This window comes from Pseudoalteromonas sp. 31A1, assembly GCF_011378815.1.
Taxonomy (GTDB): domain Bacteria; phylum Pseudomonadota; class Gammaproteobacteria; order Enterobacterales; family Alteromonadaceae; genus Pseudoalteromonas; species Pseudoalteromonas arctica.
The window spans coordinates 1-57,671 of record NZ_WTKY01000017.1 but is presented as its reverse complement, the minus strand read 5'-3'; the positions used below and the strand labels follow the sequence as shown (position 1 = coordinate 57,671).

The following is a 57,671-nucleotide window of genomic DNA, read 5'->3' as shown; positions in this document are numbered from 1 at the left end:
ACCTACTACAAATTCAACTACATCACCTTGGGTTTCATCTGCAACAATAGCGGGAGTAGATCCTCCACAACAATCCCATGCAGGCCAATTTGGATTAAATGACTCACCAAAAATAGTCAGTGGTGTTGCAATGCCTGTCGAAGGTGGGCTAGGAATTGGTGCATCGCCTTCAAGCAAAGCATCGTCTAGGCTATTGTAACCTGGGCGAATAGTTTCACAGCCTTTACCTGTTTCAGGGTTTGATGCACATTGATAAACACGTACGTAATCAATAGCAAAGGTTTGGCCGTTTTCAAATGCGCTAGCATCTATACCTAGATCATTAACGTTTTCAGGCCAGTCGCCGCCTACTGCTAGGTTTAGCAATAAATGAAAGTCTTTATCAAATGGTGCGCTATCCCAGTGAGTTTCAAGCTCGCCAGAACCTTGCTCAAAATATTCAGCAAACCAGCCACGGTGTTTTAGACCTACAGCCTCGTCACTTGCATTAGTACGAACTTCTGATTGACGCTGAGTTGCATAAAGGTAACCGTCTACGTACCAACGAATTTCACCTTCTTGCCATTCAACAGCATACGTGTGGAAATCATCTGCCGGGTTAGTATTTTCAGGGAATTTAAATTCTTTGCCCGTAGAGCTGTTATCTGGCCACGCGCGTCCGTAATGAAGTGTGCCGTGGATGCTTGACTCTATTCCACCGTCTTCATCCGGTGTTTTAAGATTTACTGATTCTAAAACATCTATTTCGCCAGAACGAGGCCAAGTGCCGTAAACTTCATCTGTTGGCAGCATCCAAAATGCTGGCCAGCTACCTTGTCCTGATGGAAGTTTGGCGCGCACTTCAAAGCGACCATACGTAAAGTCAGCGTTGTAACGCGTATTTAAGCGCGCTGAAGTGTAAGGTTTTTCTGCACCTTCTTCAGCGGGTAGGGCAACAATGTTTAACACACCGTCTGCAATAAATGCATTTTGCTCGCTGTCGGTGTAACACTGTTTCTCGTTGTTACCACCGCCATTGCAGTTTAATTCATAGTTCCATTTGTTTGTATCAATGGCTGAGCCTTCAAACTCGTCGCTCCAAACCATTTGCCAATCTGATACTGGTTCAGAAGCATCTACATTTTCAAAATTTGATTTAGTGGCAGAGTCGCCACCACAGCCAGCTAACGTAACTAAAGAGATAGCGGCAAGTAAACGTGTAATGTGCGTTGTTTCAATGTTCATAACTGAACCCCGGTTTCAACAGATTATTGTCAGATTAATTGTTTTACGATCTATGTATTTTTGTGTTGTAAGCGCTTACATTTGTAAATGTGTTTTGTAAGCGCTTACAAATGATATTGTGGAGTACGCAAATGGTCAACATATTTGTTTATTTTATTTACAATTAGTTTACGGTAAGACCAGTTGCAGGACTGAAAAATACATAAATACGAGGAGCGTAAGCAGTTTACTTATTTACATATGTATTGCTAAACAGTTTATAGTAAAGCATTTTTATTATTTTATATTTGAAAAACACACACCTATATTTAAAAACGATAATTAAAAGGTATATTGATAAATATCACCTTGAATGGTTTTTAGGCGTACCCAGAATATATGTTGCTGATCAGGTGCCACTGTATATTGGTGAACAAAACCATCAGGTTTTGGCATGATCAAATTCTCTTTTTGAGTATTGATATTAAAAGTCCAAATTCCCGTTGCTTCTCGATAAAAGTATAATTGGTGGTCAATAAGTTGCCAGTTTAGCCAGTTGATTCGATTGAAGTTTTTAATAACAAGTTCTTCACTTGTTGTTGTTAAATTTTTACGCCATAAACCATCTACATTAAATTTAGAGTAATAGAGGTATTGATCTACGATTCTGCCGCTATAACCCCCATTTAAAGTTAATTGACTGTGTGTATCGGTACTTCGTTGATACAACCACAGTTGCCATTGTCCAGAAGCGTTTGTGCTATAAATAATGTTATTTTGTGCGTCGTAATTAGCAACATAGCTATTGTGATTTTTAGTAAACACTTTTTGATAGGCATTTTTATTTAAATCTAGTTCAAAAACATCGCCGTGCTTAGTAAATAAAATACGGCTGCCATCATCAGATAGTTCGTAGCGTACAAACTGTAGATCAAAGGGTAAATCGATATCAATTAATTGGGCCTCGTCGTTTTTAACTCTCCAAAAGTGATGGCTTTTGTAACGCGTAGACAAAAAAGTTTGAATGTTTGCCCGCATACGAGGAAGCAGCTCTGTGCGCGCACTTTGCTGCCACACATGTTGACTGCTGTTAATAGTGTTATATTTTACAATTTCGCTTACGACATTAAGGCTACTTACTAATAGCGAGGCATTCAATTTAGCTGGGATAATAGCTAAAGAGTTAATTGTAAAATCTAATTTTTTTATCGAATAATATTCACCACTAGCGGCTTCTAAAGAGAAAATAGTGTTGTTGTTTGCGATAACTAAAGTATTGTTTTTAGAATGCCATACAAGACTTTTTACACGCAGATTAACTACGTATTCGTTTAATTTTTCTTCTTCATTTTTAATAATTATTTTTGAGTCGTTTTCGCTTATATAACGAACAATAGCAAGTTGATTACTATGGTTATTGTAGGAGAAATCAAAATCGCCCTTAGTATTATTGTTACTACTTGGATTTGTAATTTGTCTTAATCTACTCGTGTTTATATTATAGCTATATACTTGATATGGATGAGATTTACTAAAACGTTTATTGAAGTAAAATGTATTGTTTTCTCCCCAAGCTAGTGAGGTTGGGAACTCATCACATGAAAATAAAAACTGCTTTTTCTTAGTGTGTACATGATAAGTCGAAATTAAACATTGTTCATCAATGTGTGTTGCATAAACGATATATTCTCCATCAGCACTTATCGTCGCCAACGAATTTGTTAGTACACTGTTTTGAGTATGTGTTTTTGTATCATATAAATAAACCGATTGACGGTCATCCTCATCAAGGTGATGGAACAAAATGAGTCCCCCAGATTGGGTGGCCGAGAGCTTATATTCTCTACCTTGCAAACCAATCAATGGCGCACTAACAAGTGATAATTTATTTGGCGTGATTAAGTTTTCAACTTTGAAGAGTGTGCTAAAAAGGGTAATTAATAGCAGAGTTATAATAATTGCAATAATTGATGCTTTTTTGATATTGCGCATAGGTTTCTTGAATGATGGGCTTTTAAAAGCAACCTTTTGCTCAACAGGCATTTCATCGTGAGAAATATCTGTGTTCGTTACAGTAGCAACTAACCGATACCCTTGAGTTGGGACAGTTTCAATAATATTTTCATTAGTTAACGCTGAAAAATGGTTTCTCAATAAAGACACTGTTCGATTGATCGCCCCCTCACCTACAACCCGATTATTCCAGACTTCAACTATGAGTTGGTCTCGAGTGACAATTTTCCCATTAGCTGCTAGTAAAGTAATTAATAAACTGAATACTTTTGGTTCAAGTTTTCTAGTTTGACTGTCATTTTTTAATGTTCGCTGCTCTTCGTCAAAAATAACACCAGAAATATGGACAGCCATAGGTTTCTCTATCGTATTGAAATTACATTGCTTTTTAAAATATAACATAAATATAACATAAATATAACAAAAACATAAGCGTCAACTATGGCAACAACAAATAAGTATATGATTTGCTACCAACTCATATTTAATGAGAGTAGAGAAGATGCGTACTTATTTATATTTATTATTGAAAATAATGACAGTCACATTATTAATGGCCGGCTGTAATGGTACTAATAAGGATTCGAGTTTAACAAGTACCCAGCCCAAGGGTTTAACTAAAGTTAAATTAAAAAATCGAAGTTATTATGTGGCAACACCACGTAATAACTTTGATACAAAAAAATCTTATAAGCTTTTATTAGCTTTTCATGGTTCTGGGCAGAGCGCTAAAAATATGCAGAGTATGGCTGCGTTTGAATCTGCATCAGAAAATTATATAGTTGTTTACCCACAATCAAAAGTTGAAGAGTGGAATGAAGGATGTGATTGCAATAAACCCCATCGATTAGGCATTAATGATTTGGTGTTTGTCGAAAATGTTGTTGATGATGTTAAAGCTAAATACAACATTATTGATGGAGAGCTTTTTGCGGTCGGGTTTTCTCAAGGAGGTTTATTTACACAAAATTTAATGTGTAATAGTAGTTTAAAGTTTGCGGCCATAGCATCAGTTGCCTCGCCTATGTCAGAGCAGCTGTCTCAACGATGCGAGATAGTAAATCACACCAACTACATGATGGTACATGGCACAAATGATCAGACTTTACCCTTTGAAGGTAAAACTCATTCAAATTTTGGATTAATCCCAAGTAGGCTTGCTATTGAAATAATAGCCAAAGAAAACAGTATTGATTCGGGTGTACAATTAGAAAAAAGTCAGGCAATCGCTAAATATACATTTAAAAATGATAGCTATATCAACCAATTGGTAGCAATTGAAGGCGGTGGGCATAGTTGGGCATTTAGTAGTTTTAACACCACTGAAGAATTAATAAGCTTTTTTGATACAGTAAGTAAAACTAAACTCGATACCTACTCAAAATTATATCGCGTTGATCAACAACAAAAAATCGATGTACATGTACGTAGCATGGGCCTTGAACATTCGGGGCCCGCGATTATTCTTTTATCGGGCTTTAATAAAAACTTTCATAGTGACAGTGCTTGGTTTGCTTTACTGCAGCCATTGATAGCAAAAACTCATCGTGTACACGTCATAGAACGCTTTGGAAGCGGTTTTAGTAGCCCTGCTGAGCAACCATCGTATGCTTCTTTTGTGCCTGCATTAGATAAAACGTTAGGACTGCTTAATGAAAAGGAGCTAATTATTGTTAGCTTTGCCAGTGCAAATATTTTGGCTCACTTATGGCAAAATTCACCTGATTCACAATTTGTAACTAGCCTTAACGGTATGGTGTGGATTGACCCCGATGTTTTGCTGCCACACTCTATTAGCTTGTATCAAGATTGGCCCGTATATTGGTATAGAGATGCAGGTGATACCTTAATCACACATATAGAAGAAGGTAATTGGACGCAAAGGACTCGAGATAAATTAATTGATGAACGTACAACGACCGAAACACTCATCCCTTCACAGTATAAAGCAGAGATGAATTGGCCGTACTTTGATTTAATAAGCCAAAGCCGTACTCAAATTGATAAACAAGTAACACGAGCAAGAGAGATTATGAATTATCATGATGATTTAAATCGTGTTATTAGTGCCGATATAGCCACATCCACTCCAATCTCCGTTATAGATACTGATTTTGAATCGTATGATATTAAAAATGCAGAACCTGACTTCGTCGATAATTTAGTATTATGGCAACAAGAGGGCTCTTTATGGAGCCAGCAAATTAGTGAGCAATCGGGTGGGCAATATATACCTCTAAGTAATAGCGATCATATGGCAGTTTTTCAGCGCCCAGACGACATTTTAAAAGCAATAAAAAATATAAAAAGTAAATAACCTGATGTAATATATTAACTAAGTGAGCTTATGCTCACTTATTTTTAAAAGGCATGATCAATAAGCCCCACAATGAGGCATTTTGCTTTTTGCTTGGGTATTCTTTTAAGCCAATATTTATATCTGCGTCGGTTTTTTTAGCTTTATCTTTGTAGCTACCAAATAATTTATCCCACCAAATTACACTAAAACCATAGTTTGAGTTAGTTTCACTAACCACTTGGCTATGGTGAATTCTATGTAATATTTGCGTCATTAATATTAAACGCAGTGGTTTTTCAATGGCATTAGGTAGGCGTATATTTGCATGATTAAATAGTGCTAAACCATTAAGTGCTATTTCAAATATAAGTACCGCAATGGCAGGTACGCCAAGAGCAGTTACTGCAATGAGTTTTATAAGTATGCTCAGCACAATTTCGATAGGGTGAAAGCGCAGCCCAGTACTGGTATCAACATGCGCATCGGCGTGGTGTACGCGGTGCAAACGCCATAAAATAGGCACTTGATGAAATAATCTATGCTGCCAATAAATTAATATATCGAGTAAAAGTATGCTCAATATAATAATTAAACTGCTTGGTAGAGCTATTTGATTAAATAAGCCAATGCCGTGCTCTTGATTGTAAAGTGCTACAGCGGTTAACCCAATAGGGACCACTAAGCGCGCAATAACTGATGAAGCAAACACTAACCCAAAATTAGCAAACCAACGTGTACTGCTTTTAATAGGTGCTTGGCGAGCAGGCTTTTGCCATTCAAGCAGCATCATTATAATTAAAATGCTAAAAAAGCAGCCGAGTCGCCACCATACTTCATTAGTCATTGATTACCTCTGAATTTGCACTGCTAGGCACGTTTTCAGCTGCTTCTTGTTGCTTAAGCGTGTGATAACCGCCATGTATACGGGTAAAAATAGTTATGCCACACGCAATAGCAAAAATGCTCGCCATAATCGCAAAGTGCTGCGGCCAAATACAAAATGCAATAAATAGCGCTATTGTTTCAGTGCCTTCGGTTAAGCCGTTTAAGTAGTAAAAACTTTTGTATTTAAATTGCGGTTTTTCGAGTTTAAATTTTTCGGCGGCAATTGCAAAAGCTAAAAAGCTTGAGCCCGTACCAATAAAAGTGGCAAGTAATAACGATCCCGCTATCGCGTTTTGCTCAGGGTTTGCCAAAATAAAGCCAAGCGGAATAGCCGCGTAAAATAAAAAGTCGAGTGTGATATCTAGAAAGCCACCTGCGCTTGAACTCTGGTTTGCATAGCGTGCTAATGCGCCATCAAGTCCATCTAAAATTCGATTTAAAGCAATGGCAACTAATGCGCCGTACCACATTTCAAACGCCAGTAATGGCACGGCTAATAAGCCAACTAAAAAGCCTACCACAGTGAGCTGATCGGCGGTTATGCCGCGTTTATGCATAAGCATAACCACAGGTGTTAAAAGTGGCTTAATTATAGGGGTGATAAATTTGTCTAGCATGTTTTTTGCCTTATGCGTTTAAAGCTATGTATTAAAATCATGTATTAAAGTGCGCTACTTAAAGTAATGAGTGTGCCATTTGCAGCGTCGGCGTCGCTATGGTCATGAGTTACCATAATTGCAGGTAGTTTGTGATCCCGTATTTGGCTAAACACGAGTTCGCGTGTATCAACACGCAGTTGGGTGTCGAGTTTGCTAAAGGGTTCGTCGAGTAAAATGGCTTTAGGTTCGCTCAGTAGCATACGTAATAATGCAACACGGGCTTGTTGTCCACCCGATAAGTTATCGGGGTGGCGATTACCCATGTCTTTAAGACCTACTTGCTCAAGTGCGTGTTCTATTTTTTCAAGGCGTTGTTTTTTATTACCTTTAGGCATTGCAAAAGCAATGTTACCAGCAACCGTTAAATGCGAAAACAATAAAGCGTCTTGATAAAGCACACCAATATGGCGTAAGTGTGGAGGTGTGTTATCGATATTTTGACCATTAAGCCACACCTCACCATTGGCCTTAAAACTACTTGGTAAAGTACCCGTAAGCCAATTTAATAAGCTTGATTTACCACTGCCTGATGGGCCCATAATAGTCAGAATTTCACCGCCATTAACTTGCTCGTTTAAGCTAAGTAACAACTCATTTTGGCGATAAAGCTGACAATTTTTAATCTGTAATGATGACTGCATTAAAAAACCTTAACCCTGATAATGTTAAACATGGGGGCTTTAAATTTGCGCACTTTTAAATACGTGCGCTTTTGAAAAAGTATTTAGGTAAACCCCATGCCAATATAAATCCAATAAGCGGCAACGCCATTTGCATAATAGCGTACACGGCACTGGTACGTCTGCTTGCGCCATTGGCAAGCGTAACGGCTTCGGTTGTTATAGTCGCAATGCGCCCGCCGCCTGCTAAAAGCGTGGGTAGGTATTGCCCAAAACTAATGGCTAAGCCCAGTGCGGCTGCAATTAAAATAGGAGCAAACAACTGAGGTAGTTTTACTTTAAAAAACACCTTGCATGGCGCTGCACCTAGGCTTGCTGCAACATGAGCAAAACGAGGATCTAAACGCCTATAGCTGCTCGCAAGTGACAAAAACACATAAGGCAACACAAACAGTAAATGAGTAAGTACTACATTAAAAAATGCGGCTTGGTTATTCACTAGTTGTTGTATCCATACTAGCCCAAACAAAAAGGCAATACTGGGTACTAATAACGGTAAGTAAATAATTAAACTGGTAAAACGAGAAATAGGTTTGTCACTCAACTGCTCTGATTCTAAACACAATAAAGTAAGGATAATGGCAAATAGTGTGGTTACTAAACCAATTGCTAGCGTATTAAAAAGTGGGCTGCCCATTTGCATTAACGCACTTTTAAAATGCAGTAGCGTAAATTGTTCAGGCATTGCATCTGGAAAGCGCCAAAAGCCTGCAACCGACCACATAACTAAACCAATAAGTGACAACAGTATAAAGCTAATTACTAATGCGGTGAGTACTACCGTTATTTTTTGCCAATAAAATCCGCCGTATTCACGCACTCCGTTAGTAAGAGAGTCACTAAATAACACTTTTACAGCCTTTTCGCCTCCAAGCCAAAGGGCTAATAACCCGCCTGTAACAGCCAGTTGTAATAAAGCACCTGCTGAGGCTTTAATACGCAGGTTTAAATCAACATCGTTAAACCAATGCATTATTGCAACGGCCAACGTGGGTGGTGTATTTGGGCCTAAAATAAGAGGCATTTCTACGCTTGCGCTGGCATAAGCCAATACGGCTAAAAGGGGCAAACGCAGTAGCGGATAAAGGCTGGGCAGTATTACTTTAAAAAAGGCGGTCATTGGGCAATAGCCCAAGTTAAGCGCAACCTTATGTTGTTGGCGTAATTTTTTGCCAAGCTCAGGTTGAGCAAGCACGCCTAGTGCCATTAATAATAAAAAGGGAAGTTCTTTAAGTGTTAAGCCCAAAATTATACTAATACCGAACGAATCATGCGGAAACATGCCGTTTGGCGCAAGTTCCCAGCCGCTTAACCAAGGCGACGCTAAGCGTGAAATCATACCTGAAGGGGCAATTAAAAACCCTACTGCAATAGCCGCTGCGGCATGAGGTATCACTAATATAGGGCTCAATAAACGTTGTATTCGGTCAAGCCACGGGCTGTTAAAAAACGCAGCTAAAATCATTAAGGTAATGATAAATGCAAGCAAAGTACTTATTAAGCCTGTTGCAACGCTTAGGGTAACCATTTGGGTAAGGCCAGGTGTTTGCCAAAGGGCATTAAAACCTTGCAAGCTAAACGTTGTTTGCTCAAGTACGGGTGCATAACCAAAGGCAGGCAGCAATACGCTAATTAAGCCACCAAGTACGGGTAGTATAAGTAAAGCGAGTAAAAAGCGCGGGCTAAATTTTACAATGCGCGTAAATATATCGGTGCTGCACTGCGTTGTTGCTTTGGTATTTACTTGTACACTTTTTGAAATAACGCTCATTGGCTTACTCCATAACGGGTTTGCCAACCTTGCATAATGGCGTTTACCCAGCTTGGATGAGGTTCACTCAATGTGCGTTTAATACTGTTTAAAGGCAGTGCACTTGGATGCGGTTTAGCTGTTTTAAATAAGGCTTGTTGCTCAGGCGTTAGCGTTGATTGAATAAGTACGCTTTTATCGCCCCATATATGCGCTTTTTGTTTTTCAGCTTGCGCCTCTGGGCTCATTAAAAAATTAGCGACTAATTGCGCGCTTTGCTGGTGGCTTGCATTATAAGGAATTGCCACAAAATGGGTGTTACTTAAACTGCCATCACTCATTGCATAGCTGCGAATGCTGTTTGGTAAATCATAGCGTTTTACAGCCGCTGGTACTTCGGGGGCAGAAAAAGTAAAGGCTAAGCTCAGCTCTGTATCGTCTACTAGGCGGCGCATTTGCGCGCCACTTTGCATAAAATGAGTGCCGCCGCGCCAAAGCGTTGGGTGCAGTTTATTTAAAAACTCCCACAAAGGGTTTAACACTTGCGCCGTGTTTTTGGTAGTAGCTGGTTGGTTTAACTGCGCTTTAATGTTTTCGCTGCTTTGCTGATGCAGTACAACTAAGGCGTACTTTAAAAAGCTCATACCTAAGAAGTCAGGCGGCTTTGGGTAACTAAAGCGACCAGGATTTTGTGCGCTCCAGTTTAATAATTCGTTTAATGTAGTCGGTAGTTTATTGTTTGCTTTTCCATTTATTGCAAGGCTGTCGTAATAAAAGGTAAGTGACGCTTGCCCCCATGGTGCTTCCATTCCATTGGTAGGTAGTCCAAAATCAAAGGTTACAGCAGGATTGTTAATAGGATCGGTAAATACAAAGTTAGGTAATTTATTCGCCCATTCTTTTAAAAGGAGAGAGTGCTCGCTCATGGTGGCAAAGTTAGCCCCGTTGATCCACATTAAATCTACGCTGCCTTGGTTGCTATTGTTTGCTGATTTTTCGGCAAGCACACGGCTTACTGCTTCGCTGGTATCGCTTAATTTCACATGGACTAAGTTAATGTTGTACTTAGTTTTAACTTGCTGCGCTACCCATTGAATATAAGCATTTATTTGCGCGTCGCCGCCCCATGCATAAAAGTATACATCTTGATTGCTACCAAGTGTTTTAACTTGTTGCCAGCGAGATCCCTGTTGTGTATTTATTACTAAATTACTTTTACTATTTGAGTTAATAACGGTATTAGCAAACGCGGTGCTCGAAAAAACAGCTAAATTTGCGATTGTACAAACGCAAAACGCGACACAGCAAAAGCTGTATCGCGCCTGTGTTTGCCAAAACTTAATGGCGAACATTTAAATCCCAGTTGTAGTCTAAAAATTTAACTTTCATGTCATCATTTTTAAGTGCTTTTTGCTGAGCGGGTATCAATTTAAGAGCGTCAGGATACTGCAAGAAAAACTGCTGTAGCGTGTTTGCACCTCTAAAGCCTTTTTCAAAGTCATCGCCGTACCACTTAAATATTGAAGACACGCTTAGCGTATTTTCTTGAGCCATATTACGTGTCATATCTGATAAAAAGCGCACCGTTTGCTCTTGCAATTGGCTTTCTAAATCAGTGGCTGTATACGCTTCTTCTCGAAGCGCTGGGCAACCAATACTCGCGCAATTTACCGCAAAGTGAATGCGTGGGTCGTTGTATTTACCACTACCACGTATTAAACCATGCTCTATATCATCAAGGCTGCGAGTTTTGCCAAGTAATGGCACAAACTCTTTACTCCACGGTGAGCTAAAAAAGCTCCCTAAGTCTTTAATAGACTCAATACTTGGGTACTTAGTTAATATAAGCTCAACAGTCCAGGCGTTATAAGCATTGATTAAAAACGCAAGTTGCTTAGGCTTTTCCCACGCATCAAATTCGCTTTGCGTTACAGCCGTTAACGAATCTAAATACGCTTTTAGCTGTGCATGCTCACGTTTTATTGCAGTGTAATCAACCTCAGTACTGTGACCTTGGTTAATTTCGATAACGTGCTTATTTAATAATGTATTCCAGCTATCGTGCATGCTCTGTGCTTGGGCTGCGAATGACGTTGCAAACGATGTTGCAACTAAAGCCGAGCCAAGGAGTAATGCCTTTAGAGGTGTTTTAAACATAATTAATCTCGACGCCAAGTATGGTATTTTTCAAGCAAGTTAAGCACTTTTTCAGGTGCATGAGCGCGTTTCCACTCGCCTGCTGCGTATTTGTTACCTTCAGCCCAAGTAGGGTAGCTGTGTATAGTACCGAGTATTTTATTAAGGCCTAAACCGTGTTTCATTGCTAAAACAAATTCAGCTATTAAGTCGCCAGCGTGCTCAGAGACCACAGTAACACCGAGTATTTTGTCTTTGCCTTTGGGTGTAATTACTTTAATAAAGCCTTTTGTAGCGCTGTCGGTAATTGCACGGTCTAGTTCTTCAAATTCAAAGCGAGTAATTTCGTAGTCTATGCCTTTGTCTTTTGCATCTTGCTCGTTTAAGCCAACACGTGCAACTTCTGGGTCAATAAACGTAGTCCATGGAATAACACGGTAATCTACTTTAAACTTTTTAAGGTGACCAAATAAGCCATTTACTGCCGCGTACCAACCCTGATGAGCGGCAACATGAGTAAACTGGTACGGGCCCACTATATCGCCTGCTGCAAAAATATTTGGGTATAGCGTTTCAAGGTATTCGTTAGTTACAACAGTACGGTTTGTTTCTATGCCAAGCTCTTCAAGGCCGTAACCTTTAAGGCGTGCACTTCGTCCAACAGCACATAATAGCTCGTCGTATTCAATCTCGATTTCTTGGTCGTTATGTTTAACAATAATGAATTTTTTACCATCGCGGGCTTCACAGCGTAGTGCCTGATGCGATGTTAAAATATTAACGCCACTTTCGGTTAACGCTTCGTGAGCAAAGGTAGACACTTCTAGGTCTTCTTTGATCATGATGCGCTCCGCCATTTCTATTTGCGTAACGCTTGAACCTAAACGTGCAAAGCTTTGTGCTAATTCGCTACCAATTGGACCGCCGCCTAGTACTACAAGCTTTTTAGGGGCTTCGTCTAGCTCTGCAAATTTATTCCATAATGTATCGCTTGTTACATAGCCTGTTTCTTCAATACCAGGTAATGGCGGTACAAATGGGCGTGCGCCAGTGGCAATCACAATAGTACGAGCGGTGAGTGTTTGCGTGCCGCCATCGTTAAGCTTAATTTCTACAGTCCACGGGTCGATTAATTTACCGTAACCTTTTACAACATCTACGCCTAGGTTGGTGTAACGCTCAACACTGTCGTGCGGTGCTACATCGGCAATAACTTTGTGTACACGTGCCATTACTTTTTTGAACGAAAACTGCGGTGTTGCGTTTTCTAGACCGTAGTTTTCGCCGTGGCGAATTTGCTCTGCAATTTTAGCGCTTTTAATAACTGCTTTACTTGGAACACAACCGTAGTTTAAACAGTCGCCGCCCATTTCGCCCGCTTCAATAAGGGTTACTTTTGCTTTAACAGCAGCAGCAATATAACTTGTTACCAAACCACCAGCCCCAGCACCAATAACAATCATGTTGCGGTCGAATTTTTTAGGTTTAGTATAATTTTTGTATACTCGACGTTTTTTAAACACGTTTAAGATTCCTTTTGCAATGAAAGGGAAAATACCCAATAGAGCGAATGATAAAATTAAGTTGAACGATAAAATGCCAGATAAGCTATCTATTTGAGCCAGTTGCGTACCTGCATTAACAAATACAAATGTGCCTGCTAGCATGCCTGCTTGGCTTACCCAGTAATAAGTCCATGACTTTATTGAGGTAACACCCATTAGTAAATTGATTAAAAAGAACGGAAACACAGGCACTAAACGAAGAGTGAATAAGTAAAAACCACCTTCTTTTTCAACGCCTGCGTCAATTGCAGCTAAGCGCTCAGGAAAACGTTGTTTAATAGTGTCACGTAGTAAGTAGCGTGATACTAAAAAGGCAAGTGTTGCGCCAATAGTTGATGCAAAAGAGGCAACCAATAAGCCTTCAACTAAACCAAACAATGCACCTGCGGCAAGTGTTAAAATAGCCGCGCCCGGTAAAGAGAGAGCTGTTACCACTACATACAATAAAAAGAATCCACCAATAACGAGTAACGGTGATTGCTCTTTGTAATCGCTAAACTGATCCATAGACCCTTTTAAGCCATCAAGCGTAAGCAGTTGGTGTAAGTCAAAATGAAAGAACAGGCCGATGGCAGCCGCTGCAATCAATAACAAAAATATTTTTTTAATCATGTTCTCTCTCTTAAAAATTATGGGTAAGCGTTAGCTTGGCGTTTATTGGCAACTCAGGAAAAGCCAATGTTGCACCAAAGTAACCGCCTTCAAACACAGGGCGCCAATTTTTTTGATTCGTTACATTGTTTACATCTAGGCGTAGTTTAGTACTAGGCGTAAAAGCATAGCTAGTATTAACGTTTAGTGTGTACTGATCACGAATTTTTACTGTCGCTAAAAAGTCTAAAGGATAACTCTTTGTATATAGACCCGAAAAACCCGTTTGCCATTTCGAATTAATTGAATAATTTCCGTTAAAGCTGAACGATTGCTCAGGGATACCCTGTACACGGGTGTTTGAAGGTGCAAAAGCGGTAAAGCTAGGTGCGCCAACACTGGTACCTTCAATAATATCTGGACGTGAGTTGTCAAATGCATCGGCTACTTGAGCTGAATCTTGGCTACTTGCAGAATTATCGTAGCGAGCATCAATATAGCTGTAGCCAGCACTTAGCCAATAAGGGTAAGCATCATAAAATACTTGGCTTTCAAAGCCGGTAGTACGAATGCCGGTATTGCTACCATCGCGATTACGTAAACTACGACGTTGGCTGAATACTGCTCCATCGGCGTACCAATCACTGTCGGTTGGTGCGTATTTTAAACCAAATTCAACTAAAGTATTTTCGGTTGAAAAGTTTTGCGCGCTAATCGTGTTGTCGCCACCAAGAGATGTACCGCCGGCCATACTATTTGATGTGGCTTCGTTATAACTTGCTGCGCCATAAGTGGTGTAATCACCGTTTAATCGGTAGTTAAAGCTTATTTGCCCCGAATGTAGCTTATCGTTAATGCTATCGCTGGCTGCAATTTGACCTTGTGGTGCTATTGGGTCATGTGCGTCTACGTCATAAAAATCTATGCGATAGCCAACACTCGTATGAAATTTACTTGTCCAATCAGAATCTTGCTGAATAGCAAAGCCTGTTTGCCATGAACGTGAATCGGTCGTGTCTGATAAGTTAAAGTCGCCGCTGCCATCGTTATTAATATCATATTGACCACCAGGGGATACAAATATACCTGGGCTAATTTCAATTAAACGCGCTTGTTGTACATCAGTTAAAGGAATGCGGCGGTTTGAAAGTGGGCCTGTTAAATCAATAGGTAAATCGGCTTCTGTTGTAAATTGGCTGTAGCCTAATACGCGGTTATAACGCACATCAAATGCAAAAATTGTTTGCTGGTCGCTATTCCAAAGATAGGTAAGCTCGGTACGGTTTTGCGCGGTATCGGCACCATCTATAATTTCAACAAAGCTATTTTGTGCAATTTCTTCGCGTTGTAAGTGCTGAAAATACGTAATGTTTTTTATTGATGCATTGTTGGAAAGTTCACGCTTATAAATGCTGTGTAGTAAATAAGTAGTGGCTTCGTTTTGATTATCAGGATCGGTAAGCACTGTACTGCGATCTATTTTTACTTGCCCAGTTGGTGAGATTATTGAACCTGCTGCCGGTACTGTGCTGCCATTTGCTTGCACGCCTTGGCCGGTAATATAAAGGCCATTATCTATTAGCGCTTGAGTAGGGCGGTTAATACCTGCGTTATCGGTAAATTCAACTTGATATAACTCAAAGTTAATATCCCAGCTGCTCTTGTCATCAGGTAATACGCGTAATGATGCAAATAAGCTGTCGCTCTTTGTGCCTGAAAAATCGTAGTAGCTGCCGTTATCTATGTGTTCAGCGCTTACTCTAAAACCTACTTTATCTTTTACAATGGGTGCACTGTAATCCACTAAAACACTGTACTGATCCCATCGACCTGCAGATACCGTTGCTTTGCCTTTACTTTCGTCAGTTGATGCTTTTTTAGAATGTAAGTTTACAAAACCACCGTTGCGTTGGCTTGAGCCAAATAATACCGGCGGCGCGCCTTTTACCACGTCTATCTGTTCTATAGAGTTGAACGATAACGGCACGCCAAAGCCATTATTACCTGCTTGGCGGCGTGTACCATCTTGGAAAAGCTCACCTAGTTGCCCACGAATAGTAGGTAAACTGGGTGCCCCAAAACCACTGGCTGAATAGGTATTAGGGCTTACTGCGAGCACGTCTTGTAAAGTCGTAATATTGAGTTGCTCTATTAACTCGCTTGAAATTGGTGTTACTGATCGGGCTATATCTTGTAGGGCTAAGTTGTCGCCAAACGGGCCGTCTACAGTGGCGTTTTTAACCGAAAGACCTTGAGATTTAATAACTTGGCCTGCCACCTCAATGCGCTCTATTGCGCCATCTTTTGTTGTTTTTGATTCTTCGGCTGCAAAAGCATTAAGTGGTGTATTTAATATGGTGGCTAGGGAAAGTGCTAAATATGCGTGTTTCAAACGTTTTCTCTCTACGGTTAAAATGTTGTTGGCGATAAAGACCGAAAGGATTAAAAATAAATTTCAGTAAATTTCGATTCTTTTTGTTTTTTAGAACATAACAAAACGGATGCATTATAAAGGTGGTAATTAAGTACTATTGTTTTATTAGTTGATAAAATATTAATAGAGCGATTGTATTAGAGTGAATGTAAATATTTGCTTTTAATGGGCTTTTTTAATTATAGACTACTTTTTACCTGCTAACATTTTAAAATTGTTAACTTTTACGCAGCATTTTTTAAATTGCTGAAATATGCTTCACTTTTATTACTACATGGTTTAATTGATGAATTAAAATAAAAACAATTAAAATTTTTGAAATAAAAAACAACTTATACGGTCTAGGTTACTTCAACGTTTATTAATATTTATTTAAGGAAGTTTTATGACAGGCTCAATCAATTCTGATGTTCAAAACCGTTTACAATGGTCACTTTTATCTTTGCGTTTAGGCGTGTTTATTGTAATGGTTATGTGGACGTTTGATAAATTCGTAAATCCTGGTCATAGCGCACGTATTTTCGAACATTTTTACGGTATTAGTGGCTCATCTGACATAGTTGCTTATGTTATCGGTGCTCTACAACTTGTATTAGTATTGGCATTTTTAGCGGGTATTAAAAAGCGCATAACTTACGGTATCATTTTTGTAATGCATGGCTTATCTACGCTTTCTTCGTACAACCAGTATATAGATGGCTTTAACAACTTATTATTCTTCACTGCATGGCCAATGTGGGCTGCGTGTTTTGCACTTTACTTATTACGCGACCAAGACGTAAAATTTACTGTAAAGTAATAGAACAATAGCTATACCCTTAAGGTTGTAGCTAAAAATACATTGGGCTGAGTTATTTACTATTTCAGCCCAATGTATAGCCTTTGAGCACTTCTTCTAATAATCCAATCTCTTTGTCATCTTCTAAAAATAATCCTTTTTATATTATTTCATCTTAAATATTGCGTTAGATCAAAGTTAATATATTTGTAAGAACAATATCGACAGCTTTAGTTTATGTTAGCTATACGGTTAGTAGGTTTTAATTACCTCAAGTTATTCAACTCAATGTTGTATAGAAGGCTCGTATGGAAAAGGTTAAAATTTCGTCAGCGCATCAATCATCAAATCGTTCAGTAAACAAGTCTTCACATAATCAAAATTGCGATGAATGGAGCAAGCTCGATTTAGCACAATTACAAGCAAAGCTAAAAACATCATCCGACGGGTTAAGCCAAGCTGATGCCACACAAAGATTGGCACAATATGGACCTAACGAACTAGTTGAAGAAAAAACAAACCTACTACTCAAATTTTTATCTTACTTTTGGGGACCAATACCGTGGATGATCGAGGCTGCTATTATTTTATCTGCGCTTGCTAAGCACTGGGCTGATTTTTTTATTATTCTTGTATTATTGTTGTCCAACGTATTGGTTGGCTTTTGGGAAGAGCATCAAGCGGGTAATGCAATTGCTGCATTAAAAGCAAAATTAGCCAACAAAGCACGCGTTCGCCGCGATACTCAATGGCAAAATTTAAATGCCAGCGAGCTTGTACCAGGTGATGTTATTAGAATGCGGATGGGCGATATAGTGCCTGCAGATGCGCGTTTGCTCGATGGTGATTCAGTAGAAGTCGATCAATCATCACTTACGGGTGAGTCGTTACCGGTTGTAAAGTCGGCGGGTGAAACTGTTTATTCGGGCTCTATTATTCGCCAAGGTGAAATAGAAGCAATAGTTTACGCAACCGGCGCTAATACCTTTTTTGGTAAAACAGCACAGTTAGTGCAAGGGGAGCGAACCGCAAGTCATTTTCAGCGTGCGGTGCTTAAAATTGGTAATTATTTAATAATGCTTGCTGCGGCTTTAGTACTGCTTATAGTTATTGTTGCTTTGTTTCGCGATGATCCAATGATCACCACATTACAGTTTGCACTCGTATTAACTGTTGCTGCAATACCAGTTGCAATGCCAACAGTGCTATCAGTTACTATGGCTGTAGGCGCTCGTTTATTGGCTAAAAAGCAAGTGGTTGTAACACGTTTAGCTGCAATTGAAGAGCTAGCGGGTGTTGATATTCTTTGTTCTGATAAAACCGGCACATTGACACAAAACCTATTAACGTTGGGTGACCCGTTTTATATCGAAAACTCAATAAATAAAGGCTCTGCTGAGCAAGTTATATTGTACGCGGCATTAGCATCTCGCTCAGAAAATAACGATCCGATTGACTTAGCAGTATTACAAAGTGTAAAAGCTGAGCAGTATCTAGATTCTTATCATATAGAACATTTTCAGCCATTTGATCCTGTGAGCAAACGTACTGAAGCATTAATTAAAAATGCTGATGGCAAAACGTTTAAAGTGACCAAAGGTGCACCGCAGGTTATTTTAGCTTTGTCGGCTAATATTGAGGCAGTTAAAACTCAAGTTGAGGCATCAATAGATGAATTTGCAGCACGTGGGTTTCGCTCTTTAGCGGTTGCTAAAACAGACGAGCAAGGTAAATGGCAATTTATAGGCGTATTGCCACTTTTTGATCCACCGCGTGAAGAAGCAATACAAACCATTGCCGATGCAAAAGAAATGGGTATGAGTGTTAAAATGGTCACGGGCGACCAAGTAGCCATTGCGCGCGAAACTGCAAGTAAACTGGGTTTAGGGACAAACATTCTTGATGCTAGTGGATTTGGTGCAACTGAGTATCATCAAGCCACACAGTTAGATGATTCTATCGAGAGTGCTGACGGATTCGCACAAGTATTCCCTGAGCATAAATACCATATTATTGATGTGCTTCAGCATAGAGGGCACATTGTTGGCATGACAGGAGATGGCGTAAATGATGCGCCAGCACTTAAAAAAGCTGACTGTGGCATTGCTGTATCGGGTGCTACAGATGCAGCGCGTTCAGCAGCATCAATTGTGTTAATGACCGATGGCTTGTCGGTTATTATTGATGCAGTTAAAGAAAGCCGAAAAATATTTCAACGCATGAACAGTTACGCTATTTACAGGGTTGCTGAAACACTGCGCGTACTACTCTTTATGACAATGGCGATATTAATTTTTAACTTTTATCCGTTAACAGCAGTCATGATTGTAATGCTTGCTTTACTTAACGATGCCGCCATTTTGTCTATTGCATACGACAATGTGCATTATCAAAATAAGCCCGAGACATGGAATATGCGGCTCGTTTTAGGTATTGCATCTGTGCTGGGAATTGTAGGGCCAATTGCAGCCTTTGGTTTATTTTACTTAGGAGATAAAGTATTTGAACTCGACCGTCCTCATCTTCAAACATTAATGTACTTATTACTTTCTGTAGCAGGGCATTTGACTATATTTTTAGCGCGTACCCGAGGTCCATTTTGGTCTATTAAACCGTCTGCTATATTAATGGTCGCCGTATTTGGCACGCAAGTTATAGCAACACTTATTGCTGTTTATGGTGTGTTTATGACCCCACTAGGATGGGGATGGGCACTTGCTGTGTGGGCATATGCTTTGGTGTGGTTTTTTATTAACGATGGTTTAAAGCTAGTGGCGTATCGAATTTTTGATCCGACAGAAGCACCCTTACTAGAGAAGAGTTAGCATATAGGCTTAAAAAAATGGTTATAAGCCAAGTGGCTTATAACCAATAGTACACAAGGGAGTGTATATAAGGTGGTTCAATTATTTGTGAGTAAAGTTACTCACAAATAAAAAGTATTAGTGCATTGCATCATTATACTGCTTTGCCAAGCTTTGTTTTTGCCCTTCGGTTAGTGCTTTACCCGCTAATTGAAATACTTCGTGTTCTTCTTCACTTAAATGATGATGTACTAAATGATGCAGTTTTTTAGCTGCAACTAACCATGCAGACGAGCTCATTTCGGTATCTTCAAGTTGTTCAATTAATTCATCAATTTCGTGATGTTCAGCTACGCTGTGGCGCGCTTTTTCATGAGTTAAGTCATCAAACATAAGTGGGTTGTAAAAGTAACGTTCTTCAAATTTTGCGTGTTGTTCTAGTTCTGTTTTTAGCTCGTCCATTAGCGTGTGGCGCTGCTCTGTGTCGCCGTGCGTTTGAATAAGCGCATCTACCAATTCTCGTTGTTTGTCATGGTCATGACGTAGTGCTTCAAAAATATTCATAACTAATCCTTTTACAATTTATTTGCTTATATCACTAACTAGCAAACTAAATGCCAAATATTAAGTTGATGTATTTTATTGCTTTTATTTTGATTTTTTATTTTTGGGCTGCTATCACTGTAAATTTTACAGTGATATGAATGCAATAATTTCAGGCTTTTACGTAGTTCAATTATAGAAGTGAGTATAAATCCCTACAGAACCTTACAAATATTTACTGGTTGTTTATTTTATTGCAGTGATAAAGTAGCAACATTATTTAGGTACAATCTATATGTATTACTCCCACATATAATACCAATCGGTATAAATGCAGGTAGCACGTTAACTTAATAGGATAGTTTAAGGATGAACACAAAAAGCCCCATCACCGCATTATTGCTGTGCGCTTTACTGAGTGCATGTAGTACTGCCCCACGTTCTGACCCTAACTTATGCATTGAAGAGGCTGAAACGGTTGATCGAAATGGCGCTCAAACAAGCTCAGAAGTTTATAATCAATGCATTAGCGCACAAATTAAAAAGGATGAAAAAAATGACACTTTTTTTGATGCTATAGGTACGTTCTTTTTTGAATTTTTTGTAATGGTGGTAGAAAAGTAAATAGGCTAACTTGCAGCTGTAATTTAAAGTAAATAAGTTGCGTAAAAATAGGATTGGTTATGAAGCAATTATTGATAGCAATTCCACTTTTTTTATTACTAAGCGCTTGTGCGGCACAGCCTTACGCAGGCTCGGCAAAATGTATGGAACAAGCAGATATTGCATACGAAACCGATACACGTAAAAATGAGACATTAGATAATGAATGCAAAGCTGCAAAAGTAAATACGCCTAATAAAGAGCTTGAGAATCATGGCTTGGTTGATAGAAGCCTTTTGCAGCTAATCGTTAGCGTTTTAAATAGCGTGTTTCAGTAATACAGCATTAATATGATTAAAGGTATGTATGAGGGAAGAACTAAGAGCAAAAATAATTACCGTATGCGATAAAAAAATAGCAGTTAAAGGCGAAAATGTAGGGCTTTCTTTTTATGCATTTTTTGCTAATAAAAACGACGACCCAGCGCTACTTATGGAAGCTGCTACTTGGTGGATACACACCCATAAATTAGATCATTTTGTAAAAGCAAAGACCATCAAAAAAATGATCTTAGATGGGCTTTAGTCAAGTAAATGAGCCAATACTTTTAGCTGTGTTTATTTAATCAACAACGACTTGGTTTCTTCCGTTTTCTTTTGCTTTATAAAGTAATTTATCTGCATGTTTAATAAGAACATCTAGTGTGCTTTTTAAAGGGCCACTTACAGAGGCCCCTGCACTAAAGGTGATTTTTGTATCACTAGGAAAGTCTTCTATATTACTGCAATGCTTGGCGAAGCTAATGGCGAGCTGGTCAAATATATCGCGAATTATTCGTTCATCAACCGTATTTAGTGCAAATAACCATTCTTCGCCGCCGTAACGACCAAACTGATGATCATTACATAGTGTTTCTTTTGCAGCTTTTGCAAAGGCAATAAGAACTAAATCTCCAACATCGTGACCAAAATGGTCGTTAACTTTTTTAAAGTAGTCTAAGTCAACAATTGCTATCGTCATTTTACCTTCACCAAGCTTTGCTTCTGCTGCGCGCATTATTCCTCTGCGATTAGGGCAATTTGTTAGATAATCTGTTAATGAAATATCGTAATATTTTTGACGTTGTCGGGCTTGCCGATAAAATAAAAATAATGAAGCAATCACTAAAATAAATGCAATAGCAGCGCTGAGTCGCCAAATTATTTTTTGTTGGTACTCTTCTTTAGCTTGTAGTTCACTAATGTCTTTTGCGTACTCTAGTTGCTGTATTTTTTCTTCTTTTTCTTTTACTTCAAACTGCACCTGTAGTGTTTTTATATTATTTTCACTAGTTGCTTCGTAGTGTTTTTTTGTATAAAGGAGCTTTTGTTCAATTGCTTCAAAAGCCTCGTCAGTGTAGTTAAGGCGTCGCTTTAGCTCATAGCGTTTACTTAAAAAATCGGCTTTATAAATACTGCGGCTGAATTTATCTAATTTTAAAAACACCTCATCGTTTGCTTCATTTGCTCTCTCGATTAAATCTTGTTTTATATATATGTCAGCTAACAAAATGAGCGATGCGAGTTGCATGTCGTATACACCTGCAGAACGAGCAAGCTCAATGTTTTCTTTAGTTAAAGTTAAAGCTTTATCGTAGTTTGCTTGTAAGTACTCAATATTGGCAATTGAGTACTGAGCAAAGGTTAAGCCTTTTTGCATATTAACTTTTTTAAAATAGAGCAATGCTTTATCTAGGTATATTAAGGCATCTTTAGGTTTTTCTACTTCAAGCAATACATTGCCTAAGCTCCAGTATGCTTTTGCAGTAAAAAGCCCATCTTGTGTTTGCTCATAGGCCGCAACCGCTTTTTTTGCATAATATATGGCTTTGTCTTTTTCGTTTAGATAATTATATGCATCGGCTATTTTTCTAAAAAAGTACCCTTGAGATGCTGAATCGTCATCTTTTAATGCTAATTCTAGCCCCTCTAGTGCAACATTTAGGGTCTTTTTCAATGCATCTGTATCGGTGTAATAGTAAGCAAGTGCTCGTAAAATAATGATTTTTTCTTTAGTTGAATGCTGTTGCAAGCTCTCTTCTAATTTGGTGGCTAGCGTGTGTGCTGGAGTTGGGTTCGCCTCCCTTGCTAGAGACTTGAGTTGTGATTCGAGAAATAATAAATATACACTTTTTTGATTTGGTAACTCTTTGTTCTTTAAGTAATAGGATAAGTGTGTGTTTAACGCTTCGTATTTTTCTTGTCTAAAAAGTAACTCCGCATACAAAGCGGCCGCTTCTAGATGAAGTTTTTTCCAATTTTGCTCTTTGCTTATTTTAAACGCTTGAGTGAGCTTGTCTTCATTTTGAAGATAGTCTAATTCATTTAGTTTTATGTTATTGATCAGGACTTGAGTCGTGTCAAAGTCTAGTGCGTGTAAAGTTGCACTTAATGAGTCGCCGTTAGCTGAGGAAAGCTTACTTAAAAGTAAAAATAAAATGAGAACAATATACTTAGCCCACAAAGTATTACCTAAAACCTTTATTTGTGTATTGTTAGTCATGTTAATCCTTTGCTGACTTATTTTTATTATTGAAGTACTTATTAACATTACTTAATAAACTTGGGTTTGTACCGTTTTTTTATACTCATCATTGAATAGAAAGACCATAAACGATATCAATTTAATTAATAAAAACCAATACATTGCATAATATAGTGGTTGTAGCTATGTGTTTTTATTAAAAATCTGCGGCTACTTCAAACTCTAATCGTTTATCCGTAATTGGGTGAGTAAATGCTAAGTATTCTGCATGTAAATGTAATCTATCGGCTTTTTGCCCGTAATGTGTGTCGCCTATAATTGGCATGTTTAAACCTAAGCTGTGCGCACAATGGACTCTTAATTGATGAGTTCGCCCTGTTTTAGGGTATAACTGTAATCGGGTAATATTGTTGTTACGCTCTAAAACCTGCCAGGTAGTAAGTGATGGCTTACCGTGTGTGTAACACACCATTTGGCGCGGTTTATCATCAAAGTCGAGCACTAAGGGTAAATCAATTACTCCGCTATCCTCAGCTACGTTACCATTAACTAATGCGACATAACGTTTATCTATGGTGCGTTCAATAAATTGCTTTTGCAGTGCTTTGTGCACGCGTTTATTAAGTGCAATCATCAATAACCCAGAAGTCGACATATCTAATCTGTGTACAATTAGCGGGCCTGATGACTCTGGAAACTGCGTTTTGATTCGCATATAAACTGAGTCATCAATATTAACGCCAGGCACAGATAAAAACTCAGCGGGCTTATTTACCACAAGTAAATCGTCATCTTTATAAACAATACTTAGATCTTTACCCTGAGCTGGGTTGATAAGTAGCGGGTTATCTTCAACATCTAAACCCTTTAGCATGTGCCCAAGTATTGGTTGGCATTTACTATAACAAGAAGGGTAGTAGTTTTTATGCTGCCTAATTGCTGATTTTGGCGCAGCTCCCCACCAAAATTCAGCCATAGCAAGTGGCTTTAAGTCATGTTTATAGGCGTATTGTAATAATTTAGGCGCTGCACAATCGCCAGCCCCCGAAGGAGGAGTGTGCTCAGGTAATGCTGCAAATATGGCATTTAAGTCTGTAGTTTCACCATTTGCATTTAAAAATTTGTACTGCGCAAACAACTTTTTTTGTAAGCTTTTAGAAAGCGTTTTACGGCGCTTTTTTAAATGAGCAATTTCATCAGAAATATTGATGTGTGTTTGCTGCAGTGACTCGATTATATTTTGCCAATAGGCTTTAAGTGCCAGCAGTTGCTTTTTTTCTACGATACTTTGCCCTGCAAGCTTATTTTTTAACTGCTCAAAATCACTTTCGCTAAGCTCTAATTCGCCTTCGGTACGTTGTATTTTTCGTTGCTGGCGACCGGCTTGCATTACTGCCTGTTGGGCTAATAGTGCTTGCTGGTAACTCTGTGTTGCATCATCAAGTTTGCTATTAACTTCATGCAGTTGTTCACTATTTTCTAACTGCTCAATTTGAGCATTAATATCGTTAATTATTTTACTTTGAGCCAAATAGCTATCGTCTTGCAGCTGCATGCTAGAAACAGGCGGCACAAAGCTAATATTACCTTTATCACCTTCAATTTGGCCCGAATAAGCACTTAAAAAGCCTAATTGTTGCTTAGCATTTTGCACCACTAAAACCCCAAACATTTTACCTGCATTTTCTGCTTTTAAATGCGTTAACGTTTCAAGTTGTTGCTGTAATTGTTTTGTGGCTGCTACAGCTAAAGGTTGCGGCTCGTAATAAAAAGGGAAAGTAAACTTTTCAGGAAGCGCGAGAGAATCAATATTTTGAGAAAATAATGTAAAGCACAAAGCAGAATTTGACATAGAAGTAAGAGAAAAGCATTCAGTAAAATAATTGAGCGCATAATAACATATTCATAGTTAAGCCACTAAAAATCTCGCACCCGCATATTCATAAACACTTTAAAGCGGACATTCATGTTTTATGTATCAGTATGGGGGGCAGTAAACCTAGGAGTATCGTTTGTTAGTAAAGTCTCAGTAGTAATATATCTATCATTATCAAAATACCTAAGCTTATCGATTCTCAATAATTGAGCGCATTTCGAAACGATGACTTACTTGATAGAGCAGAGGCAAAAAATCAATTTACAGAATAACTTAATATTTAGGAGTTCTATATTATGAGTCAAAGTATCGCAAGTTTTATTACTAAAACCCTCGAACAAGCGGGCGTAAAGCGCATTTGGGGAGTAACTGGCGATTCACTTAACGGCATTAGTGAAAGCCTGCGAAAAATGGGAACAATTGAATGGCTAGGCACACGTCATGAAGAAGTAGCAGCATTTGCAGCTGGCGGCGAAGCGCATTTATCAGGCGAGCTTGCGGTGTGTGCGGGTTCTTGCGGGCCAGGTAATCTTCATTTAATTAACGGCTTATTTGATTGTCAGCGTAATAATGTACCGGTATTAGCTATTGCCGCACACATTCCTTCATCTGAAATTGGCAGTAGTTATTTTCAAGAAACCCATCCGCAAGAATTATTTAAAGAATGCAGTGTGTATTGTGAAATGGTTTCGAGCCCCGAGCAAATGCCGTACCTGCTAGAAACCGCAATGCGACAAGCAATATTAAACAAAGGCGTGAGTGTACTTGTGCTACCTGGCGACATTGCATTAAAAGATATGCCTAAAGCTATCAAGCCAAAATGGAACGTGCCAAAACCAGCAACGTATACCCCCGCTTTATCTGATATTGAAGCAATGGCGACTCATCTTAATAAAAGTAAAAAAGTAACCTTATTGTGTGGTGCTGGTTGTAAGGATGCCCACGACGAAATTGTTGCGCTAGCCGAAAAATTACAAGCGCCAATTGTGCATGCTATGCGTGGTAAAGAGTTTATTGAATACGATAACCCTTATGATGTTGGTATGACTGGATTTATTGGCTTTGCGTCGGGCTATCATGCAATGCAAGAAGCCGATACGTTACTTATGATTGGTACGAGCTTTCCTTATCGTGCGTTTTATCCCGAAAATACCACCATATTGCAAATTGATAATCAGCCTGCATCACTCGGGCGACACGTACAAATTGACTGTGGCGTGCTAGGGGATACCAAAAATTCAGTGACCACACTGCTTGATTATATTAAAGGTGAACGCACAAGTTCACACTTACAAAAGAGTGTTAAACACTACAAAGAATCTCGACAAGATCTCGATGAACTTGCCAGTGGCAAAACCTCGCAAAATTTAATTCACCCGCAATACCTAACACGTTTACTCAACGAGCAAGCGGCTGACGATACTGTTTTTACTTGCGATGTAGGTACGCCAACAGTGTGGGCTGCGCGTTATTTATCAATGAATGGTAAGCGCCGCTTAATTGGCTCGTTTAATCATGGCTCTATGGCAAATGCCATGTCGCAGGCAATGGGCGTTCAATCTGTAGATAGAGATCGCCAAGTAATTGCAATGTGTGGCGATGGTGGCTTTTCGATGTTAATGGGCGATTTAATCTCGCTTAAACAGCTTAATTTACCAATAAAGATTGTTGTTTATAATAATCGCTCACTTAGTTTTGTTGCATTAGAAATGAAAGCCAGTGGGTTTTTATCAAGCGATACTGATTTAGAAAACCCAAGCTTTGCTAAAATTGCAGAGGCTTGTGGTTTAAAAGGGATTCATGTAGATGACCCTGAAAAACTGCCAGCGGCAATGAGCGAGATGATGAATCATTCAGGACCTGTTGTTTTAGAAGTCGATACTGCAAAACAAGAGCTTTCAATGCCGCCGCAAATCAAATTAGAGCAAGCAAAAGGCTTTAGTGTGTACATGATGAAGGCGCTAATAAACGGCAAAGGAAACGAAATTATAGAGCTTGCCAAAACTAATTGGTCACGCTAATTAGGTTACTTCCCTATTGAGGGTTTTATCTCGATAGGGAAGTGCCAAGTAATAACCCTCACTATCATCTTTTATTATTAATAAGCTAAGGCTGCTGTTTGTAAGTAATTGAACCAAAATAGAAAATCATATATTGTTTATCATTAAATTAATAAAAATACGCATAAAATACCTCTACTTCATAGAAGGAACGGAGCAATAATGAAATGGAAATCGGTTTTACTGTCGCTGGCTGTTTTATGGCTTATTCAAGCTCAGCAAAGCAGTTTACGCACCAGTGAATACGCAAATATAATTTCTGATTTAGATAAGGTTAATTCACTTGGCGAATGTGAGGTTTCTACCGAAATTGCAAGAGAATGGCCATTATCTTGGGCTATAAGCGGCGCAGAAATTACCGTTAAGAACAAAAATACTTTGCTGACAGCAACAACCAGTAAGTTTAATAAACCAGATCGTAAATTTCTTAGTACACATAATACTCACTACCACTTTACGTGGACTGAAACCAAAAACAACGCTATGTTTGCATCATTCATGGACGTAGAAATAGAACCCGCAGGTAAAGTTGCAGGCCTTATAATAGGCAATTGCTCTGACTCCGCCGAAGGCCCAGAATTAATAGGGTATTTAGAGCGTTGTAATAGTGTTGTAGAGTCAATTAAGTGTTTGTAAAAGTAGGTATAAAGCGTTGATTAAAATTGAAGACTTTTCTTTAGCATGGCGATGGATTAGCGCATCCCATGGTGATTTTTCTAAAGATACATTAAACAAACTTATTCCGTTGAGTGAAGAGCAAGCAAGAGCATTAATTGCCACCACACCCATTAACTTTCCGGTTGGCGCAAAAAGATTCGACTCCACAGAAGGAAGTGAATTAACACGGCAATGGTTAAAGGGCTTAGTAAATGATTCGCAAACAATAACAATTTGCTGGGATCAAGAAACAGCATTAACCCTACCTTGGCTAGTTTTTTGTGATCACTGGGATGATTTTTGCTATCCATCAAGTGATGACATAAATCTGTATCTTGAAAGCGGTGAACTGTTTTTACGTTGGAATCACTATGAGGTTTTTGAGTTTGACTCAAGTGCAATGTAATGAGCTAAAACACTTAGCATTGGTATAAATTGCTACTTGGCAGTTGTTTTTAGCTTAACGATTTACTCGCTTTACTCAATCAAAGTAAAGCGAGTGCTCAGTATAATTTACAAACTCTTTTTAGGCGGAAGAGCTACGTTTGCAAATATTAGTCCTGCAACAAGCGACATAAATATTAAAAACGTTTGTTGGCCTATGTGCTCTGCATATACAAAGTCTTGGCCTTCAATAAGTGAGTTTAAGCCAATATAGGTTTTACTACCCGGTACTAATACTATTAAGCCTTGCATAGCCACAATAGAGGCGGGCGCATTAGCAACGCGGTTAAACAAGTTACTAAATATACCCACCGATAAAGCACCTACAAACGTACCTAACGTGTAATCAAGGTACATAGCCGAGCCAATACTGGTGCCGTACGCTATAAAGCCTGATGCAATAGACCAAACTGCGTGTTTAAGTTTGGTTCTAAAAATAACGATTAGGCTGCTACAAAGTAAAAATATAGCCAGCCATGCGGTCCACTTTGGTAATGGCTCAGGTTGTACAAAATCGGCTTGCCCAAAAAGTGCAAAGCCAATACCTATGCCAATAAAACCGCCAAAATACAATTTAAAGAGCAGCATAAACGAGTCCATGACTCGCGCAGTACCTGACACTAAATGCCGTGCTGCCAGCTCAGCTAAACCAAGCGCAAGTGCTAAACCGGGTATAAACACAATAATGGCCGAAAGTACCACCAAGCGTATATTTATCTCAGGTGTTATATACACACTTACTGCACAGGCAAGTATGGCTGATATTATGGCCACTAATGGCTCAAGCATATGTGCTACGCGTTTTGAGCGCCCAGACCAAAGCACAAACACATAAACAACTAAAGTAAGTAGCGATGACCAAATAACATCAGTCCAGCTAGTACCCATTAACATTGCAAACGCACCACCAGAAGTTGCAAACGCAACGCCCGTAACAAGTTTATTGTATGGGTTTGGCATTACAAAAATAGCGTCTAGTTGCGCATCAACTTCTTGTAAACTTAGCTTGTCGTCAAGCATTTGGTTTACAAGGTCGTCGGTGTCGGCAAGTGAGCCTAAATCGTGATCGCCAGGGTCTACACGTGCAACGTGGGTGTACTCGTCTTCGTGGCCATCGGTCCAAATAACAAACGTTACAGAGGTTGGCGACATAACAAACGACGATTTAAGTCCTAAGTATGTAGCCACTTCCATTAGGTGGGCTTCTAGGCGGTAAGCAGGCGTACCATACTTGTGAAGCATTTTACCCAATTTAACGATAAATTTGCGTTTTTCTGTAAAGGTTGCAGTTTTCAAATCTTTTTGGACCAAATATTGCGATAACTAAGCTAAAAATATAGACAATACAGCTAAAAGTGCCCACGTTCGATGGGCGCGATTTTAAACACTAATTGGTGTGTGTCTAGTCATTTTTAATCTAATTTTTTATTTTTTTCGGCTATCCATTGCGACATGTATTGAGTGCTGCGCATTGTATGATGTTTGAGCATTTGGCCTGTGAAGTTTTTTTCGCGATGAGCGTTTAAATCACTACTTATTGAATCGACTTTTTGAATTAAAGCTGCGCTCAATTGTGCTTTATCGTACAGCGTATTAAGGAGCGTGTTGCCATCTTGCTGCGCTTGTTCAAAGTCACTTTGATTGGTGTACATTTCAATGGCAGCATTGGCAAAGTCATCGGCGGTGTTGGCTATTTTACCCGGCCATGATAAATCGTTATGCATGCCTTCTGCGCCAATATTGGTGGTAACGCTGGGTGTTTGCATAATCATGGCTTCAAGCAATTTACCTTTAATGCCTGCACCAAAACGCAGTGGTGCTAAACATACGCGTGCGCTTTGCATTACATCAAACGCATTATCGGCCCAACCTTTTATTAAAAACCCTGTTTTAGGGTTATTTAGTGCCGTGGCTTTTGGTGGTGGGTAAGAGCCATAAATATGTAGTTCTGCTTTTGGTAGCTGCTTGCGAATAAGTGGCCATATTTTTTGTAGGTAAAGTACAGCATCCCAGTTTGGCGCGTGTCTAAAGTTACCTATGGTCATAAAGTGCTGGCGCTGCTCAAACGTTTTTGTACTTGTAGGCAGTGAGCTTAAATCAACCATAAACGGTAAATGGTGTAATAGGCTTGGCTCTATTTTAAATACGCTGTTTAGCAGGCTCATTTCATAACTTGAAATAATTAAGCTCAGGTCGCAGCGTAAAATAGCGGCAATTTCGCGTTTTGCTATGTCTGAGTGTAAATCGCTGGTTGTAAACTCACGCTCACCTTTAAACGCTTCGTGGCGAGCGTTACGCAGACATTGTAAATCTTCGGTATCTAAAATTTTAATTGCGTGTGGGCAATGTTTATCGACGCGCCAGCCAAATTGTTCTTCCATCATAAAACGGTCAAACATGACTATATCTGGATTATAGGCTTTAACGTATTCGTCAAAGCTGTCGCAGTTTAGTTCAATGCTTTGACTGGTTATACCGAAGTCGTCAAGATTTACCATGTGATCGGTGCGCTGCGCGGGCGTTGCAAATTCAACGTCCCAGTTTTGCGCTCTAAATGCATTTAATAACGACATCATGTGCGTTCCCGCAGCAGACGAATTTGGCTCTGGCCATACGTAGCCAATTACCAGCACTTTTTTCATTGGCTAGAATCTCTAATTTGTAAGTTTACATTTACCAGTGTTTTTACTGGCGGGGCTGTATTTTGTAGTAGCTCTTGTAGTATTAAAAGGCACCGCTTGGCTATATCAGTTGTACTTATAGCCACAGTGGTTAAGTGATCATTTATAACCGCGCTATTAGGAATATGGTGGCAGCTCACCACTTTAATACAGTGATGTGTTAATGAGTTAATAGCAGCAATAACACCTTGAGCAATAATATCGTTTGCACACACCACAGCGTTTAATGTGGGGTTGTGTTTATATGCTTCTATAAATGCATTTTTAGCGCTAAGGGCTGTGTTTACTGCGCAGTGAATGGGTGCTAATGGTGTAATGCTGTGCTGCGCGCAAGCGGTATTAAAGCCACTTTGTAGTGCTTGTGAATCACTTAAAGTAAGTTCACTGCCTATAAATGCAATGTTTGTCACGCCTTGTGAGAGCAAATGCATACTGGCTACGTGGCTGGCTTTTTTATAGTCGGGTAATACACAAGGAGCTGCGCTAAAAGGCACTTCGCTCATTACGGTAATTACTTTGTGTTGCGCGCTGAGCGTATCAAGCCATTTGGGGCAAGTACTAGCAACGGGGCAAATAATAAATGCAGCAGCGTTGTATTCTTTTAAGTTTTTAACTGCGTTTGCTTGTAGTTCAAGACTATTATTACTGCTTACAATCATGGCTTGTAAGCCATTGTCGTTTAACAAAAGTTGTAGGCTGGTAGCAAGGTGTGCCATAGCTGGGTTAGTTAAATCGTTTATTACTATGGCCACTAAATTTGAGCGTTTTGAGCGCATAGCTGCAGCATCACGGTTATAAACGTATCCTAGCTCATCAATCGCTTTGAGTATTTTTTGTTTACTTTTATTGCCCACTTTATCGCTTTGGGTAAGCACCAAGGATACGGTTGATTTTGATACACCAGCACGCTCTGCAACATCAAAAATAGTGACTGATTTGGCTTTGTTATGCATTGTATTTTAAGTACCGCAGTGGTGAATAAATAGCGCTGTAGTTTAGCTTAATCAGCACTATTAAGTCATCTTTTAGAGGTGTTTAACTTACCTTAATACTTTATGAACAAAGCAAAACGTGTTTATATACGCCTATAAGAGTAAAAAATAACAAAAGGATAAAAACATGAGCGCTTTTAGGCTGTTAGTTGCCTTTATTTGTTGTGCGGCATTAGTACCAACAAGTTACGCCGAGCAGGGCTATCAAACCCCATCACCTGAACTTGCAGCATTGGTTGACGCTAAGTTAGCACCCACTAGTTACTTATCGAGCGATGGCCAGTGGCTAGCGCTTTTTGAACGCAAACGTGTAGTAACCCTTGATGAACTTGCAAAAGAAGAGCTTAAGCTTGCTGGTATTAAGCTAAATCCCGCTAATTTTTCGCGCTCTCGTGTGAGTGCCAAATTTAGCGCTGTGGAGCTAAAGCATGTTCAAAGCGGGTCGGTTATTAGTATTAATAACTTACCTAATGGCATTATTCGCTCACCTAAATGGTCATCTAATAGTAAATATTTAGCCTTTGTTGTTGAGCAACCAACCCAAGCCAACTTATGGCTTTACAGCGTTGAAACCAAACAAGCAAAAGAGCTTTCAAGCGCTGCATTAAATTCGGTATTAACATCATCACCTTATAAATGGCTACCAGATAGCAGCGCCATAGTTGCAAACCTCGCTGTTAATTTTGGCAAGCCTAGGCTTGAAAATAACAGCCAAAGTGTAGTGCCAGTTATTCAACAAAGTACCGGCGAAAAAGCACCAGCACGTACTTACCAAAATTTATTAACCAGCCCGTTTGATGAAGCGCAATTTAAATATTACGGCCAAGGGCAATTAGCTTACGTAACGCTTGATGGCAATACACAAGCAATAGGTAGCCCTTCTTTATTTAAATCGTTTTCGGTGTCACCTGATTCTACCAATATTTTAGTTGCCGGTATTAATGAACCGTTTTCGTATCAAGTGCCTTACAGCCGATTTGCAAGCACATGGCAAATATGGGGCATGCGCGGCTATGCATTAGCAGAGCTGGCAAAACAGCCACTTGCCGATAACATTCCGCAAGGTTATGACAGTGTTCGCACTGGCCGCCGAGACTTTGAATGGCGAGCCGATCAAGGTGCTGAAGTTATTTGGGCCGAGGCGCAAGATGGCGGCGACATGAAAATCGACGTTGAGCATCATGATTATGTTTACAGCTTACGTGCACCCTTTAAACGCGAGCCTAAATTATTTGCCAAAGTAGAACGCCGTTATTCTGGTATTGAGTGGGGCAACGAAAACGTAGCCATGCTGACAGACTGGCGCTTTAGCGATCGCCAAGTTCGTACTTACATAGTGCAACCGCGAGATGCTGACAGAAACCGCGTTTTATTTTCAGAGCGTAGTTACAACGATGCGTATAAAGACCCTGGTAATGCAATTTACGAGCGCAACGATTTAGGCGCAAACGTTATTAAAATTGTAGGTGGGCGTTATATTTACCTGCGTGGTAATGGCGCATCAGAGCAAGGCAATGTGCCGTTTTTAGATCAATACGATGTTAAAACAAATAGCAGCAAGCGTTTATGGCAATCAAAAGCGCCATACTATGAGCGTGTACGTGCACTGCTTGACGACGAAGGTGAGCGATTTATTACTATTCGTGAATCTAAAACTGAGCAACCTAACTTTTTTATACGCGATTTAGGCAACGACACGCTAACGCAGCTAACTACATTTGCTCACCCGTACCCTGCATTTAAAGGCGTAACTAAAGAGCAATTACGTTATAAACGCGACGACGGTGTTGAGCTTTCAGGCACGCTTTATTTACCACCAGGGTACGATAAAACACAAGGCCCGTTACCTGTACTTATGTGGGCTTACCCACTTGAATACAAAGATAAAGCCGTAGCATCGCAAGTACGCGAATCGCCTTATGCATTTACCTACATTGGCTATTGGGGCCCAATGCCTTACCTTGCTAAAGGGATTGCCGTGTTTGACGACCCTAAAATGCCAATAGTGGGTATTGATGGCAGCGAGCCAAACGATAATTTTAGAGAGCAGTTAGTATCAAGTGCGCAAGCCGCAGTTGATGTATTAGTTAAAAAAGGTATTGCCGATAAAAATAAAATAGCCATAGCAGGGCACTCATACGGTGCATTTATGGTTGCTAACTTGTTGGCTCATAGCGATTTATTTAAAACGGGTATTGCCCGCAGTGGCGCGTATAACCGCACATTAACGCCGTTTGGTTTTCAAGGAGAAGAGCGTGATTTTTGGCAAGCACAAAGTGTGTACGCTAATATGTCGCCGTTTTTTCACGCTGAAAAAATTAACGAGCCAATGCTAATGATCCACGGTCAGGAAGATCCTAATTCGGGCACTTTCCCAATGCAAAGTGAGCGCATGTACGCTGCACTTAAAGGGCTAGGTAAAGACGTGCGTTTAGTAATGCTCCCTTACGAGGCACATGGTTACCGCGCACGTAAAAGCTTATTACATGTGTTGTGGGAACAAGAACAGTGGTTAGATAAGTATTTGTTAAATGATACAGCAGAGCCAGTAGAAGTAATTACCGAACCAGTGACAAGTGCAGGCGAATAGATGCTTACACATACACAGAGGTGCAAGAAGCTCCACCCTCAATCTCACGGCACTTTCCCAATGCAAAGCGAGCGCATGTACGCTGCACTTAAAAGGCTAGGTAAAGACGTGCGTTTAGTAATGCTCCCTTATGAGGCGCATGGTTACCGCGCACGTAAAAGCTTATTACATGTATTGTGGGAACAAGAACAATGGTTAGATAAGTATTTGTTAAATGATACAGCAGAGCCAGTAGAGGTCATTACTGAACCCGTGGTAAGTACTGGGCAATAGTAATAAACATAAGTAAGCAACAGCGCGGCTACTTATAGCCGCGTTTTTGCTTTTTATATAAGAGTAAATTAATGATTGATGTAGCAGCACTTGCGGTTTTTATTCCTACCTTCTTTTTTGTGTCTATCACCCCTGGTATGTGTATGACGCTCGCCATGACACTCGGTATGAGCATTGGCGTGCGCCGCACATTATGGATGATGATAGGTGAGCTGTTAGGTGTAGCAACCGTTGCCATAGCTGCGGTATTAGGCGTTGCAAGCATCATGTTAAATTACCCAGATGCATTTACCATTTTAAAGTGGGTAGGCGGTGCGTACTTAATTTACATTGGCGTTAACATGTGGCGAGCCAAAGGCAAAATGTCGGTTGATACCTCAAAACCAAGTGACGTAAGTAGGAAGTCGTTATTTACGCAAGGTTTTGTAACCGCAATTGCTAACCCAAAAGGGTGGGCGTTTATGATTTCACTACTGCCGCCGTTTATTAGTGTTGAGCATGCTGTAGCCCCTCAGCTTTTAGTGCTTGTTTTAGTCATAATGGTAAGCGAATTTGTATGTATGCTTGCCTATGCAACAGGTGGCAAAAGCCTACGTTTATTTTTAGCCCGTGGCGATAACATCAAATGGATGAACCGAATAGCGGGCAGCTTAATGGTACTTGTAGGTATATGGTTGGCGATTGGGTAAAATAAATAATGGTTGATATTGTCAATTAATTCGCTATAGTAGACTTTATCATCTAATTTAAAGCCTAAGGTATGCCTAAATGAGTACTCCTGTAACCGTAAATCCAGCACTAGTTGAGCCTAAAAAAACGCCTCTTATTTATAAAATACTGGTAATAATGAGTGTTATTACTTTAATTGGCGGGAGCTTAACAGGCGTGATGACCTATGTGAATGTGGGTGTTACAGAGCATTTTTATGCCGACTGGTTTACCTCGTTTATAAGTGCAGTATTGGTTATGGCGCCTGTTGGTTTTGTAATGATGACCTTAATACATACGCTAGTTGCTAAGTTATTACTTAGGGCGTATTGACCTTTGGTGGTTGAATTTGCAGCAGTGTGTTTGGTTTTTAGGCAAGGCAGAGCCTATGTAGTGTGGTTATTCCCCATAAATAGGCGATAACGCAGCATAAATACCAAACATGCGCTGCCCGAAGGGTTCTTTCTAGGGACTATTAACTCTTTGTTGCTCGGTTTTTACTTAGCCCACTAGGTTACAAACCTCGCGCCGTGATTTAATCGCCCCTAGATTGAAAAAATTTCAATCCACAAAGATAAACACGCCCTAGTAGCGAGCTAAAACGTAACTTAGTTATTAGTGTTTTTATGGCGTTGATAATGGAGTCGGTGATGGCGTTTGTTACCGCTACTAACAATATTGGCTATGCAGATATGCGTGTATTTGTAACTGGATGGACTGAAGGGCTATTAGCTGCATTACCAATAGGTTTAACTATAATGCTGATAATGTCGGTTACGGTAAAACCTAAAATAGAACGCTTTTTAAAAAGCTAATAATAAAAAAGAGCCATTGGCTCTTTTTTGTTATTTAGTGTTTAGCTAAATTGCGCCATTCAAAAAGGGTGCTGTTTGGCTTATTTTAGATTGAGCTACATCGGTAGGTTTACCTTGCGCTACTATCAACCCGCCTTCATCGCCTGCACCAGGGCCTATATCAATAACCCAATCACTATTGCTGGCTACTTGCATATCGTGCTCAACCATAATAACGGTGTTGCCGGCATCAACGAGCCCATTTAATTGTGCCATTAACATGGCTACATCTTTAGGATGTAGGCCTGTGGTTGGTTCATCTAAAATATAGAGGGTATCGCCGCGTTGTGTGCGCTGTAACTCAGTGGCAAGTTTAATGCGCTGCGCTTCACCGCCCGAGAGTTCTGTAGCAGGTTGGCCTAAACGTAGGTAGCCAAGTCCCACTTGTAGCAACGCATTTAGCGCACGTAAAATAGCGGGTTCATCGGCAAAAAATGTATGCGCCGACTCAACTGTTAAATTAAGCACATCGGCAATGGTTTTATCCTTGTAAGTAACTTCAAGTGTTTTTTCGTTATAGCGTTTACCGTTACACACAGGGCAAGGCGAATACACACTAGGTAAAAATAAAAGCTCAACGCTTACAAAGCCAACACCTTCGCAGTTTTCGCAGCGACCTTTTTTTACGTTAAACGAAAAACGACCTGCATCGTACTTACGTGCTTTAGCCTCTTTGGTATTGGCAAACAGTTTACGAACATGATCGAATAACCCCGTGTAAGTTGCCAGGTTAGAGCGAGGTGTACGCCCAATCGCTTTTTGATCAACCGTAATAAGGCGTTTTATATGCTCAATGCCTTGAGTGATTTTACCCTCGGTTGTTATATCGAGCTCTTGGTCGAGCAATTCGGCTTCATCTGTAGGTATTTGTGGCAGCGATTTTTGCCCAAGTGCATCGTATACCAGCTCAACTAAAGCTTGGCTTACTAAACTCGATTTACCAGAGCCAGACACGCCCGTAACGCTTGTAATAACGCCCAGCGGAAATTCTACATCGAGTTTTTGTAAATTATTACGCTCAATACCGCTAAGCTTTAACCATGCTTTTGCGCTGCGTTGTGGTTTGTTACTTTGGCTTAAAAGCTTTTCATCATTTTTAAAAAGGTATTGGCTAGTGTGCGAGCTGGTCACTTTTTGCAAGCCTTCAACAGGGCCGCTATAAACAATATTACCGCCGTGAGTACCTGCATTTGGGCCTACATCAACCACCCAATCGGCGTGGCGAATAACACTTACGTCGTGCTCAACCACAAATACTGAGTTACCCGCTGCTATTAGCTCATCTAACGCGGCTAATAATGCTTGTGTATCTGCCGGGTGTAAACCTGCCGAAGGTTCATCTAATACATAAACCACCCCAAACAGTTTTGAGCGAATTTGCGTAGCAAGCCTTAGGCGCTGTAATTCACCAGGCGATAATGATGGGGTAGTACGTTCAAGCGATAAATACCCTAAGCCAAGTTTGGTAAGTGCTTCAACTCGTTTAAGAATGTCGCTGGCTATACGCGTTGCTACTATGGCTTTTTCTGGGTTAGCAGCGTTGTTGTTAGGCTTTTTGTTAGCCGCAATACTAAGGGTTTGAGCCAGTTCACTTAATGTTAGCTGCGAGATTTCGCCAATATCAAGCCCAGCAAATTTAACCGATAGCGACTCTTTTTTCAGTTTTTTGCCATTACACCGTGGGCAGGGTGATATTTGCATATACTGCGACACGCGCTTTTTAGTACGTGGGCTTTGAGTGCTCGCAAACGATTGTAAAACAAAACGTTTAGCGCTCGAGAATGTACCCATGTAACTTGGGCTTTCTTCATTTTTAATAGCCGCTTGTGTTTGCTCAAGTGTGTACTCAGGAAATACCGGCACCGTAGGCGTATCGTCGGTAAATAAAATCCAATCGCGTGCTTTTTTAGGCAGAGTATTCCAAGGTTTATCAATATCGTAACCTAACGAGGTTAGTATGCGGCTTAGGTTTTTACCTTGCCATGCTGGTGGCCACGCGGCTATTGCGCGTTCTCTAATTGATTTAGTGGGGTCGGGCACTAGCAGTTCTTCGGTTACGTTAAATACACGGCCAATACCGTGGCATTCTGGGCACGCGCCTTGCGGGGTATTAGGCGAAAACGCATCGGCATAAAGTATACCTTGGCCTTTTGGGTATTCACCTGCGCGCGAGTACAACATACGTAGCGCGTTAGAAATAGTGGTTACACTGCCCACAGATGAGCGTACCGACGGCACACCCCGTTGTTGTTGCAGTGCAACAGCAGGTGGCAGCCCTTCAATTGAATCGACATCGGGCTCATCTACTTGATCTATTAATCTGCGTGCATAAGGCGAAACCGAATCAAGATATCGATGTTGCGATTCGGCAAATAATGTTCCAAAGGCTAGTGATGACTTACCCGAGCCCGATATACCGGTAAAAACAACAAGTGAATTACGGGGGAGATCTACATCCACATCTTTTAAGTTATGAACACGTGCGCCTCTTACTTGAATGCTGTGCTCAGGGTTTAATAAAGCCGATTGTGCATTATTAACCGCTTGGGGACTTTTAGGTGTGGTTGGCATGTAGTTTACTCCTGTTTAATAACCTTATGATTACGCGAGCTTTTCAAGGTATAAACCTTACAGTAGTCTCACTGAATGTGCGCTTATTCAAAATATACGTTAAATTATGATTATTGTGCGTTTACATAATAGGTAAAAACTGAGAGTATAAATTTTCAACGATTGTTTTTAAAAACACAATTTAATAAAGGGAAGTTGCACTGTGTTTAAAGCCTTAGTTTTGATTTTTATCGTGTTTTCATCGGCAGTCGCTGCCAACACCTCAAACACTCTTAATAATGTATTAAATGTTGATCGTGCTATACCCCGCAGTATTCATTTATCGTTTCCAAACGATAACAAAATAACGCCTAAAAAATCTGACTTCACAATTTTAAATTACGTTCTTATGAGCAATAACGAAGGCGAGCGCTGGGCAGTTATTACGCTAACTAATTTATCGTCAGGCAACCGCGAGCTCAATCAAGAACATTTATTAGCATTGTTTGCAGATGGCAGCAGATTAACGCCAATAGAATTTAAGCTCGGTTTTAAAGGTAGTGAAACACAATCAGTCACCGTCTCGTTTGCCGAGCATAAGTTTCCTATTTTAAGTGTGTATTCGAGTAACGAGCTGTAATTATTATTAGTGCGATCATGCTGCCTTAGGTTCTTGTTTTAAAGTTAAGGAATTACTATGAAATTTGAAGATGCGCAACAAAATATGAACCTCGCATATTTTGGTGGTGGAACGGGCGTATTAGTGTCTGGCTTGGTTTGGTGTATAGCTGGCTTTGTCGCACTACTGCATTCAAATCAAGTAAGTATGCTTACTTTGTTTTTTGGTGGCATGTTTATACATCCTTTAGCCATATTACTTTCAAAAGCGCTTAAACGCTCTGGCAATCACGACCCTAAAAACCCATTAGGTAAATTGGCCTTAGAAAGCACTATTATTTTATTTGTTGGTTTGTTTTTAGCGTTTTACGTAGCAAAACTTCAAGCTGAATGGTTTTATCCAATAATGCTGATGATAATTGGTGTTCGTTATTTAATTTTTAACACCTTATATGGCATGAAAATCTATTGGATTTTGGGTGCTTTGCTTATGTTTTTTGGCATGTTATGTATTATATTAAATGCCAATTTTGTAATTGGCGCATTTATTGGCGGGATAACCGAAATACTATTTGCGCTAGTGATATTTGCCCAATCGAAAGGGCTGGTTTTAAAAACTGAATAACAAGCGGTCATAATGGTAAAAGTAGTGTGCTGTTGGCGGTGTTTGTCAAACTAGTTGTCGCGATCACTTCGTTATGCACTCTCTACTTTAACGGTTTCACGTTCAGGGTTTAGGTGCACTTCTTCTGGTAAATCACATTGCAAAAACGCCAGTAGATAAACCTTTTCAAAAATTTGCTTGGGAAAAGTAGTCTTTATTATAGCTAATTAATATTAGCTATAATTTTTTGGTTTTTTAGGCGCTTTGGAGCGACTGTGGATTAGCTTCCTAAGGCGGAAATGGGCATAAAGCGACTTGAAAATTCATCTCTAAATGAGTAGCCAGACCTATGATTTAATTCAAATGATACTATTTTAAAATTACACAAGTATCGTTTTTCTCTAGCCAAGTTCTAGTATTAAATTACGGAGCTTATCAGCTAGATCAGGTGACTTAATTAAAGCACCATGACAAGGAAGTAAAATTTTAGGCGGTGAAATTTCAATAAGTTGCATTACCGCGCTGGCAAAGACTTTTCGATCTTTAATACCAAAATTAGGAAATACTTTAACCATTTTTACAATGTCACATATTGGGCCTTCAGTATGTTTTTGGCCCGAAAAGGCATCCACAACATGCCAAATATAGCCAATCTGCGCTGACTCTATAAGCCAAACCTCACCATTTTTCAAACCACTGGGTTCTTCTAGGGTAAGTCCTTCTGGTAGTGCATTGGCTAGCGATGATAATTCTTTGAACGTTAGCCCTGTCCTGTCAGTCAAGCGTGCATGAGCACTCTCAGGTGCCACTAAATGAGCTTTTGGGGTAGGCTTTTGAGTATTCTATCAAACCAGCATTATGGTAGGTATAGGGGCGAGTAGATATTGGACTTCGCCTAATTCGATTAGGCTATCTTTAGCCTCTTCACTGAGGCCTGAACACTGGACTATATAAAAAAACGCCACCTGTTCTCAGTTTAATAGCCGTGCATCTAAGGCTATTTTTGGTGGCGGTATATAATGTAGCAGAGCCATCAACTGCTTCAAACGTGGATAATTTAGCTGCCATCGGTACTTTCTTTGTCGTGGTCAAATTATAGTGTCAAATTATAGCGGTCAAATAAATCTGCTCATGGTTCCGTAGTCTACCCAATATAACGCTTAAGCATTTTTTCTATTTGACCACTAGCCCTATAATTAGTGTTTATTTAATAACTTTTTTATACCAATCGACAATACCTTCACCAATTTCGTGTGGATGCGACTCTTGTAGATAATGCTTTCCTTCACCTAAATCTACTGCAGTAATATTTTTCCACGTTTCAGCGATATGCTCACCTAATTCTCGATTAATAATTAGTCCTGGCTCTGCATAAAATAACAACTTAGGCACATCTGAATTTTTGTGGTATTCATTATATGAATTAACAATGTCAGTGGTAAATTTTGGGACGCCATCAAACGAAATTTGACCAGGCCACATAAGCAGTGGTTTACGGCTCTTTTCTTCCAAATAAGGCGCTCGGTAATGGTCCATTTCTTCTTGAGTTAATTCTCTGCCCGCCATCATGGGTAGCATAGCCTCAATAAAGAAGTTGTTTTTAACAATCATTTCATGCCCTTCTGCAGGGTCACGAAATTTTTTAAATAATGTTTCTGTCTCTTTAGTCGTATTTTTCCAATAAGAAACTTGAGACATAGCTTCAAAAAAAACAATCCCTTTTATATTTTCTCTATGCTGATTGGCATAGTTAAAACCTAAAGCAGAACCCCAATCTTGAATGACTATAATGATATTTTTTAAGGCTAACTTTTCAATAAACGCATCTAAATAGGTAATATGGTCTTCAAATGTATAGTCTATATCGGGCTTGTCAGACTTACCCATTCCAATAAGATCGGGAACAACTACACGACCTAACGGACTTACATGCGGAATGATGTTTCGCCATAAATAACTTGATGTAGGGTTTCCGTGTATGAGTAAAAAAGTATCTTTAGAACTTTTGTCTCCTTCATCGACATAATGCATTTTAGAATCTAATACAGCTTGAAATTTAGATTCAAAAGGAAACGCTGCTGATATTGGTTTGTTGTTTGACATATTTATTCCTTTTTAAATGTTTAAATTGAATTTTTGCGATTTAAAACTCTTGCTGCTTTTCTAATTTGCTTCAGTTTTTCCCGTTTTGTTTTATCCCATTTTTCTGTACCTGCACTATATCCATAAGCACATATTTTAGTTGCGTTTTCAAATAGAAATTCTTCCTGCTCTTTAGGGTATATATTTCCTATTTCTCTAAGTGTCCAACCCACTCCTTTTTCAACATAATAAGCGTGGTCAGAAATTAAAGGTGCTACCAAATCTATAAGTACTTGAAAAGGTAAATAGTGTTTTCTATGAGCGCTGTAATAAAGTAAACCCACTATGCTTTGTCTTCTATGCCATGGGTTTGTAGACGTATTCCATTTTTTATACGTTGGCAAAATTAATGCTGCATCATATTCTACTAATTGAGCATATATTTTTGAAATGCCATCGCTTGTTTCCCATCGATTAATTTTGTCTTGCCATAATTTAATCGTTGGCCAAGCGGCCAGCATTTCATCTTTGTTTTTAATATGCTCCTCCAAGAAATACAAACAAAACATTTCAGCTCTATACACTTTGGTGTTCGTCCAGATATAACTCCATATCGCTAGTTGTTCATAAAAAGACATGTGTTTAAAAGAAAAACCTCTTTCAAAAGCTTTTCTTTGTAAAGGAACGGTTTCACCTGCTTTAGAAGTGATTGTTTCTATTTCTTGAAGGTAGTTTTGCATATTATTTAAAACTCTAATATTAATAGCTTCTTTCGCTAATATATTATTTTATAGTGGTTAGCGAATCGTTGGTTATAAATTAATTGCTAGCGGTTAATGCCGAGCTAATTACTTCATTACCATGATAAAGTTCAAATATCTGGTTACTGACTTCGTCACGATTAATGTAATACTCTATTGATTTAGCGACATCTTCTCTGCTAATGAATAAATCATTCGTAGAAGTCGAACGCGTGGTTGTTATGAGCCCGTTGCCTTTATCATTAGTAAGGAGTCCCGGTCTAAGAATGGTGTAATTTAGGCCACTGGATAATAGGTACTGATCGGCAAAATACTTTGCCACCAAATAGGGTTTTATTTCTGATTCAAATTCGTCAGGGTCTTGTGCGCCTAAACCACTTACCATTACAAAATGTTGTATACCTTCCTTTAAAGAATAATCAACTGCTTTTTTTGCTGCCCATAAATCTATTAGAAGTGTTTTATCGTCGCCTGTATTACCGCCAGAACCTGCACTAAATACTACTTTATCGCAGTCCTTAAAAGCGTGTTCAAAATCAGTTTCAAGATCGCCAACAACAGCCTCTACACCCATATTTTCTAACTTCTCAGCTTTTTGTTTGCTACGAACCATTGCGACAACTGGGCGATCCTGATTGTGAAGCAACTCAACCACTATTTTACCAATCTGGCCATTAGCGCCAATAATGAGTGTTTTTTTCATTTTTTATACCTTTTAAAGCAACTGTTTCACGTTGACCTGCCAAACAAAATACAAAAAAGGCAGGATCAACTCACATTAGATTAGAAGTCTTGAATTGTTGGTCTGATAATAATTTCGTTAATATCGACATCATCTGGTTGTTCAATCGCATAGGCGACAGCTTTAGCAATAGATAACGCTGGAATAGCGACTTTATAAATATCTTGAACAAATTGAGAGGTGGCTTCATCCGAACTACCGAATTTTAATTCAGAATCAATTAAGCCAGGTGATAATAGCGTTGTACGTATATTGCCACCCACTTCCGCTCTCAATCCTTCTGTTATCGCTTTAACCGCAAATTTTGTACCGCTATAGACAGCCGAACCCGGTGAAACTTTATGTGCAGCAACGGAAGCGAGATTAATAAAGTGACCACTATTTTGTTTGGTAAACACGGGAAGTGCAGCGGCGATACCGTAAAGTACCCCTTTGATATTAATGTCGACCATGCGATCCCATTCATCAACCTTAACCTCAGCCATCGGAGCAATTGACATCAAGCCGGCATTATTGACCATGACATCTAAGCGTCCAAAAGTCTCAATCGCCTTGTCGACAAGCATTTTAACCTGATCGGATTTGGTGACATCCATCGTGACATATTCAGCTTCGCCACCCTCAGCACGAATATCATTTACGATAGCTGCTAGTTTTTCACTACGACGCGCACCCAATACGACTTTAGCACCTTTTTGAGCCAGAAAACGCGCAGTTGCTTCACCTAAACCACTGCTTGCACCCGTTATAACAATCACTTTATTTTCTATATTTGTATTCATTGGATATAGCCTATTTATTATTCATTTCTAAGTGAACAAGCGCTTTTTCTGCAATTTCAACACCGTATTCTTGAACAAAGTGTCCTGCTTCTGCAATTTTTAAGGGCTCAGGGCAGCCTTTAATAAAGCTTCTTAAGTACTCCATTGGGCCTTCGCCTAAAGCTGTATCTTTCATGCCTATCGCCATGAAACTTTGACCGTTCCAGTCTTTTGACCAAAACTCTCTTGCGCGTTTTCCGTGCTCAACACCATCCATCGTTGGCTCGACAGGCACCATGGCGGGAAAGCGTCTTACGCCTGCTTTATAGCTGTTGTCTGGAAATGGCGCATCGTAAGCTATAACATCCATCACAGATACGGCTGGCCCTGCGTCACAGGCAAATAAACCACCGACTGGTATTTCAGGGGCATTTGCGCAGAAATCTCGCCACTGATAAAACCCTTCAGGGGCGGTTTCACCCACCGATATTGCCGTGTTCATAACAATCAAATTTTTGAATCGATCTTGCATATCCATTGGGATTGTTAACCCTAGAATTCCGCCCCAGTCTTGACAGACCAACGTAATATTTTTCAGATCAAGGCGTTCAATTAATCGCATTAAACTATCACGGTGAAAATCAAAGGTATAAACCGATTCATCAACGGGTTTATCTGAACGACCAAAGCCAAACAAATCAGGCGCAACAACACGATGACCAGCGCCCGTAAATATAGGAAGCATTTTTCTATATAAGTAGCTCCATGAAGGCTCACCGTGTAAACATAAAAAAGTGTTTTCAGATGAGGAATCACCCTCGTCGATGTAGGCCATGCGTAAAGACTCAAAACCAGCTAAATCATCAATGTAGTTAGGTTGGTAAGGAAAGGCCGGTAATACAGAGAATCTTTCTTCTGGTGTTCTTAATGCTTTAATCGTCATAATATTTCTCCTGAAAAGTAGTTTATTTAAGTTAATGTTATCAATGCTAAAATTATTAATTTATAAGTTACTGAGTTTTGCCTAAAAATAGGGATTTAAAGGGCTGCTCGGATGCTCGCATACTGCCAATGATGTAAACAAAGGCGGTAATAAGATCCATGACAGAAATATAGACAAAGATCTTTGGTGCCAAGCCTAATGAAGCGGCATATGTAACAATGATAAAGCCGACCATTCTTACCAATCCGTTCCAAACAATAAGAGGGGCACGGGTTTTAATGTCTGAAGTAGCCCAAAGTAACGCAGCGCCCATAAGCATAAAAGATACGCCCAATACCACCGTGATAATTAACGTGTCTGCTTGAGGTGCCATCAGCGCTGAAATAATCATGCCTAGTGCGATTGGAAAGTTGAATAGAGCAGTAATTTGTACGAATTTTTTAAACATTTTTAGTTCACTTATTTTATACTTATGAAGCGATCGCTTCAGAATTGAGTTAATTGTGAAGCGATCACTTTGTAATGTCAATAGGGCGAATTGACATTTTGAAGTGACTGCTTCAAAATAGAGTTAATTAATATTATTTTTAAGGGCCACAGAGTGAAAGCAGGACGAAAAAGAGCGTTTGATAAAGAAGTCGTTTTAGATAAAGCGATGCGGTTATTTTGGGCCAATGGGTTCTCGGGTACTTCTGTTGCTAATCTTTCTTCTGAACTTGGCATTAATACGTCGAGTTTGTACGGAACGTTTGTCAATAAAGAGCAATTGTTCAAAGATGCTTTGGCACATTATCAAAAACAATATGTAGAAGTTAACTACAGACACCTAGTAGAGCCCTCAGATGCAACATTAAAAGCGCGGTTACAAGCTTGTTTCTATGGACTTATTGAGCTATTCACCAGCGATGAAACGCCCCGTGGATGTTTGCTTGTAAAGAGTGTTAATGAATCAGATAGTGTTGCGTTTCCAGAAGATGCGGTTGTTTATATGAAGAAATTAGGAACAGAAACTCAGCAAACATTGACAGGTTTATTCGCGTCTGGCATTGCGAAGACGGATATGCCCCAAGGCCAAACAGCTCAAAAACTGACTAACTATCTTTTATCAGTAAGTTATGGGCTGGCTGTTCAAGCAAAAGTAGGTCTGGTTGAAGATGAATTAAAGTCAGTCCTTGATCATGCTTTGAATTCTATTTTTGGTTACTCTTAGTTCAATAATTTAGATTGTTGCATGCATTACAGAATCTATCTTTTAATTAGCCATAAAAAATCAGAATAGACACGATATTTATGAATAACACATTAAAATTTAAGCAATTTATCGTCGTTATGTTACTAACGAGTATTTGGATCCACGTTGCCGAGGTAGCAAGAGCTATTTTAGTCGCGTTTCCTATGATGGAGGCCTTCTATGCCGGAAAGTTAGTCGTTGGACCAATGGCTGTCAGTAATGCATTGATATGGGGAATATGGGACACGATACTGGCGAGTACCTTGGTATTTATTTACTGGTTGTGCGCTCAAAGCTTTGGTCAGAATGTAAAATCGATCGTTATATCAGCCACTGTTACTTGCATGGCAACGCTGGGTGTTTTTTGGATAGGGTCTGTAAACTCAGGATTAGGAACGTGGGAAATGGCAGTTACTTTGGTCCCAATCGCATGGTTTGAAATGCTTATTGGCGTATTTTTAGCCAGTAGGTTATATGCGCGTTATCGCTAAAATATAAAGCGAGCTCATATATTTATAAGTCCATATAATGGGCTCTATAGCCAATAGACTATACAAACGAAGATCGACAATATGAACTATAAAGAATTTAATGATTTCTGTCGCGCATTAGAAGCAACCTCATATGTGGTCCAATGGCATAACTCTCATGTATGGAAAGTCGGCGGAAAGGTTTTTGCTATCGGCGGATTGGGAGGAGGGTTGGGAGAAGGTGATAAACCAGCCTTTATTTTTAAAACATCTGAACTGAATTTTCATTTTCTCAGTGAAATACCTGGCTATAAGCCTGCACCGTATTTTGCTTCTCGTGGAATGAAATGGATACAACACTACGAAAGCAACGATGATACTGATAACGACTTATCATATTACCTTAAAGAGTCTTATCGGCTTGTTTCATTAGGCCTGACAAAGAAAAAACAAAAAGAGCTCGGTTTAAACCAAACCCCTTAAAATAGGTTTAGGTTTACACGTTGCACGGATACTCGTTAATTATCTCTTAGGAAAATATGATTAAAATTAAACACCCTCAAGAGCTAGCGCGTTTACGCCGCCTTGCCCTGTCAGCACAAGGTTTGCTACAAACACAAGCTTTTGGCAGTGGTTTGGCTGGTGCGTGTAATGCAATTAACCATATTGGTTACGTACAGATTGATGCTATTTCGGTGGTAGAGCGTGCTCATCATCATATTCTTAACTCTAGAGTACCTAATTTCAAACCCGCTATGACCAATCAGTTATTACTCAATAAAGACATTTTTGAGTACTGGTCTCACGCTGCCGCTTTTTTACCGATTAAAGATTTTCGCTTCTCATTACCTTACAAACACGCGATTAAAAATGGTCAAATTCATTGGCATAAAGAGCGTGATAGCAAGCTGATGCAAGAATTATTAACTCGCATACGTATCGACGGTCCGTTGCGATCTCGAGATTTAGAGTCAAATGCTACAAAGCGTGCAGGTTGGTGGGATTGGAAACCTGCGAAAAAGGCACTTGAACAGTTGTATATGGAAGGTGACCTGATGGTTAGTAACCGAGAAGGTTTCCAAAAAACGTATGATCTAACTGAACGGGTATTACCTTCTGAGGTAAACTTAAAAATGCCCAGTATGGATGAGTTGGCCACGCACATTGTCGATCAACAGTTCCGCTGCTTGGGGGTTACCTCACTTAAAGGCTTGACTTATTTACGTCGAGATAACGAATTGCGCAACGCAGTGAAAAACTTGGTAGATGAACGATTAGTGCAAAACATTTTACAACAAGTGCAAATGAGTAGCGGTGAAATATTGTTAGTGGAAACCGAGGCGATTGAACGGCCCCTTCCCCGTCTGAATAACCGAATGTTGATCCTTTCGCCATTCGATAATAGTGTCATTCAACGTGATCGGCTCAAGTTGCTTTTTCAATATAACTATCAACTAGAATGTTATGTTCCTGCAGTGAAACGACAGTATGGTTACTTTTGCTTACCGCTACTTTATCGCGGTGAATTTGTTGGTCGTATGGATTGTAAAGTGCATAGAAAAACATCTCATTTAGAGATTAAATCACTACATTTTGAGCAACATAACTTTGAGCAACATAACTTTGAGCAGCATAACTTTGATCAAGCGTCAGTCATTACTGCCTTTGTAGACGCCATTATACCATTTTGTAGTTTTCAGAAATGTGACTCCGTTTCTTTAATTGAAGTCTACCCGAAACCGTTAAATGAAAAGTTACAAAGTGCATTAAAATCTATTATTAACGTTAATATAGGTCCCATAATATGAGTGCGCTGTTTGTCCTTGTTGTAAATCAACGTCTATCAAGGTTATAAGTGCAGTAACACTTTGTTCGTTTGACTCATTTACACTTTTAATCAAGCAGTGATAATGGGGTCGCGTCTTGCCTTTTGCCACTTTCAGTTTATGGCACTTTCTGGCCACTCGACAACATAAACGCGGTAAGTCGTGTTGTTGCTAGTCAATTCATCATTTTTGTCGGATGACGTGGCTTCGCCACTTATCCGACCTACGTCAAAAGGTAGGTTGGTTAAGCCGAAGGCGCCACCCAACAGAGTTTCAGATTTACGCCTTGAAGGTTCGCTATTGGCACTCTCTATTCACTCGACAACATAAAATATTGATAATAATTGGCCAGGTGTTTTACTGTGTCGGATGGCGCTTCGCTTATCCGACCTACACTTGCACAAGCGGGTTATTCTTGGTTCACACACCTAACTCCTAAGCTATAAAACCTTTACTCAAAACTGATATTTTGCTTTAAAAAGTAATCTTTAATTTCATCAGTATTCGGCTTAAACGCTTTCCAGCGGCCAATTGCTTTATTGTTAAGTGGTTGGCGTACTTGCACCTTGCTTGCGGTAGAAACCGGTGCGGTGTTTAAGTGAAAGTCTATACACTGTTCTTGCCATTCGAGGTTACAAAAGCTCACTAAGTCTTTTATTTGCTGCTCGGGCTGTGCGACTAACTCTTCGTATTTTACTAATTTTATATTGCTGTGCAGGGCGCTAAAGTGCTGCATTAGTTTGTAAAAACGGCTGTAAAATTTAGCGGTGTCGAGTAAATCGAGCGAGTACGCGTAGTAGGGGTTATTAATGGTGAATAACTGGCGATAGTTGCCAATACAGGTGTCCATTGGGTCGCGCAGCATACAAATTATTTTGGCGTTTGGCAGTGCTTTGGTTATTAAGTCGATATAAAAAAAGTTAAACGGGAGTTTATCTATAAAGTGCTTATGGCTGCCTGTTATTACGCGTGTTGCGTTTAAATAGGTTGACCCAAGTTGATTAAAATCAAGCTCGTAGGCTTTACTGAGCGTTTGAGTGTCGAGCACGTGAGGTGTTTGTGTTTGGCTTAGCTTTTTAACGCTTAGGCCAAAGTCTTGTAATTCACCGGCTGATTGCACGTCGCTGTGGCTCGATAAAATACGCTCAACTAATGTGGTGCCAGAGCGGGGCATACCTAATACAAAAATAGGTTCGGCCGTTGGGTTACCCTGTGTTAGCGCTTGTGTGTGCTGTTCACTTAAGCGTTTAATATGTTCAAATAACTCAGTTGAGCTTTTATGATCAAACGGCTGCACAGCACGCTTTGCTACTTTACCTTGCTCTAACGCGTTAAAAGCCTCTGAATATTCACCAGTATCTTGATACTCTTTTGCGAGTGCATGGCCTATATGCAATTTTGCATCGGGGTGTGTTACTTGCTCAAACACGTTTTTTAAGCGTTCAATATGGTTGTTTTGCTTACTTACTTTAGTTAAATCACTTAATGCAAAATGACTTTGATGATGCAGCGGGTTAAGCGCTATGGCATTTTCAAAAGCGTGTTGGGCTTTATCAAATAGCCCTAAAAACTTAGCGCTTACACCGTAGTTATAATAAAACGGGGATTGAGCTTTGTTAGCCGCTGTAGCCAGTTTAATAGCGCGCTCAAAGTAGTTAAGTGCGTGTTCGTGAATGCCTGCTTGAGTAAGTGCAACGCCAAGTGTGTCGGCATCAAGGGCTTTAGTTATTTGTTTTAATGGCACCGATAGTGCGGTGTTTTTTGCTTTTTGTAATTCGCCAGTAAGTGCGTAACATTTAGCAAGTTGCGCGGTGTATTCAATACTTTGGCCAAGGGTAAGAGCTTTTTCGATGAGCTTTATTGCTTTGTGTATTTGCCCAACAGTTAAATTAACCATAGCTAACAAAAAATACCCATCAGCAAAGTCTGGTTTGAGTGTAACTAACTCCACTAGGGCTTTGTGTGCTTGCTCTATTTTACCTTGGTTTAGGGAGTGTATTGCGCTTTGATGAAGTTGCTTTAAATTTGGCTGCATGGTTTTGGTAATTATTATTTTGTAAAAGAAAATAAAAAGGCTCAAATAAATTTGAGCCTTAAAACAGTATTTAAAAAGTGAGACTGTTTAAAAGTCGCTTAAATTATATTTCAAATTTGTAGTTAAATTTAACACCTACCGTAAGCGGGCGATTAATGTAATGGCCGTAGTTACGTTGTATGTCGGCGCCATTAGCTGATGTTATATCGGCATCTGAACGACGAACGGATGTAACCGCGTATTTGTTGAATAGGTTATCAACATATAGCGTAGTTGACCATGCATCAGCCGTTAATTTAGCTGAAATATTACTTAAGCTGTAACCAGGTAGTGTTTCGCCGTTATCACGAAGTCCTACTCTTGAAAGCACGTCGCTTTGCGCGGTTAAACCGTAGTTAATATCAAGCGTTTTGTCGTTAAACACATCTGTTTGATAGTTTACACCCATCGAAAATTGGTTTTCAGGTGAACCAGGTAAACGGTCGCCGTCTTCTGCGCCACCGGTACCATCGGCATTAAACAAAAATGGTGCGTCTGATGTTAGTTCTGCTTTTGTGTAAGCGTACGTAGCGTAAACTGAAAACGAGTCAGATAAAATTGCACGAGTCGAAATTTCAATCCCTTTTGCATTAGCGCTGCCTGCGTTTGAAATATATGTTAATTGGCCTATATCTGTAGCGCCCGAAATTTGTGCATCATCCCAATCTACGTTAAATAACGCGGCGTTAAAGTGTAGTTGGCTTCTAAACCACGTACTTTTAAAGCCTAGCTCGTAGTTTGTTGTGGTGTCGGCTTCATATAATAATTCGTCAGGTTTACCACAGCCTGTTTGTTGATCCTCAGGAATAGGGTCTGGGCAAGACACTAAACCGTTTGAACCACCAATTCTAAAGCCTTCACTTACGGTTACATAACCCATTACAGAGTCAGTAAACTGGTATTTAGCATTAAATTTAAATAAGTTACCGTTATCGTCAGCTTCGTCTTTTTCGTATGCAACGGTGATGTCGTCAGGACCTGCGCCACTATACAATGTATTGGCTAATGGGAAGTCAAAAGCCGCTTGCGACTCTATATCGTATTTGTAAAAACGGGCACCAATGGTCACATCTAATTTGTCGGTAACTTGGTAGCCAACTTCACCAAATAGTGCAGACTCAGTGACGGTACTTTTTGTAAGCTCTAAGTATTCTAATGAGTCAGGTCTTAGCTGCTCGCCACCAAAGTTATCGATAGCGAATTGGTCAAACCCAGGGGTAAACTCTCGGCTTGATGCTTCGGTTTCTGTTTTGTTGTAAAAGCCACCCACAATCCAGTTAAAGTCGCTGTCGCCTTGCGACACTAAGCGAATTTCTTGAGTAAAGGTATCTTCTTCGTCAATTTCACGGGTAAACGTTGAAAACGAAGGAAACTCTTCATAACCGTAATCAAGACGAATAAGTAAGTCTGTTTGATCGCGTTGACCGTCGGCATCAAAGCTCGAAATACCGGTTGCCGATACTAGCTCTGCAAAACCTAGGTCGGCTTTTAGTTCGAGGCTTAGTAATTGATCTTCTTTTTCGCGCGGCTCTTCAAAGCGATAAGCCGATTCGTATTTACCTATTACATCGCTTAAGCCGTTGTTTGCATTAAGGCTGTTGTAATGAACAATCGAGCGGCCTTCGCTGTCTTGGTTTTGGTAAAAGTAGTTAAGCGTACCTTCAAACGATTCATTTGGTTTAAAGCGTACAGAAATACGACCTGTAGTGGTGGTTTCGCCGTTGGCGTCTTTTACATTTTTAAGGTTGTTATTAACTGCTGAGCTGTCGCTCCAATCTGGATCTGGCAGTGATACGCCTGGCTCGCGTACTACGTAGCCGTAATCGATAAAACCCGGATCTTCATATACGTTTAAGCTGGCGCGAACTGCAAGCTTGTCTTCAATTAGTGGAAGGTTAAATATAAAGCCGCCTTCGCCACCTAAAGAGTCACTTTCTTTTGTTTGAAATAGGTCGCCGTAAACTTCAAGCGATGTAAAATCAAGCTCCGGCTGTTTTAGCATGTAGCGAATTGCACCGCCTAATGTGCCTGCACCATAAAGGGTGCCTTGTGGCCCAATGAGTACTTCAACGCGCTCAATATCTACTAGGCGCATATCTACCGAAACTGGAATTTCGTTAATGTAAGTAGATACTGTGCCGCCATCTGATGATGGACCAGATGAATTAGTATTTAAACCACGAACAATAATAGGCGATCCAGAGCGACCACCTTGATCGGTAATTGTTAAACCAGGTACCCAGCGTGCTACATCCGCAAGCTCATTGATATTTTGATCTTTCATAATATCTGCATCAAGGGCTGTAATATTTAGCGGTGCATTTTGCACAGAGCCGCTGCGCCTTGTTGCTGTAACTTCGATTACTTCGAGTGATTTGTTTTTAGCTGCAACTTCTTCTTGAGCAAGTGCGGCATTAGGCAATAAAAATACGCTAGAAACAGCGCTCGAAATAGCCAAGGTTAACAAGCTTGGTTTAAACATAAAAAGTGATCCCCAGTTCAAATGTTTTACATTAGTAAATTAAGTTAAGCAGTTTATCAGGGAGTGAAGTAGCTTGGAATATCTAAATTGAATTTTAATTCACTTTTATAGAATAAATATGGTTGGTATGTAGGGTTTTTATTTAGTTAATAGGTAATACAAGCAATAGCTTAGTGCTATTAGGTACAGTTAGGTTAAAAATCACACTCTTGTTTAAAGGTAAATAGTCATTCATTTTTTAAAGATGGCTTTATGACGCGCTCGTTAAACAAATTATTACATTAAAAAATATATCTCATAATGTCATTACTTATACTTTTATTAGCACTATTAAAGTGTGTTTTTATCCCCATTATGAGTGGTAGTCGTAATTATAAGTGGCTGTGTAAGCTTTTGAGTGAGCGTGTTTGATTGCCGCTTCGTATACACTTTTTTGTTTTGTCCGCACTTTTTTGTGCGTGTTTTTAAGGATTAACAATGAGCCAACTATTTTCGCCTTTATCACTTGGGCAAGTAACGTTAGATAACCGTATTATTATTGCACCAATGTGCCAGTACTCAGCAAACAATGGCGCTGCTAGCGATTGGCACACTATTCATTTGGGCCAATTGAGTTTAAGTGGTGCAGGATTGCTAATTTTAGAAGCAACAGCAGTAAACCCAGAAGGGCGTATTAGCTACGGCGATTTAGGGCTTTGGAATAACGAAACCCAGCAAGCCCTGGGCAAAAGCCTAAAAGCAGTAAGGCAATACAGCCCTATGCCTATTGGTATTCAGTTAGCGCATGCTGGGCGTAAAGCTTCTACAGGTAAGCCGTGGGAAGATATTGGCGCTATTGCACCAGATGACGTTAATGGCTGGCAAACGCTCGCTCCTTCGGCAATTGCGTACGACGATAAAAGCCCAGTGCCAAAAGCAATGAGCCAAGACGACATAGACTCATTAATTAAAGACTTTGTAAGTGCGGCTAAACGCGCTGATGAACTCGGCCTTGATTTAATAGAGCTACATGGTGCGCACGGTTACTTGTTACACCAATTTTTGTCGCCACTTTCAAACAAGCGCGATGATAACTACGGCGGCAGCCTAGAAAACAGAATGCGTTTATTGCTTGAGGTGTTTAAAGCGGTAAGAGCGGTATTTCCTAGTGAAAAAGCGGTAGGTGTACGTATTTCGGCAACTGATTGGGTTGAAGGCGGCTGGGATTTAGATCAATCGATAGTGCTTAGTAAAGCGCTTGATGAACTCGGCTGTGACTTTATTCATGTAAGTACGGCGGGTTTAAGCCCAGAGCAACAAATACCAGTAAAACCTAATTTTCAGGTACCGTTTGCAACAGCGATAAAAAACGTTGTTAAAATGCCTGTAATAGCCGTGGGTTTAATCACTGAGGCGCAACAAGCTGAAGATATTATTAGTGAGCAGCAAGCCGATGGCGTAGCACTTGCGCGTGGTATTTTATATAACCCGCATTGGCCGTGGCATGCAGCTGCAGAGCTTGGTGCTACAGTGACTGCACCTAAACAGTATTTACGCTCAAGCCCACATGGGCAACCATCGCCAATAAAGTAAATTATAGCTATTAAGCAAAACCCAACCCGCGTTTGCTGGTTGGGTTTTATTGTTTTTGTAAAGTAGGACACACATGACTCAAACAGGCGTTTCACCACAACCACTTAGCAATACACTCGTCACTATTATTGCTTTGTGTTGCGGCCTTATTGTTGCCAATATTTACTACGCTCAACCTATCATTGAGTTGCTAGCACCAGAGGTGGGATTAAGCTCGCATAGTGCTAGCCTTATCGTATCGCTTACACAGATAGGTTATGCTTTAGGTTTGTTTTTTTTAGTGCCATTAGCTGACTTAATAGAAAACAAACGCTTAATGCTTATAACGCTCGCTGTGTCGTTTTTGAGTTTAATAGGCACAGCACTGGCTGACTCACCTAATGTAATGCTTATTTTATGTTTGATGATAGGTATAAGTTCGGTGTCTGTTCAGGTGCTTATTCCACTTGCTGCGCACCTATCGTCTGATGAAAAACGCGGGCAGGTGCTTGGTAATATTATGGCAGGCCTGTTGTTAGGTATTTTGCTTGCAAGGCCTATATCGAGCTTAATAGCCGATAACTTTGGTTGGCGCGCTGTATTTTACTTTGCAGCAGGGTGTATGGTGTTTATTGCAGGCGTAATTTATTTTGCTATTCCAAGCAGGCAACCTACCCATAAAACAACGTATTTTAAGTTATTAAAATCGCTTAAACAGTTAATGATAAGCCAACCAGTGCTGCGCCAACGCTCTCTTTTTCAAGCGTTAATGTTTGCATCATTTAGCTTGTTTTGGACGAGTGTGCCGATAGTGCTTGCTCGTGAGTATGGTTTATCGCAATCAGAAATAGCACTGTTTGCACTTGTCGGTGCGGCAGGTGCTATAGCAGCCCCTATTGTTGGGCGTTTGGCCGACAAAGGCTATACACATCAGGTATCTTTACTTGCAAAAGTTATAGCGGTTGGTTGCTTTTTGCCCAGTTTGTTTGATTTACCTTACGGGATAGTAATTTTAGCGTTAACGGGTGTGTTTATTGATTTTGCTGTGCAAGCCAATATGGTACTTGGGCAACGCGCAGTTTACGCACTAGAGCCGCAAAGCCGAGCACGTTTAAACGCTATTTACATGACCAGTATATTTGTAGGTGGTGCTGTGGGGTCGCTTATTGCCAGCCCGTTATATGAAGCGGGTGGTTGGACAGGTATTGCACTGGTTGCTACGGGCATGCCACTTATTTCGTTGATTGGGTATTTGGTTACAACTAAAAAGCAAAGTAGGGCTGTGGGTTAAAAAATTACCGGAACAACACAATAAAGTCACCATGTTGCGTGGTGACTTTATTTAGGTTATTTAGGTTATTTAGATTATTTGGTAGTTAATTAAGTAGTCTGTTTTTTTGCGTTTGAAAACGAGCTACCAACAGATGCAATAATTACAAGTAAAATAGCGAGCCACTGCCATAAAGTAAGTAACTCACTTAAAATAATAAACCCAGCGAGCGAAGCAATTGCGGGCTCTAAGCTCATCATTACGCTAAACCCTTGCGATGGCATGTTACGCAGCGCAACCATTTCAAGAGTATAAGGTAATGCACTTGATAAAATAGCAATACCAATACCCAGAGGAATAATTTCCCATGAAAATGCGGCACTTTGCATAATACCGCCGTAAGGTACAAGTACAATTGCTGCAACAGTCATACCCAATGCAACAGTGGCTCCACCAGAGCTTTGTGTGCCCGTTTTTTTACCAAATAATATATAACCTGCCCAACATGCACCCGCACCAAGCGCAAGCACTACACCTAACGGATCAAGACTGTCTTGGCCGCTCATATCAGGAAGTAAAAGTAATATACCTGCAATAGCACACGCAACCCAAAATAAGTCACGTTTACGGCGCGACGAAAACAAGGCAACAGCAAGCGGGCCTGTAAATTCAAGCGCTACACCAATGCCTAGCGGAATAAGTTCAATAGCGTAATAAAACAAAATGTTCATGCCGCCTAAACTCAAACCATAGACAATTATAGGAATACGATTGCCTCGTGTAGGTAAGTGTTTCCACGGTTTAAACACTAAACAAAGTATAAGGGCAGAAAAACCAAGCCTAAGTGCAGTTGTGCCTTCAGGGCCAACAATAGGAAAAAGCTGTTTTGCAAACGACGCACCCGTTTGAATGGTCATCATGGCAAGCAGTACACACACGATAGCCAGTAAATAACTTTTTGAAGATGCTTGCATTTTTATCCTTGAGTTTAGTAACTCTATCAATTGTATAAATAACCAGAGTTCATATATGGTCTCCTCCAGTATTGCAAGGTGTCATTCAACGATAGCAGGGACAGGTTTGCTGTCATATATACGGTCTTTTA

49 protein-coding genes (1 of these 49 running past the window's edge) are annotated in these 57,671 nt (G+C 39.9%); 22 read left to right on the top strand and 27 right to left on the bottom strand.

Annotation, left to right across the window (positions count from 1 at the left end; genetic code table 11):
* Together GQR52_RS15165 and GQR52_RS15160 are read right to left on the bottom strand one after the other, a co-directional pair.
* A protein-coding gene (locus tag GQR52_RS15165) for a glycoside hydrolase family 16 protein (protein ID WP_165728982.1) crosses the window boundary here: on the bottom strand, positions 1 to 1,224 show its 5' end (the start). The gene continues 1,437 nt to the left of window position 1, outside the view; only the first 1,224 of its 2,661 coding nucleotides appear in the window; its start codon is at positions 1,222 to 1,224; the stop codon falls past the left edge of the window.
* Between the two features lie 321 nt (positions 1,225 to 1,545).
* Complete coding sequence (locus GQR52_RS15160; protein ID WP_165728981.1) at positions 1,546 to 3,570, bottom strand: winged helix-turn-helix domain-containing protein; 2,025 nt, start codon at positions 3,568 to 3,570, stop codon at positions 1,546 to 1,548.
* 181 nt (positions 3,571 to 3,751) lie between these two features.
* Between GQR52_RS15160 and GQR52_RS15155 the strand changes: the two genes are divergently transcribed.
* Positions 3,752 to 5,533 carry an alpha/beta hydrolase gene (locus GQR52_RS15155; protein WP_165728980.1) on the top strand — a complete coding sequence of 594 codons (1,782 nt, stop codon included), beginning with the start codon at positions 3,752 to 3,754 and terminating at the stop codon, positions 5,531 to 5,533.
* A 34-nt stretch (positions 5,534 to 5,567) separates the two neighbouring features.
* Here GQR52_RS15155 and GQR52_RS15150 read toward each other — a convergent pair whose 3' ends face one another.
* Genes GQR52_RS15150 through GQR52_RS15115 form a run of 8 tightly spaced genes read right to left on the bottom strand, consistent with a single transcriptional unit; the run spans position 5,568 to position 16,173 of the window.
* Positions 5,568 to 6,359: a sterol desaturase family protein gene (locus GQR52_RS15150; RefSeq protein WP_165728979.1), complete on the bottom strand. Its 792-nt coding sequence runs from the start codon at positions 6,357 to 6,359 to the stop codon at positions 5,568 to 5,570.
* Positions 6,352 to 7,017, bottom strand: coding sequence for a CDP-alcohol phosphatidyltransferase family protein (locus GQR52_RS15145; protein ID WP_165728978.1), 666 nt, complete (start codon positions 7,015 to 7,017; stop codon positions 6,352 to 6,354). Before GQR52_RS15145 ends, GQR52_RS15150 begins: the two co-directional genes overlap by 8 nt.
* Before the next feature lie 44 nt (positions 7,018 to 7,061).
* Positions 7,062 to 7,700 carry an ATP-binding cassette domain-containing protein gene (locus GQR52_RS15140; protein WP_165728977.1) on the bottom strand — a complete coding sequence of 213 codons (639 nt, stop codon included), beginning with the start codon at positions 7,698 to 7,700 and terminating at the stop codon, positions 7,062 to 7,064.
* Positions 7,701 to 7,755: 55 nt separating this feature from the next.
* The gene (locus GQR52_RS15135; protein WP_165728976.1) at positions 7,756 to 9,510 is read right to left on the bottom strand and encodes an ABC transporter permease subunit; all 1,755 of its coding nucleotides are present in this window, start codon (positions 9,508 to 9,510) and stop codon (positions 7,756 to 7,758) included.
* The gene (locus tag GQR52_RS15130) at positions 9,507 to 10,841 is read right to left on the bottom strand and encodes an ABC transporter substrate-binding protein (RefSeq protein WP_165728975.1); all 1,335 of its coding nucleotides are present in this window, start codon (positions 10,839 to 10,841) and stop codon (positions 9,507 to 9,509) included. Before GQR52_RS15130 ends, GQR52_RS15135 begins: the two co-directional genes overlap by 4 nt.
* Positions 10,828 to 11,646, bottom strand: a complete 819-nt coding sequence (locus GQR52_RS15125; protein ID WP_165728974.1) for a DUF547 domain-containing protein — start codon at positions 11,644 to 11,646, stop codon at positions 10,828 to 10,830. The genes GQR52_RS15130 and GQR52_RS15125 overlap by 14 nt, the downstream gene beginning before the upstream one ends.
* 2 nt (positions 11,647 to 11,648) lie before the next feature.
* Positions 11,649 to 13,802 carry a bifunctional TVP38/TMEM64 family protein/FAD-dependent oxidoreductase gene (locus GQR52_RS15120; RefSeq protein ID WP_165728973.1) on the bottom strand — a complete coding sequence of 718 codons (2,154 nt, stop codon included), beginning with the start codon at positions 13,800 to 13,802 and terminating at the stop codon, positions 11,649 to 11,651.
* 10 nt (positions 13,803 to 13,812) lie between these two features.
* A complete protein-coding gene (locus GQR52_RS15115) occupies positions 13,813 to 16,173 on the bottom strand; it encodes a TonB-dependent receptor (RefSeq protein ID WP_165728972.1) in 2,361 nt (786 codons plus the stop codon).
* Between the two features lie 427 nt (positions 16,174 to 16,600).
* On the opposite strand from GQR52_RS15115, the gene GQR52_RS15110 reads away from it, so the two are divergent.
* Positions 16,601 to 17,014 (top strand): hypothetical protein, encoded by a 414-nt coding sequence (locus tag GQR52_RS15110; RefSeq protein WP_165728971.1) that lies wholly within the window; start codon positions 16,601 to 16,603, stop codon positions 17,012 to 17,014.
* 287 nt (positions 17,015 to 17,301) lie between these two features.
* Positions 17,302 to 19,818: a plasma-membrane proton-efflux P-type ATPase gene (locus GQR52_RS15105; protein ID WP_165728970.1), complete on the top strand. Its 2,517-nt coding sequence runs from the start codon at positions 17,302 to 17,304 to the stop codon at positions 19,816 to 19,818.
* Positions 19,819 to 19,935: 117 nt separating this feature from the next.
* On the opposite strand, the gene GQR52_RS15100 is transcribed toward GQR52_RS15105, so the two are convergent.
* On the bottom strand, positions 19,936 to 20,361 hold the full coding sequence (locus GQR52_RS15100) for a hemerythrin domain-containing protein (protein WP_007581776.1): 426 nt from the start codon (positions 20,359 to 20,361) through the stop codon (positions 19,936 to 19,938).
* Positions 20,362 to 20,709: 348 nt separating this feature from the next.
* Here GQR52_RS15100 and GQR52_RS15095 point away from each other — a divergent pair, with 348 nt between their 5' ends.
* From GQR52_RS15095 to GQR52_RS15085, 3 genes are read left to right on the top strand one after another with little or no spacing between them, the layout of a single operon-like run.
* Positions 20,710 to 20,964 carry a hypothetical protein gene (locus tag GQR52_RS15095; protein WP_165728969.1) on the top strand — a complete coding sequence of 85 codons (255 nt, stop codon included), beginning with the start codon at positions 20,710 to 20,712 and terminating at the stop codon, positions 20,962 to 20,964.
* 59 nt (positions 20,965 to 21,023) lie between these two features.
* Positions 21,024 to 21,281, top strand: coding sequence for a hypothetical protein (locus GQR52_RS15090; protein WP_165728968.1), 258 nt, complete (start codon positions 21,024 to 21,026; stop codon positions 21,279 to 21,281).
* A gap of 28 nt (positions 21,282 to 21,309) precedes the next feature.
* Positions 21,310 to 21,528 carry a DUF6500 family protein gene (locus tag GQR52_RS15085; protein ID WP_165728967.1) on the top strand — a complete coding sequence of 73 codons (219 nt, stop codon included), beginning with the start codon at positions 21,310 to 21,312 and terminating at the stop codon, positions 21,526 to 21,528.
* A 36-nt stretch (positions 21,529 to 21,564) separates the two neighbouring features.
* Here GQR52_RS15085 and GQR52_RS15080 read toward each other — a convergent pair whose 3' ends face one another.
* A complete protein-coding gene (locus GQR52_RS15080) occupies positions 21,565 to 23,484 on the bottom strand; it encodes a GGDEF domain-containing protein (protein ID WP_165728966.1) in 1,920 nt (639 codons plus the stop codon).
* Between the two features lie 178 nt (positions 23,485 to 23,662).
* Positions 23,663 to 25,318 carry an RluA family pseudouridine synthase gene (locus GQR52_RS15075; protein WP_165728965.1) on the bottom strand — a complete coding sequence of 552 codons (1,656 nt, stop codon included), beginning with the start codon at positions 25,316 to 25,318 and terminating at the stop codon, positions 23,663 to 23,665.
* 320 nt (positions 25,319 to 25,638) lie between these two features.
* Here GQR52_RS15075 and poxB point away from each other — a divergent pair, with 320 nt between their 5' ends.
* The 3 genes from poxB (at position 25,639) to GQR52_RS15060 (ending at position 28,465) form a co-directional block, all read left to right on the top strand.
* Positions 25,639 to 27,363, top strand: a complete 1,725-nt coding sequence (gene poxB, locus GQR52_RS15070) for a ubiquinone-dependent pyruvate dehydrogenase (RefSeq protein ID WP_165728964.1) — start codon at positions 25,639 to 25,641, stop codon at positions 27,361 to 27,363.
* Positions 27,364 to 27,564: 201 nt separating this feature from the next.
* On the top strand, positions 27,565 to 28,038 hold the full coding sequence (locus GQR52_RS15065; protein ID WP_165728963.1) for a hypothetical protein: 474 nt from the start codon (positions 27,565 to 27,567) through the stop codon (positions 28,036 to 28,038).
* A gap of 16 nt (positions 28,039 to 28,054) precedes the next feature.
* Positions 28,055 to 28,465, top strand: coding sequence for a hypothetical protein (locus tag GQR52_RS15060; RefSeq protein ID WP_165728962.1), 411 nt, complete (start codon positions 28,055 to 28,057; stop codon positions 28,463 to 28,465).
* Positions 28,466 to 28,572: 107 nt separating this feature from the next.
* Here the strand turns inward: GQR52_RS15060 and GQR52_RS15055 are convergent, their stop codons facing one another.
* The 3 genes from GQR52_RS15055 to GQR52_RS15045 all read right to left on the bottom strand — a co-directional run bounded on the left by GQR52_RS15055 (position 28,573) and on the right by GQR52_RS15045 (position 32,137).
* Entirely contained in the window at positions 28,573 to 29,799 is a 1,227-nt protein-coding gene (locus tag GQR52_RS15055) for a threonine/serine exporter family protein (RefSeq protein WP_010553647.1), read from the bottom strand.
* A gap of 116 nt (positions 29,800 to 29,915) precedes the next feature.
* Positions 29,916 to 31,145, bottom strand: a complete 1,230-nt coding sequence (locus GQR52_RS15050; RefSeq protein ID WP_165728961.1) for a glycosyltransferase — start codon at positions 31,143 to 31,145, stop codon at positions 29,916 to 29,918.
* Positions 31,142 to 32,137, bottom strand: coding sequence for a LacI family DNA-binding transcriptional regulator (locus GQR52_RS15045; protein ID WP_010553649.1), 996 nt, complete (start codon positions 32,135 to 32,137; stop codon positions 31,142 to 31,144). Before GQR52_RS15045 ends, GQR52_RS15050 begins: the two co-directional genes overlap by 4 nt.
* Positions 32,138 to 32,303: 166 nt before the next feature.
* On the opposite strand from GQR52_RS15045, the gene GQR52_RS15040 reads away from it, so the two are divergent.
* From GQR52_RS15040 to GQR52_RS15020, 5 genes are all read left to right on the top strand, one after another.
* A complete protein-coding gene (locus GQR52_RS15040; protein WP_165728960.1) occupies positions 32,304 to 34,766 on the top strand; it encodes a prolyl oligopeptidase family serine peptidase in 2,463 nt (820 codons plus the stop codon).
* On the top strand, positions 34,767 to 35,039 hold the full coding sequence (locus GQR52_RS15035; protein ID WP_165728959.1) for a prolyl oligopeptidase family serine peptidase: 273 nt from the start codon (positions 34,767 to 34,769) through the stop codon (positions 35,037 to 35,039).
* Positions 35,040 to 35,110: 71 nt separating this feature from the next.
* Positions 35,111 to 35,728 (top strand): LysE family translocator, encoded by a 618-nt coding sequence (locus GQR52_RS15030; protein WP_165728958.1) that lies wholly within the window; start codon positions 35,111 to 35,113, stop codon positions 35,726 to 35,728.
* Between the two features lie 79 nt (positions 35,729 to 35,807).
* Positions 35,808 to 36,080 (top strand): DUF2798 domain-containing protein, encoded by a 273-nt coding sequence (locus tag GQR52_RS15025; RefSeq protein ID WP_240914483.1) that lies wholly within the window; start codon positions 35,808 to 35,810, stop codon positions 36,078 to 36,080.
* Positions 36,081 to 36,373: 293 nt separating this feature from the next.
* Positions 36,374 to 36,562 (top strand): DUF2798 domain-containing protein, encoded by a 189-nt coding sequence (locus GQR52_RS15020; protein ID WP_231609700.1) that lies wholly within the window; start codon positions 36,374 to 36,376, stop codon positions 36,560 to 36,562.
* A 45-nt stretch (positions 36,563 to 36,607) separates the two neighbouring features.
* Here the strand turns inward: GQR52_RS15020 and uvrA are convergent, their stop codons facing one another.
* Positions 36,608 to 39,172: an excinuclease ABC subunit UvrA gene (gene uvrA / locus GQR52_RS15015; RefSeq protein WP_165728957.1), complete on the bottom strand. Its 2,565-nt coding sequence runs from the start codon at positions 39,170 to 39,172 to the stop codon at positions 36,608 to 36,610.
* A gap of 202 nt (positions 39,173 to 39,374) precedes the next feature.
* On the opposite strand from uvrA, the gene GQR52_RS15010 reads away from it, so the two are divergent.
* Positions 39,375 to 39,791 carry a hypothetical protein gene (locus tag GQR52_RS15010; protein ID WP_165728956.1) on the top strand — a complete coding sequence of 139 codons (417 nt, stop codon included), beginning with the start codon at positions 39,375 to 39,377 and terminating at the stop codon, positions 39,789 to 39,791.
* A 57-nt stretch (positions 39,792 to 39,848) separates the two neighbouring features.
* The gene (locus GQR52_RS15005; protein WP_165728955.1) at positions 39,849 to 40,394 is read left to right on the top strand and encodes a hypothetical protein; all 546 of its coding nucleotides are present in this window, start codon (positions 39,849 to 39,851) and stop codon (positions 40,392 to 40,394) included.
* A 380-nt stretch (positions 40,395 to 40,774) separates the two neighbouring features.
* Here the strand turns inward: GQR52_RS15005 and GQR52_RS15000 are convergent, their stop codons facing one another.
* The 7 genes from GQR52_RS15000 to GQR52_RS14970 form a co-directional block, all read right to left on the bottom strand.
* Positions 40,775 to 41,182, bottom strand: coding sequence for a hypothetical protein (locus GQR52_RS15000; RefSeq protein WP_165728954.1), 408 nt, complete (start codon positions 41,180 to 41,182; stop codon positions 40,775 to 40,777).
* A gap of 394 nt (positions 41,183 to 41,576) precedes the next feature.
* Positions 41,577 to 42,476, bottom strand: a complete 900-nt coding sequence (locus tag GQR52_RS14995; protein WP_165728953.1) for a haloalkane dehalogenase — start codon at positions 42,474 to 42,476, stop codon at positions 41,577 to 41,579.
* Positions 42,477 to 42,496: 20 nt separating this feature from the next.
* The gene (locus GQR52_RS14990) at positions 42,497 to 43,195 is read right to left on the bottom strand and encodes a DNA alkylation repair protein (protein ID WP_165728952.1); all 699 of its coding nucleotides are present in this window, start codon (positions 43,193 to 43,195) and stop codon (positions 42,497 to 42,499) included.
* Positions 43,196 to 43,274: 79 nt separating this feature from the next.
* Positions 43,275 to 43,919: an SDR family oxidoreductase gene (locus GQR52_RS14985; RefSeq protein WP_165728951.1), complete on the bottom strand. Its 645-nt coding sequence runs from the start codon at positions 43,917 to 43,919 to the stop codon at positions 43,275 to 43,277.
* A gap of 80 nt (positions 43,920 to 43,999) precedes the next feature.
* Positions 44,000 to 44,740, bottom strand: a complete 741-nt coding sequence (locus GQR52_RS14980) for an SDR family oxidoreductase (RefSeq protein ID WP_165728950.1) — start codon at positions 44,738 to 44,740, stop codon at positions 44,000 to 44,002.
* Positions 44,741 to 44,750: 10 nt separating this feature from the next.
* Entirely contained in the window at positions 44,751 to 45,662 is a 912-nt protein-coding gene (locus GQR52_RS14975; protein WP_110924242.1) for a haloalkane dehalogenase, read from the bottom strand.
* Positions 45,663 to 45,729: 67 nt separating this feature from the next.
* Positions 45,730 to 46,110, bottom strand: coding sequence for a hypothetical protein (locus GQR52_RS14970; protein WP_165728949.1), 381 nt, complete (start codon positions 46,108 to 46,110; stop codon positions 45,730 to 45,732).
* Between the two features lie 153 nt (positions 46,111 to 46,263).
* Between GQR52_RS14970 and GQR52_RS14965 the strand changes: the two genes are divergently transcribed.
* The 4 genes from GQR52_RS14965 (at position 46,264) to GQR52_RS14950 (ending at position 49,171) form a co-directional block, all read left to right on the top strand.
* Positions 46,264 to 46,872 (top strand): TetR/AcrR family transcriptional regulator, encoded by a 609-nt coding sequence (locus tag GQR52_RS14965; protein ID WP_165728948.1) that lies wholly within the window; start codon positions 46,264 to 46,266, stop codon positions 46,870 to 46,872.
* Positions 46,873 to 46,952: 80 nt separating this feature from the next.
* Positions 46,953 to 47,384, top strand: a complete 432-nt coding sequence (locus GQR52_RS14960) for a hypothetical protein (RefSeq protein ID WP_165728947.1) — start codon at positions 46,953 to 46,955, stop codon at positions 47,382 to 47,384.
* Positions 47,385 to 47,465: 81 nt separating this feature from the next.
* Complete coding sequence (locus GQR52_RS14955) at positions 47,466 to 47,846, top strand: MmcQ/YjbR family DNA-binding protein (protein WP_165728946.1); 381 nt, start codon at positions 47,466 to 47,468, stop codon at positions 47,844 to 47,846.
* 56 nt (positions 47,847 to 47,902) lie between these two features.
* Complete coding sequence (locus GQR52_RS14950; RefSeq protein ID WP_165728945.1) at positions 47,903 to 49,171, top strand: crosslink repair DNA glycosylase YcaQ family protein; 1,269 nt, start codon at positions 47,903 to 47,905, stop codon at positions 49,169 to 49,171.
* Positions 49,172 to 49,640: 469 nt separating this feature from the next.
* Here the strand turns inward: GQR52_RS14950 and GQR52_RS14945 are convergent, their stop codons facing one another.
* Positions 49,641 to 51,224, bottom strand: a complete 1,584-nt coding sequence (locus tag GQR52_RS14945; RefSeq protein ID WP_165728944.1) for a sulfotransferase — start codon at positions 51,222 to 51,224, stop codon at positions 49,641 to 49,643.
* Between the two features lie 103 nt (positions 51,225 to 51,327).
* The gene (locus GQR52_RS14940) at positions 51,328 to 53,745 is read right to left on the bottom strand and encodes a TonB-dependent receptor (RefSeq protein WP_165728943.1); all 2,418 of its coding nucleotides are present in this window, start codon (positions 53,743 to 53,745) and stop codon (positions 51,328 to 51,330) included.
* A 477-nt stretch (positions 53,746 to 54,222) separates the two neighbouring features.
* Here GQR52_RS14940 and GQR52_RS14935 point away from each other — a divergent pair, with 477 nt between their 5' ends.
* On the top strand, positions 54,223 to 55,317 hold the full coding sequence (locus GQR52_RS14935; protein WP_165728942.1) for an NADH:flavin oxidoreductase/NADH oxidase: 1,095 nt from the start codon (positions 54,223 to 54,225) through the stop codon (positions 55,315 to 55,317).
* A gap of 73 nt (positions 55,318 to 55,390) precedes the next feature.
* Entirely contained in the window at positions 55,391 to 56,587 is a 1,197-nt protein-coding gene (locus GQR52_RS14930) for an MFS transporter (protein WP_165728941.1), read from the top strand.
* A gap of 89 nt (positions 56,588 to 56,676) precedes the next feature.
* Here GQR52_RS14930 and GQR52_RS14925 read toward each other — a convergent pair whose 3' ends face one another.
* Complete coding sequence (locus GQR52_RS14925) at positions 56,677 to 57,540, bottom strand: DMT family transporter (protein WP_165728940.1); 864 nt, start codon at positions 57,538 to 57,540, stop codon at positions 56,677 to 56,679.
* Positions 57,541 to 57,671: the final 131 nt, after the last annotated feature.

What these genes read in the sequence shown, in the direction of transcription:
- GQR52_RS15160 (WP_165728981.1), bottom strand. Translation starts at nt 3,570, where the DNA reads ATGGCTGTCCATATTTCTGGTGTTATTTTTGACGAAGAGCAGCGAACA.
- GQR52_RS15155 (WP_165728980.1), top strand. Translation starts at nt 3,752, where the DNA reads ATGACAGTCACATTATTAATGGCCGGCTGTAATGGTACTAATAAGGAT.
- GQR52_RS15150 (WP_165728979.1), bottom strand. Translation starts at nt 6,359, where the DNA reads ATGACTAATGAAGTATGGTGGCGACTCGGCTGCTTTTTTAGCATTTTA.
- GQR52_RS15145 (WP_165728978.1), bottom strand. Translation starts at nt 7,017, where the DNA reads ATGCTAGACAAATTTATCACCCCTATAATTAAGCCACTTTTAACACCT.
- GQR52_RS15140 (WP_165728977.1), bottom strand. Translation starts at nt 7,700, where the DNA reads ATGCAGTCATCATTACAGATTAAAAATTGTCAGCTTTATCGCCAAAAT.
- GQR52_RS15135 (WP_165728976.1), bottom strand. Translation starts at nt 9,510, where the DNA reads ATGAGCGTTATTTCAAAAAGTGTACAAGTAAATACCAAAGCAACAACG.
- GQR52_RS15130 (WP_165728975.1), bottom strand. Translation starts at nt 10,841, where the DNA reads ATGTTCGCCATTAAGTTTTGGCAAACACAGGCGCGATACAGCTTTTGC.
- GQR52_RS15125 (WP_165728974.1), bottom strand. Translation starts at nt 11,646, where the DNA reads ATGTTTAAAACACCTCTAAAGGCATTACTCCTTGGCTCGGCTTTAGTT.
- GQR52_RS15120 (WP_165728973.1), bottom strand. Translation starts at nt 13,802, where the DNA reads ATGATTAAAAAAATATTTTTGTTATTGATTGCAGCGGCTGCCATCGGC.
- GQR52_RS15110 (WP_165728971.1), top strand. Translation starts at nt 16,601, where the DNA reads ATGACAGGCTCAATCAATTCTGATGTTCAAAACCGTTTACAATGGTCA.
- GQR52_RS15105 (WP_165728970.1), top strand. Translation starts at nt 17,302, where the DNA reads ATGGAAAAGGTTAAAATTTCGTCAGCGCATCAATCATCAAATCGTTCA.
- GQR52_RS15100 (WP_007581776.1), bottom strand. Translation starts at nt 20,361, where the DNA reads ATGAATATTTTTGAAGCACTACGTCATGACCATGACAAACAACGAGAA.
- GQR52_RS15095 (WP_165728969.1), top strand. Translation starts at nt 20,710, where the DNA reads ATGAACACAAAAAGCCCCATCACCGCATTATTGCTGTGCGCTTTACTG.
- GQR52_RS15090 (WP_165728968.1), top strand. Translation starts at nt 21,024, where the DNA reads ATGAAGCAATTATTGATAGCAATTCCACTTTTTTTATTACTAAGCGCT.
- GQR52_RS15085 (WP_165728967.1), top strand. Translation starts at nt 21,310, where the DNA reads ATGAGGGAAGAACTAAGAGCAAAAATAATTACCGTATGCGATAAAAAA.
- GQR52_RS15080 (WP_165728966.1), bottom strand. Translation starts at nt 23,484, where the DNA reads ATGACTAACAATACACAAATAAAGGTTTTAGGTAATACTTTGTGGGCT.
- GQR52_RS15075 (WP_165728965.1), bottom strand. Translation starts at nt 25,318, where the DNA reads ATGTCAAATTCTGCTTTGTGCTTTACATTATTTTCTCAAAATATTGAT.
- poxB (WP_165728964.1), top strand. Translation starts at nt 25,639, where the DNA reads ATGAGTCAAAGTATCGCAAGTTTTATTACTAAAACCCTCGAACAAGCG.
- GQR52_RS15065 (WP_165728963.1), top strand. Translation starts at nt 27,565, where the DNA reads ATGAAATGGAAATCGGTTTTACTGTCGCTGGCTGTTTTATGGCTTATT.
- GQR52_RS15050 (WP_165728961.1), bottom strand. Translation starts at nt 31,145, where the DNA reads ATGAAAAAAGTGCTGGTAATTGGCTACGTATGGCCAGAGCCAAATTCG.
- GQR52_RS15045 (WP_010553649.1), bottom strand. Translation starts at nt 32,137, where the DNA reads ATGCATAACAAAGCCAAATCAGTCACTATTTTTGATGTTGCAGAGCGT.
- GQR52_RS15040 (WP_165728960.1), top strand. Translation starts at nt 32,304, where the DNA reads ATGAGCGCTTTTAGGCTGTTAGTTGCCTTTATTTGTTGTGCGGCATTA.
- GQR52_RS15035 (WP_165728959.1), top strand. Translation starts at nt 34,767, where the DNA reads ATGCTTACACATACACAGAGGTGCAAGAAGCTCCACCCTCAATCTCAC.
- GQR52_RS15030 (WP_165728958.1), top strand. Translation starts at nt 35,111, where the DNA reads ATGATTGATGTAGCAGCACTTGCGGTTTTTATTCCTACCTTCTTTTTT.
- GQR52_RS15025 (WP_240914483.1), top strand. Translation starts at nt 35,808, where the DNA reads ATGAGTACTCCTGTAACCGTAAATCCAGCACTAGTTGAGCCTAAAAAA.
- GQR52_RS15020 (WP_231609700.1), top strand. Translation starts at nt 36,374, where the DNA reads ATGGCGTTGATAATGGAGTCGGTGATGGCGTTTGTTACCGCTACTAAC.
- uvrA (WP_165728957.1), bottom strand. Translation starts at nt 39,172, where the DNA reads ATGCCAACCACACCTAAAAGTCCCCAAGCGGTTAATAATGCACAATCG.
- GQR52_RS15005 (WP_165728955.1), top strand. Translation starts at nt 39,849, where the DNA reads ATGAAATTTGAAGATGCGCAACAAAATATGAACCTCGCATATTTTGGT.
- GQR52_RS14995 (WP_165728953.1), bottom strand. Translation starts at nt 42,476, where the DNA reads ATGTCAAACAACAAACCAATATCAGCAGCGTTTCCTTTTGAATCTAAA.
- GQR52_RS14990 (WP_165728952.1), bottom strand. Translation starts at nt 43,195, where the DNA reads ATGCAAAACTACCTTCAAGAAATAGAAACAATCACTTCTAAAGCAGGT.
- GQR52_RS14985 (WP_165728951.1), bottom strand. Translation starts at nt 43,919, where the DNA reads ATGAAAAAAACACTCATTATTGGCGCTAATGGCCAGATTGGTAAAATA.
- GQR52_RS14980 (WP_165728950.1), bottom strand. Translation starts at nt 44,740, where the DNA reads ATGAATACAAATATAGAAAATAAAGTGATTGTTATAACGGGTGCAAGC.
- GQR52_RS14975 (WP_110924242.1), bottom strand. Translation starts at nt 45,662, where the DNA reads ATGACGATTAAAGCATTAAGAACACCAGAAGAAAGATTCTCTGTATTA.
- GQR52_RS14970 (WP_165728949.1), bottom strand. Translation starts at nt 46,110, where the DNA reads ATGTTTAAAAAATTCGTACAAATTACTGCTCTATTCAACTTTCCAATC.
- GQR52_RS14960 (WP_165728947.1), top strand. Translation starts at nt 46,953, where the DNA reads ATGAATAACACATTAAAATTTAAGCAATTTATCGTCGTTATGTTACTA.
- GQR52_RS14955 (WP_165728946.1), top strand. Translation starts at nt 47,466, where the DNA reads ATGAACTATAAAGAATTTAATGATTTCTGTCGCGCATTAGAAGCAACC.
- GQR52_RS14950 (WP_165728945.1), top strand. Translation starts at nt 47,903, where the DNA reads ATGATTAAAATTAAACACCCTCAAGAGCTAGCGCGTTTACGCCGCCTT.
- GQR52_RS14945 (WP_165728944.1), bottom strand. Translation starts at nt 51,224, where the DNA reads ATGCAGCCAAATTTAAAGCAACTTCATCAAAGCGCAATACACTCCCTA.
- GQR52_RS14940 (WP_165728943.1), bottom strand. Translation starts at nt 53,745, where the DNA reads ATGTTTAAACCAAGCTTGTTAACCTTGGCTATTTCGAGCGCTGTTTCT.
- GQR52_RS14935 (WP_165728942.1), top strand. Translation starts at nt 54,223, where the DNA reads ATGAGCCAACTATTTTCGCCTTTATCACTTGGGCAAGTAACGTTAGAT.
- GQR52_RS14930 (WP_165728941.1), top strand. Translation starts at nt 55,391, where the DNA reads ATGACTCAAACAGGCGTTTCACCACAACCACTTAGCAATACACTCGTC.
- GQR52_RS14925 (WP_165728940.1), bottom strand. Translation starts at nt 57,540, where the DNA reads ATGCAAGCATCTTCAAAAAGTTATTTACTGGCTATCGTGTGTGTACTG.